Source organism: Aquisphaera insulae (assembly GCF_011064615.1).
GTDB lineage: Bacteria > Planctomycetota > Planctomycetia > Isosphaerales > Isosphaeraceae > Aquisphaera > Aquisphaera insulae.
The window spans coordinates 1-57,671 of the sequence record NZ_JAALJH010000002.1; the positions used below are offsets into that span (position 1 = coordinate 1).

Sequence of the window (57,671 nt, forward strand, 5' to 3'; positions counted from 1 at the left end):
GAATCCGAAGCACTTCGTCGGGTCCTGCAAGCTTTCAGGGTCCGACATTCGTATAATACAGGTCCGGTCCCAACGAGTCGCCGCACCTCTCTGGCGGGAGCATGGTGTCATGACGGTAGGCACGCAGGCGCAACCTCAGGGGAAGCTGCTCGATTTCGAGGAATTCATCGACCATCAGATCGCGCAGACCCGTGCCCAGATCAAGATGACGGACATCGCCACGTCCGTCTTTTACCTCTTCGCGGGGCTGGTGGGCGTCCTGCTCGCCGAGGTCGTCCTCGACCATGCGTTGGGGCTCCCCCTGTTCGTCCGCCAGCTCGTGCTCGCGGTCGGGGCGGGGGCCTTCCTGTTCTTCCTGGCGCTCTGGGTCGTCAGGCCGTTGCTCTTCCGGATCAACGCGGTGTACGCCGCCCGGACGATCGAGGGGGCCGATCCGGCGTTCAAGAACAGCCTGATCAACTACCTGGACCTGCGGGCGCATCGCGACCGGCTGCCGAAGTCGGTGATGGCGACGCTCGAGGCCCGGGCGGTCAGTGACCTGGCGCACGTCGAGGTAGGTGACGTCGTCGACCAGAAGCACATGATGCGGGCCATCTACAGCGTCTGCGCGGTCCTCGCGGTCTTTGCCCTCTACTTCGCCTTCGCGCCCAAGAGCACCCCGGATTCGATCTGGAGGGCGTTCCTCGCCGACGTCGTCCGGCCGACGAACACGCTGCTCCGGGACATCAAGCCGGGCAACGCGGAGGTCATCGCGGGGGAGCAGGTCACCTTCTCCGTGGACATCACCAGCGGCATCCGCCCGGACAAGGTCAAGCTCCACACGAGCGTGGACGGCGGCAAGTTCTACACCGTCCGCGAGCTCGAGCCGGGGCCCGGGCAATATGACCCCTGGTCCGTGACGGTCAACAACGTCCAGCAGACGATGGAGTATTTCCTGACCGGCGGCGACGCCGAGTCGCTGCACTACACGCTCAAGGTCCTCCCCGCGCCGATGGTCACGGGCATCCGCCTGGACTACGAATTCCCCAAGCATGTGAACCTGCCGCCGCGCCTCGGGATCGAGGGGGGCGAGGTCGAGGCGATCGAGGGGACGAACGTCACCGTCCACGCGACAACCAACGAGCCCGCCAAGAGCGGCACGATCAACCTGAGCCTCCCGGTTGCCCCCCCCATGATGACGGTGGATCCGAGCGATGCCCATCATCTCGTCGGCAGGTTCCTGGTGACCAAGGACGGCACCTACACGGTCAACTTCCGGACGACCGGCGGCCAGCTCAATCCGAACCCGGTTGTGCACGACATCCGGGCGATCCAGGACCGTCCCCCCACCGCCCGCTTCGTCCGGCCCGAGCAGGCGACCGTCAAGGCCCCGGCCAACGTCAAGGTCGACCTGGTCATGACCGGCGCCGATGACTTCGGCGTCAAGGACGCCACGCTCCATGTGAAGCTCGGGGACGAGAAGCTCTTCTCCCGCAACGTCCTGGAGAACAAGCCCGCCGCCCCGGAATTCCACGCCACCGAGGTCCTCGACCTCGCATCGTTCCGCGTCAAGCCCGGCCAGAAGCTGCGCTACTGGATGACCGTCCGCGACACCTACCCCGGCGTCGCCCACAGCGTGGAGACGGCCTCGCAGTTCATCGAGATCGATCAGCCCGTCACGCCCGAGGACAGGAAGAAGCTCGAGGAGAAGCAGGAGAAGGAGCGCAAGGAGCTCGAGCAGACGAAGCCCGATCCGGCCCAACAGCCGCCGCAAGAAGCCGCCCAGGGTCCCGGGACGGAGGACGAGAAGCCGAACGATGGCGGGAACGCCGGCGGAGATGGCAATTCGTCACCCCCCAACCAGACGCAGCCCCCTCAGGACGGCGGCAAGGGCGATCGTCCCAATCAGGACGGAGGCCGGTCCGGCGACGGGAAGAAGCCCGATGGCGGGACGGCCACCAACGGTGGAAATGAAGGCAACACGACCAACGACGGCGGCGCCAACGGCCCGCCCCCGGCCCCTCGGAACGATCCGACTTATCGCAACCTGGAGGAAAAGCTCCGCCAGAAGGGGATGATCCCCCCCTCCGGCAAGCCGGGCCAGCCCCAGCCGCAGAGCGGCGGGGGCAATCCCTCGAATCCGCCGCAGGGGCGGGACAACGCGTCGAACGGGAGTGGGAACGCGGGCGGCGCGAACGCACCGCAGCCCAGGGCTGACCGCTCCACGCCCGCCGGGGGCAAAAAGAATCCTCAGCAGGGCGGCGGCGGTGTCGGGGGCGACCCGAACAACCAGGTCCAGCCCGGGGAGAAGTCAGACGCGAACCCGCCCGGCGAGGAAAACCAGCCTGGCCAGGCGGACGGGAAGTCCGGGTCCACCTCCGTCAGCCCGGGACAGAAGAACCCGTCAGGCTCCGGCGCCGGGAATTCGTCCTCAACGTCGGCCGGCCAGCGTGACGGCGCGGCCATGCCCCAGGGACAGTCGGCCGATGACAGGATGACGCCGGACCAGAAATCCCCGGCCGGCCAGGACCGTTCCCAGAAGCCAACTCAGGGGTCGAAGGATGAGCCCCGTGGCGCCGACGACAAAACGCCGCAGCCGCCCGGCGAGAAAAAAGGACCGCAAACTTCCCCGCCGGATCCGCGGACGACCCCGAAGGGCGATCGAACCGAGCCGGCTTCCGCGGATGATCGCGGCCAGGAAAAGCAGGACTCCGCCGCCGCCCAGTCCAACCCGAACAAGGGCGGAGAACAGCAGCAGGGCAAGATGGATCGCACCGGCAAGAGCTCCGGTACGACCGGCGGCGGCTCCAACACGTCCCAGGACGGCAACTCCGGCCAGTCCCAGGGCAACGGCGAGAAGGGGACGACCCCGGCCCAGCAGAAGGACGGCACCGGCACGGACGGCGATGCTCCACGATCCTCGAATGCCGCGGGGAACGAGAACGCCGCGGATGGCACCAAGGGCGACGGCGCGAAGGGCGACGGCTCGAAGTCGGACGGCGCCAAGGGCGACGGCTCGAAGTCGGACGGCGCGAAGGGCGATGGCTCGAAGGGCGACGGCTCGAAGTCGGACGGCGCCAAGGGCGACGGCTCGAAGTCGGACGGCGCCAAGGGCGACGGCTCGAAGGGCGACGGCTCGAAGTCGGATGGCGCGAAGGGCGACGGCTCGAAGGGCGACGGCTCGAAGGGCGACGGCTCGAAGTCGGATGGCGCGAAGGGCGACGGCTCGAAGTCGGATGGCGCGAAGGGCGACGGCTCGAAGTCGGATGGCGCCAAGGGCGATGGCCGCGACGCGGAGCAGAAGGGTGGGCAAACGGGGGCCGGATCCTCGAAGGGGTCCGATCCGTCGGGTGGGAAGGACCAGTCGGGCGAGTCGGGTTCGCAGGCCAGGACCGGCGACAACCCGCCGCGCGAGGGTGGCAAGCCGGGCTCGTCGGACCGTTCGATGACCGGGAAGGACTCCGGTGCGTCGGGAAATCCTTCGGAAGCGAAGGACGGCAAGGGGAACGACTCCGCCTCGTCGACCGGCAAAACTGGCGGGGCGAAGCCAAACGGCGCGTCCTCCACCGGCGACCGATCGGCCGACGGCTCCCCGAACGACGCCCGGCCCGGCGATGAGAACTCGGCGAACAGCGGCAAGGCGGTCGATGGAAAGCCCACCGGAGAGCAGGCCACCGGCGGGAAGCCGAGCCAGGGCCAGGCGAAAGGCGGTAAGCCCAGCGGCGACCCGGCAAGCGAGGGCCAGCCTGGAGGGAAGGCGGGCGAGGATGCGGCGGCCAACTCCGGCCAGGGGCAGGGGTCGCAACCGTCCGCCGCGAAGCCCGGCATGAATGAGGGCAACAAGCCTGGCCAGGGAAATCAACCCGGTGGCAAGCCGGATGAGCCGAACGCTCAGGAGGCCGGCAAGCCGAACGGCACCCCCGGAGAAGGTTCCCCCGATCAGAACAAGACGACCGGTCAGCCCCAACCCGGCGCGGAGGGTACGCCGGAACGAGCGAACCGGACAGACCAGGCCGGCAATCCGCCCGCCCCTGGCCGCAACCAGGAGATGCCCCGCGATCCAAACGCGGTCCGAAACCCGGGAGATGAGAAGGCTCCGTCCCAGACCCAGCGACCCGGCGACCGCGCCGAGAACACCGCGGACCAGAAGGCGGCCGAGGATCGGGCTGACATGAAGGGAGAGCCAACGAAGGGCCAGGCTCCCCAGGCAAACAAGGATCCTCGGAATGACCAGCCCGCCCCCCGGGATGGCTCCACAACCAAGGATCAGCCCTCCCGCGACGACATGAAAGCCGGCGGCACCCGGGACGAGAACAAGGAGAGTCAACCGGCGAGCCGGAAGGACGCTCCGGACGGGAGTGACTCGAAGCCAGGGCGAACCAACGAGAAGCGCGATCCGAAAGCCTCGAAGGGTTCGAAGCAGGCCGATCGGCCGGCGACCGGCGACGAGAACGCGAAGGATCAGGCCGCCGGTCCTGATGCCCAGAAAAAGGCTGAGGAAGAGAAGAAGGGCAAGCGATACACCGACGCTCCGGAGAAGCCGAAGAAGGAAGAGACCAGGAAGGAAAAGCCACGAGACCAGGAGCCGCCGCAGGAACAGTCACAGCCCGACCAGCCGCAGCCCGACCAGCGCCGGCCAGAGCCGCCGAACCAGGGCATGCCCAACCAGAACAGCGGACAGCCCGAGGCCGGGTCGAACTCCTCGACTCAAAAGGGGAATCCCACGGGTGGGCAGAAGCCCGGCGGCGAGTCCACCCAGGGGGGCCAGCCTGGCGGTGAGTCCACCAAGGGTGGCCAACCTGGCGGCGAGTCCGGCAAGGGCGGTCAGCCCGGTGGCGAGTCCAGCAAGGGAGGCCAGCCCGGCGGTGAGTCCGGCAAGGGCGGTCAGCCCGGCGGTGAGTCCGGCAAGGGCGGCCAGCCCGGCGGCGAGTCCGGCAAGGGCGGTCAGCCCGGCGGCGAGTCCGGCAAGGGCGGTCAGCCCGGCGGCGAGTCCGGCAAGGGCGGCGAGCCCGGTGGCGAGTCCGGCAAGGGCGGTCAGCCCGGCGGCGAGTCCGGCAAGGGCGGTCAGCCTGGTGGCGAGTCCGGCAAGGGTGGTCAGCCCGGGGGTGAGTCCACCAAGGGTGGGCAGCCTGGTGGCGAGTCCGGCAAGGGTGGTCAGCCCGGCGGTGAATCGTCCGAAGGTAATCCGTCGTCCGGAGCGGGCGCGCAGGCCAACCAGGGAGGTTCGCAGACGGGTCAGCCCGGCAGCGGTGCGAAAACGGGCGGCCAGGCGGGGCGAACGCCGATGGGCGGCGGTCCCGGACCCGGGACGATCGGGACCGATCAGAACGGGGCCGCCGAGGACACCAGCAAGCCGTCGCCGAGGGCCCAGGAGCCCGAAAACGCACCGCCCGATGACCTGGCCCCCGACGGCAAGCCCCAGTCCGACCTGGTGATCCGCACGGTCAAGGACCTGCTCGAGAAGGATGCGGTGACCCCCGATCTCGAGAAGGACCTGGGCATGACCCGCTCGCAGATGGAACAGTTCGTCAAGAAGTTCGAGGGCGCGAAGTCCGCCCCCGCCGGCCCCGGCCGGGAGATCGACATCAAGCCGGGCGAGCACGAGGCGAGCGACAAGCCGGCCGCCAACCTTCCGGGCTTCCAGCCGCAGACCCGGTTCTCCACCAAGAACGCCCTCAATCGGGGTGAGATGGCCAAGGACGACGTCCGCGACAACGCCGAGGGCCTGCGGTTCGCCCCGCCCCCGGAATTTCGGTCCCGGATGGAGAGCTACACGCGGTCGCTCGCCCGCTCTCGCAACGCGACGGCCAACCGGCCGGCCGCCGCCAACCCGGCCGCACCGGCGACCACGCCACCGGCGGGGCAGAAGTGAGGGATCTCCGGCCGCCGGGGTGAGGACCCTCGCTGGGGAAGAGGCAGGAATGCCTCTCCCCCGGAGTCTCCCCTCCATGGCGGGCCACCGAATCGGGGGGCAGACATTCGTGTCTGCCCTGCCACCATTTGTCTTCGCGGCCTCCACTTCGTATCGTAATTCTCATGCTCTGCCCACTGGCCCTGCCTCGCCGATACCTTGTCGGCTTCGATCCTCGCGAATTGCCCCACCACTTCACGGACGTCCTGATCGTGGGGGGCGGCATCGCCGGCCTGCGCGCGGCGCTCGGCGTCCCGGAGGAGTTCCGGACGCTCGTGGTCACCAAGGATGAGGTCCGCGAGAGCAACAGCAACTATGCCCAGGGGGGAATCGCGGGGGTCCTCGATCCGGAGGATCGGTTCGACAACCACATCGCCGACACGCTTGCCGCCGGCAAGGGGCTCTGCGACTTCGAGGTCGTGGAGATGGTCGTCCGCGAGGCCCCCGAGCGGATCCGCGAGCTGATCCGCTGGGGCACCCACTTCGACGAGGCGGACGGCCATGTACTGCTCGGCCGCGAAGGGGGCCACTCGCACGCCCGGATCGCCCACGCGCTCGGCGACGAGACGGGCCGCGAGATCATGCGGGCGATGATCCACCAGGCCCGCGCCCACCGGTCGATCCGGATCTGGCAGAACTGCTCGACCATCGACCTGCTGACCCACGAAGGCCGGTGCCGGGGCGTACTCGTCTGGGACAAGCGGCGCGGGTTCGCGCTCGTCTGGGCGCGGGCCGTGGTCCTGGCGACCGGCGGCGCGGGGCAGCTCTATCGCGAGACGACCAACCCGCCGATCGCCACGGCCGACGGCCATGCCATGGCCTACCGCGCGGGGGTCGAGCTCCGCGACATGGAGTTCATGCAGTTCCACCCGACCGTCCTCTACATGGCCGGCTCCGCCCGGCACCTGCTGACGGAGGCCCTCCGCGGCGAGGGGGCCCACCTCGTCGACAAGGACGGGTATCGGTTCATGCCGGACGCCCACCCGCTGGCCGAGCTCGCCCCGCGCGACGACGTCTCACTGGCCATCGCCCGCCAGATGGCGAAGACTCGCCACCCGAACGTCTACTTGGAGCTCTCGCACCTGGACCCGACCTACATCCGATCGAGGTTCCCGGGCATCGATCGGCTCTGCCAGAGCTTCGACCTGGACATCACGAAGGACCGGATTCCCGTCTGCCCCGGGGCCCACTACATGATCGGCGGGGCGACGGTGAACGAGCTCGGGCGGACGAGCATGCCCGGCCTCTGGGCCGCGGGCGAGGTCTCCAGCTCCGGCCTCCACGGGGCCAATCGGCTGGCGTCCAACAGCCTGCTTGAGGGCCTCGTCTACGGGGCCAGGGTGGCGGAGGATATCGTCCACACGCTCGACGAATCCGGGCCGTGGCGGCTCGAGGTCCCGCCCGTCATGGCCGCCTCGCGGCCGAGCCGCGACAACCGGGCGCGGATCGACCTGGACGACCTTCGCAAGTCGCTCCGCGGCCTGATGTGGCGACAGATGGGGATCACCCGCGACGCCTCGGGCCTCCAGGACGCGGCGGTGCAGGTGGACCACTGGTGCCGCTACGTCCTCCCCCAGATCTTCGACGACCCGGCCGGCTGGGCGATGCAGAACATGCTCATCACCGCCCGGCTGATGATCGCCGCCGCCGCCGAACGGAAGGAGTCGCGCGGCGTCCACTCCCGGGCCGACTTCCCCGAGCCCGACCCGTCGCGGAACGTCCACATCACCATCCAGTACCCGCCGATCCGGTCGTCCGAGTCGCGGGGAAGCCGGTCGTCGGCCGAGGGTTCACCCCCCTGATCAGGCCCACTCGGAGAGCAGCCGCACCGTGCCGTCCACCTTCACGGGCGGGTCGAGCCAGCGCTGCTTGGGGACGACCCGGGGGGCATAGCCTTCCGCGAGGGAAGGGTCGAAGTGGCGGATGCTCGCCAGCTTGGCGGCGATGAGGGTGTTGGCCGAGGCATCCAGGCGGGCCAGCACGAGATCGTCCTCCGAGAGGAGGTCCGCGTCGTGGAGGATGCCGGCGCGGAGGCCCTCGCGGAGGGCGTCGGCGAACTCGTTGTAGATGAACGCCTCGGTCGGGCTGGCCCACCACTTTCGATTCATCTCGGCGAAGAGCGCGGCGGTGCGGCGGGCGACGTCGACGTCCGTGAGGACGATGGTCGAGTCCGCGACGTCGAGGTGGTCGAGGATGGACGCGGCGTCCGATCTGCCCAGCTCGCCGCAGGCCAGGCCGTCGCGGAGGAAGTAGTCCAGCCGGTCGGCACAGAGCCAGGGAAGGGGGCGCTCCAGGAGCGGATAGCGCGAGTCGTCGAAGAAGTCCTCGGGGCGGAACCTGGCGCGTTCGATCGCGCGGGCGAGGTCCGGCCGGCGGAGGAGGACCGGCTTGAGGCCCTCGTGATGGTCCTGCTCGTCGGACGTGATCAGGAAGTCCACCGCGTGCGAGAAGGCGGTGTGCGAGATGTCGTGGAGCAGGCCGGCCATCCGCTCCCGCGGGCCGGCGCCGAGGCGGTTCAGGAGGTGATGCACCCCGAGGCTGTGCTCGAACCGGGTGACGTTCTTGAAGGGGAAGGCGATGGCCGACGGCCCGGCCTGCCGGACGCCTCGCAGCCGCCGGAACGTGGGCGATTCGATGACGCCCAGGACGCCCGGATCGTCGATCGAGACCTCGCCGTAGACCCTGTCAATCCAGCGCATCGAGCCCGCACCCCCGCTCCCGGACGGCCCATGACGTCCGGGCCACCTCCCCATTCGATCATCCGGGCGAGCCGCCGATTTTTCAAGGGCGGCCGGTGCGGGGGAGCCTCCGCGGGCGGGTCGCTGGTCGGTTGCTTTTGCGCCCTGCGCAAGGGAGGATGGGGGCCTCGACGGTGCGCGGCCTGGGTCGGGCTGCCCCTCGCGGGACGCCGGCCTCGGATGAAATACCCTTCGTGAGCCAGTGACACGTCCAGGAGTTTGTTGATGAACGGGAACACAAGGTCCGCCTGGCGGGCGTTCGTCATCGCCGGCGGATTCTGCCTGTGGGGCCTCTCCTCGCACCCGTCGCCCGCGGCGGCGGCCTCTTCTGGGAGCCTGACGAAGATGGAATTCGGGAAGACCCCGGACGGCACGCCGGTGGACCTCTACGTGCTGAAGAACGGCCAGATCACCGTCAAGGTCACCAACTACGGGGGGATCATCACCGAGATCAGCACCCCGGACCGCAACGGCAAGCTCGGCGACATCGCCCTGGGCTTCGAGAACCTCGAGGGCTACCTGGGCAAGCACCCCTTCTTCGGCGCCACGGTCGGTCGAGTGGCCAACCGGATCGCCAAGGGGACATTTACCCTGAACGGTCAGGACTACAAGCTCGCGATCAACAACGGGCCGAACGCCCTCCACGGCGGCCTCAAGGGCTTCGACAAGAAGGTCTGGAAGGCCGAGGAGGTCAAGACCGACGACGGGCCGTCGGTCAGGATGAGCTACCGGTCGGCGGACGGCGAGGAAGGCTACCCCGGCAATCTCGACGTGACCGTGCAGTTCACCGTCACGGCCGACAACGGGCTGAAGATCGACTACACCGCGACCACGGACAGGGCGACGCCGATCAACCTCTCGAATCACAGCTACTTCAACCTCGCCGGCAGGTCGACGGAGTCCATCCTCGACCACGATGTCCAGTTGATCGCCGACAGGTACACCCCGGTCGACGACACCCTGATCCCGACCGGCGAGATCGCCGAGGTCGCCGGCACGCCGCTCGACTTCCGCAAGGCCAAGCCGATCGGCCAGGACATCAAGGGGATCAAGGCGGACCCGGTGGGCTACGACCACAACTTCGTCCTCAACAGCCGGGACAGGTCGCTGGCCCTGGGCGCCCGGGTCCACGACCCCAAGACCGGCCGGATCCTCGAGATGTTCACGACCCAGCCCGGCGTCCAGTTCTACACCGGCAATTTCCTCGACGGCACCGTCGTCGGCAAGGACGGGATCGCCTATCGCCAGTACGCCGGGTTCTGCCTCGAGTCGCAGCACTACCCCGACTCGATCCACCACCCGAATTTCCCCTCGGCGGTCCTCGAGCCGGGCCAGGCCTTCCGGGAGACGACCGTCTTCAAGTTCTCGGCGAAGTGAGCCGAGCGAACTCCCCGCGCGGGCCCGGAGCGAATCCGGCCCCGCGCGGGGGGCTGGCGTGTTGAGATGACGCCACCGCACGGTCATAATGCCAGACCTATTTTCCGATCCGTTCCCATTCGATGAACTCCCCTCCGACGCGACGCGCGGTCAGCGGCGCGGCTGACGGCAGGAATTGAGCATGACGACTTCACTCGCGTGGATTGACTACCTGATCATGCTGATCTACCTGGCCTTCGTGCTGGGGATCGGCGTGGCCCTCAAGCGGTTCATGAAGACGAGCGAGGACTTCTTCCTCTCCGGCCGGTCGATCCCGGCCTGGGTGGCGGGCCTGGCGTTCATCTCCGCGAACCTGGGGGCGCAGGAGGTCATCGGCATGGCCGCCTCCGGGGCCAAGTACGGGATCGCCACCAGCCACTTCTACTGGGTGGGCGCCATCCCGGCCATGGTCTTCGTCGGCCTGTTCATGATGCCCTTCTACTACGGCTCGCGGGCCCACTCCGTGCCCGAATACTTGCGGCTCCGGTTCGACGAGAAGACGCGCGGATTGAACGCCATCACGTTCGCCGTGATGACGGTCTTCTCGAGCGGCATCTCGATGTACGCGATGGCCAAGCTGATCATGCTCCTGCACCTGTTCGATGCCCCCGTGCTGGCGATGGGGCTCTCGCGCGACTGGATCTTCCACGCGAGCATCGTCCTCTCCGCGGTGATCGTGCTCGGCTACGTCTACCTGGGGGGGCTGACGAGCGCGATCTACAACGAGGTGCTCCAGTTCTTCCTGATCGTGGCCGGGTTCCTGCCGCTGGTGCTGCTGGGGCTCAAGAACGTGGGCGGATGGTCGGGCCTGAGGACCACGCTCGACGGCATGGGCAAGTCCGAGTTCACCCACACGTGGGTCGGCATGGGCCACGCGGACACGAACCCGCTGGGCGTGGAGTGGTTCGGCCTGGTGATGGGCCTGGGCTTCGTCCTCTCGTTCGGCTACTGGTGCACCGACTTCCTGGTGGTCCAGCGGGCGATGGCCGCGGACTCGATGACCTCGGCCCGCCGGACGCCGCTGATCGCGGCCGTGCCGAAGATGTTCTTCCCGTTCCTGGTCATCCTCCCCGGCCTGCTGGCCATCGCCCTCCCGACGCCGGCCGCGCCCGCGGGCGAGGCGGTCAAGGGCGGGGTCGCGGAGGCGCCCGCCATCCAGGGGCTGATCCCGGCCAAGGTGGACTACTACACCGGCGAGCTCGAGTTGGACAAGGCGGGCAAGCCGGTCCCCGACTACGACATGGCGATCCCGCGGATGCTGCTCCACTACTTCCCGACGGGGATCCTGGGCCTGGGCCTGACGGCGCTGCTGGCGAGCTTCATGTCGGGGATGGCGGGCAACGTCACGGCGTTCAACACCGTCTGGACGTATGACATCTACAAGGCCTACGTCCACCCCGGGGCCACGGACAACCATTACCTCTGGATGGGCCGGTTCGCCACGCTCTTCGGCACCGTGATCTCGATCGGGGCGGCCTACCTGGCGTCGCGGTTCAACAACATCATGGACGCCCTCCAGCTCGTCTTCGGGTTCGTGAACGCGCCGCTGTTCGCCACGTTCCTGCTGGGCATGTTCTGGAAGCGGGCCAGCGGCGACGGCGCGTTCTGGGGGCTTCTCTCTGGCACCGGGGCCGCGGCGATCTTCCACGGGTTGAACCTCCCCGCCGGCAGCTCGGCCGGGATCAAGGGAGGCTGGATCACCGGCCTCTTCGGCGCGGGGCCGGTCTACTCGTTCCCCACCGACATGGCACAGAACTTCTGGATGGCCATCGCCGCCTGGGTTACGTGCTTCCTGGTGACCATCGTCGTCAGCGTCTTCACGCAGCCGAGGCCCGACAAGGAGCTCGTCGGTCTGGTGTACGCCCTCACCGACAAGCCCCACGAGGGGCACCTGACGTGGTATCAGCGCCCCGTGGCCCTGGGGCTGCTCGTGCTCGGCATGACCCTGGCCCTCAATTTCCTCTTCTACTGAGACCGACGAGGCTCCGCCCCTCATGAACCTGGATATCCGCCTGCCGATCGGCCTGCTGTTCGCCATCCTGGGCGGGCTGCTGGTCCTCTATGGACTCTGGACGCATTTCTCAAACCCGAATATGTATGACCGTTCGCTGGGCCTGAACATCAATCTCTGGTGGGGCATCGTCATGTCCTTCTTCGGCGCCTTCATGATATGGCTGGGCCGTCGGGGCGCGACCGAGATCCCCGACCAGGCCCACTGACCGAGGAGGCCGATGATGCCGTCGCTCGCGTTCTCGCTCCCACTCCCACTCCCCCTCGCCGCCGAGGCCGTCACCCAGAAGCTGGTGACGCTCGGGATCTCCGACATCCTGATCATCGTCGGCTATTTCGCTATGGTGCTGGGCATCGGCTGGTATCTCAAGAAGCAGACCACCACCAGCGAAGACTTCTTCATGGCCGGACGCGAGATGACCGCGTGGATCGCGGGGCTCAGCTTCCTGTCGGCGAATCTGGGCTCGCTCGAGCTGATGGGCTGGGCCGGGGCCGCGTATCAGTACGGCATCCTCGCCACCCACTGGTACTGGATCGGCGCCATCCCGGCGATGCTCTTCCTGGGCATCGTGATGATGCCCTTCTATTACATCTCCAAGACCCACAGCGTGCCGGGCTATCTCCAGCTCCGTTTCGGCGAGGATTCCCGGGCCTTCGCGGCGATCTCGTTCGCATTCATGACCATCCTCATGAGCGGCGTGAACATGTTCTCCATGGCCAAGGTCATGGAGATCGTCCTGGGTTGGGACCTGAATTTCAGCATCTGGGTCTCCTCGATCACGGTCGCGGCCTACGTCGCACTCGGCGGACTGAAGTCGGCGATCTTCAACGAGGTCCTCCAGTTCATGCTGATCTGGGCCGGCGCGGCCCTGATCCCGATCATGGGGATGATCGAGGTCGGCGGCTGGGCCAACCTGCAGGCGAAGATCGGGGCCGAGTACACGCACGCCTGGAGCACGCTCGGCTCGTTCCAGGACAACCCGATGGGGATCCACTGGACGGGCATCGTCTTCGGATTGGGGTTCGTGATCTCGTTCGGCTACTGGACCACGGACTTCCTCGTCGTGCAGCGGGTGCTGGCGGCCAAGGACCTGAGGTCCGCCAAGATGGCGCCGATCATCGGCGCGGCCTTCAAGATGGCCGTGCCCCTGATCGTGATCCTGCCGGGCCTGCTCGGCCTGGGCCTGCTCGACGTCAAGCTCGTGCCGGAGAGCGTGGCGAAGGTGACGCCCGGGGCGCACAGCTACAACGAGGTCCTTCCCCTCATGATGGCCCGCTACATGGGGCCCGGCCTGCTCGGGCTGGGGATCACCGCACTCATCGCCGGCTTCATGGCGGGCATGGCGGGCAACGTGAGCGCGTTTGCCACGGTCTGGACCTATGACATCTACCGGCCATTCCTCAACAAGAAGGCCAGCGACGGCCACTATCTCGCCATGGGCCGCTGGTGCACGATCATCGGCATCTTCGTGAGCATCGGCACGGCGTACATCGTGATGAGGTCGGAGAGCATCATGGACTACGTCCAGGCGCTCTTCAGCTTCTTCATCGCCCCGCTCTTCGGCACGGTCATCCTGGGCATGCTCTGGAAGCGGGCCACCCCGGCGGGCGGTTTCTGGGGGCTCGTGGCCGGTACGGTGTCCTCGATCCTGATGTGGGTCTGGGTCCTCTTCGACGAGAAGGCCATCCAGTACGTGGCCCTCTCGCCCCACGCCAAGCCGATGGCCGAGAACATGTACCGCGCCCTCTGGTCGTGGATCATCTGCGTGGCGGTGACGGTGATCGTCAGCCTCTACACCCGGCCCAAGCCGGAGGAGGAACTGGCGGGACTGGTCTACGGCTCCACGACGATCCCCGGGGAAGGAGACGTCCCCTTCTGGCTCAGGCCCATCTTCTGGGCGGGAGTCGTGGCCGCTATCTTCGTCGCCCTCAACGTCATTTTCTGGTGAGGAGACCCGGCCATGACCGCAGGTTCTCGCTTCTCGATCTGGTACTTCGTCGGAATCCTCCTCGCGTTCTACGGCGTGATCATCACGGCGATGGGGCTCTACGGCTTCTATTCGCCGCCCAAGGACATCAAGCTCGTCGAGTACCACGCCGAGCTCTGGTGGGGACTCGTCCTCCTGGCCCTGGGCGGGTTCTACGTCTGGCACTTCGCTCCGCACAAGGTGAAGCCCCAGGAGCCGGTCTCCCATTCCTGATGGATCCCGTGCCATGAAGCCGGCGAGCATCGGATTGGCCTTCATCCTGATGGCAAGCCTTCCCGATGCCGCCGTGCGCGGGGCCGATCCCCCCCGGCTCGAGCGGATCCGCGTCTCGCCCGACGGCCGGCGATTCATCCTGGCGGAGAGCGGGCGAGCCTTCCTGCCCTGGGGCTTCAACTACCTGGGCAAGTTCGACCATCTGGCCGAGGATGACTGGGGAACCCACGAAGGCTGGAAGCGGATCGAGGCCGACTTCCGCGAGATGAAGCGGTTGGGCGCCAACGTCGTCCGCTGGCATCTCCAGTTCGAGACCTTCGTGAAGGCCGTCGACCGCGTCGACGCCGACCAGCTTGGCCGGCTGAAGAGGCTGCTCGTCCTGGCCCGCGAGACGGGCCTCTACCTCGACCTGACCGGCCTGAACGGCTTCCGCAAGGATCGCATCCCGGCCTGGTACGATGCGCTGGTCGAGGCCGACCGCTGGAAATGCCAGGCCCTCTTCTGGGACGCCGTGGCACGCACCTGCGCGGGCGATTCGACGGTCTTCTGCTACAACCTGATGAATGAGCCGGTCATCGGCGAGCCGAGACCGGATGAGCCTCCCTGGGTGACCGGCGAGCTCGGCGGCTTCTACTTCGTCCAGCGGATCTGCAACAAGCCGGCCGGCCGGAAAGCCGAGGACATCGCCGAATCGTGGGTGAAGTCCCTCGTCGCCGCGATCCGCCGCCATGACAAGGTCACCCTGATCACGGTCGGCGACATCGCCTGGACGGTGATCTGGCCGGGCGGCAAGCCGGCGTTCGCCTCGCCGCAGGTCGTGCGGCACCTCGACTTCGTCGGCGTCCACATCTATCCCGCCACGGGGCGCATCGACAAGGACATTGCCGCGCTGGAGCCCTACGACGTCGGCAAGCCGCTCGTCGTCGAGGAGATCTTCCCGATGACCTGCTCCCTGGCCGACCTGGATCGCTTCGTCGACGCCTCCTCCCCCCGCGTCGACGGCTGGATCGCTCACTTCTTCGGGTCCACCCCCGCCGAGCATCGCGCCGGGGCCAGGCCCGCCGGGCCCTTGACCGCCGACTTCCTTGAATACTGGGCCGCGAAGGGACCGAAGGTCCAGGCCGGATCTCATCAATAGATGCGGTCGTGTCAGGTTCCGCCGCGGCGGAACCGATCGGCTCTGCTATACGAGCGATTTCTTCGTCAGCTTCGGCAGGGTCACGGTCGTCGCGAGGAAGTTGGCCTCGCCGCCGTAGACGATCGTGATCGTCTTGTTCAGCAGCTTCTGCGACTTGAAGGAGAGCGTCGCCTGGCCGTCGACGACGGCCGCCGTGCCGAGCGTCTTGACCTTGATCTTCTTCCTCTGCTTCACCAGAAGCTCGAAGATGACCTGGCCGGTCGGCACGCCGCTTCCGGGGGCCTGCGGTACGACCTGGGCGGTCATGAGGATCGACTGCAATTTCTTCTTCTTGAGCACCTTGTGGGGCACGGCGACGATCCTCGCGGCGTCCGGGCTGACGGCCGCGCTCGCCGGCTTCGATCGGGAGCCGAGGTAATCGGTGCCTCCGTCGTAGGACGCCGTGATCGCGTGCGATCCGGTCGCCAGGGCCGCGGTCGTGAGCGTGGCCTTGCCGGAGCTGTCCACCGGGACCGTCCCCAGCGGCGTCGATCCTTCGAGGAAGGTCACGGTGCCGCCCGGCGTGCCCGCCGCCACGACCGTCGCGACCAGGGTGAGGGGCTGGCCGTAGACCGCCGCGGAGGAGCTCGACGCCAGGGTGAGCGTGGCCTCGGCCCGGTCGATCGTAAACGTGGCGGGCGCGGACTGGACGGCGGCGAAATTGGCGCTCCCGGCGAAGCTTGCCACGACGGTGTAGGTCCCGGCGTGGGTCGGCGGGGACGCTCCGAGGTTCGTCCCCGAGATCGTCGGCCCGGCGTAGTAGGTCAGCGTCGGAGCGACGCCCTCCAGGTCAATCGCCGGCGCGCCGTGGGTGCCGCCGAGTGAGTAGGTGGCGGCGTGGGTGCCGCCGTCGTACGTGCCCTCCTCGGCCGAGACGCCGAGACCGGGAACGGCCTTGACGACGTCGATCCTGGCGGTGGCCGAGACCGGCGCGTAGTCCGCGGTATCGGCCGGCGTGAAGAGGACCGTGAGCACCTGCCCCGCGCCCGCCTTCAACGTAGCGCCCGCGGCCGGGGCATAGACGAAGGTCCCGGGCACGGACGCGATGGCGGCAAGTTGCGCGGCACCGAGAGTCGTCCCATAAGTGATCGGCGAGGGAGCCGGCCAGGTGACGACCGGTGACATCCTCGTCACGTCGATCGTCGTCGTCGCCGAGGCGGCGTTGAAGTCGGCCGGATCATCGGGCGTGAAGACGACCGAGAGGACCTGCCCCGCACCGGCCTTGAGCACCGTCCCGGCGGCCGGCGTGTAGACGAACGTCCCGGGGACCGGGGAATTCGCGTCGAGCTGGGCGGCGCCCAGTGCCGTCCCGTAGACGATGCTCGCCGGATTCGGCCAGGTGATCGCGGGCGTTGCCTTCTGGACGTTAATCGTCACCGAGGCCGATGAAGCCTGGTAGTCGACGGCGTCGGCCGGCGTGAAGGTGACCGAGAGCGTCTGCCCGGCACCCGCCTTGAGGATCGTCCCGGCGGCCGGAGTGTAGGCGAAGGTGCCGGGTACGGACGCGGTCGCGTCGAGCTGGGCGGCGCCGAGGGCCGTCCCGTAGGCGATGTCCGTGGGCGTGGCCCACGCGAGCGTGATCGGGGCCTTCAGGACCTTGATCGAGGTGGTCGCCGTGACCGTGGCGAAGTCGACGGTATCGGCCGGCGTGAAGGTGACCGAGAGCGTCTGCCCGGCACCCGCCTTGAGGATCGTCCCGGCGGCCGGAGTGTAGGCGAAGGTGCCGGGTACGGAGGCGGTCGCGTCCAGCTCCGATGTGCCCAGTGCCTTGCCGTAGGTGATGTCGGCGGGGCTCGGCCAGGTGATCGTCGGCGTGGCCTTGAGGACGTTGATCCGGGTCGTCGCCGTGGCCGCGTTGTAGTTGGTTCCGTCGGTCGGAATGAATGAGACCAACAGTGATTGCCAAGCCCCGGCCTTCAGGGCCGTGCCGGCGGCCGGCGTGTAGGTGAATGTGCCGGGGACCGGGGACGTCGCGTCGAGTTGGGTGGCGCTCAGAACCGTCCCATAGACGATATCGGCGGGACTGGGCCAGAGGATCGACGGCGTGGCCCGGGTGACGGTGAGGGTGCTGGTCGCGGCCGCGGGGGCGAAGTTGCTGTCTCCGGCGTAGGCGAACTGGATCGTATAGGGCGAGCCGGAGGTGGGCAGCGAGGAGGCGTTGAAGGTGGTGGAGAAGGTGCCTATGGTGTCGACCGTCGCCGACTTCTGGACGCCGTTCAGGGTCACGACGACGGTCTGGGCCTGCGGGACGAAGGTGCCGGCCAGCCAGCCGTCGATCGTCACGTTCGTGGTGCCGTAGGTGATGGTCGGGCTGGCCAGGCCGAAGAAGCTGGTCGCGATCAGGTTGTGGAGGTTGAAGGCGACCGAGTCCGTACCGACCGTGGCGGTGACGGTGTAGAAGCCCAGGGTCGAGTTGGCCGTGGCGACCACGGAGGCGATGCCGGACGCGTCGGTCGTCGCGGTCGTGCTCGAGAGGCTCGCCGAGGCACCGTTCGTGGGCGTGCTGAAGCTCACGACGCCGCCGGCCGCCGGCTCGAGGGGGTCGTTGGCGACGACGGCCACGGCCAGGGGCCTGGCGAAGGCGGTCCCGGTTGCGGTGGCCTGCGGGGTACTCCCCGGGACCGCAGAGATCGTGAATCCCTGACTCTGATAGGCGCCGATGTCGGGGCTTGCGAGGCGGATCGGCTTGCCCCGCTGGTCTGTCGTGATCCCGCTCGCGACGGCACCGGCGCCCAGGGCCGGGCTCCCCGGCAGCAGGGCCCGCGTCTGCGTGGGGCCGCCGTAGTTGCCCAGGGGCGAGAGGTGGGGATCGGTCACGCCGACGATGTTGCCGTCTTCTCCGTCGACCAGGCTGTTGTTCCCGATCGTGCCGACGAGATTGTAGGAGCCGCTGAGGTTGGCGTTGCCATCGATGTCATGGCCGTTGGTGCTGCCGCTGGAGTTGCCCGCGACGATCGTGTTGAAGAGGACTGTCGTGCCCTGATTGATCAGGCCCCCGCCCTCCCTCTGGCTCGTGTTCCCCGAGATCGTGCAGCTCGTGATGGTGCACGTCCCGCTCATGACGTCCACCCCGCCGCCGATGCCGGGGGTCGTATTGCCGGTGATCGTGCACTCGGTCAGGTTGCATATGCCGTCGAAGATCGCCACACCGCCGCCGTCCCCCGGGCCGAAGTTGTCCGAGATGGTGCAGCGGGTCATCTCGACCGTGCCATGGTTGGTCGCGATCCCGCCGCCGAGGCGCCAGCCGCTCTTGTTGTTGGAGAGGGTGCTGTCGGTCACGGTGAGGTTGTTGTTGTTATTGATGGCGCCGCCGCCGGACTGGCTGAAGTTCCCGGAGATCACGCAGTCGGCCACCGTCATCGTGGCGTCGTAGAAGCTCTCGATGCCGCCGCCCCAGTTGTTCGACGTGTTGCCCGAGATCGTGCAGCCGGTCACCGTGGCCGCGCCGTCGCTGAAGATCCCGCCCCCATGGTCGGACGCGTAGCACGACTGAACGACGCAATTCCGGAGGGTCAGCGAACCGTCTTTGAGGACATTGATCCCCCCGCCGGTGCCGTTGGCCTTGCCCCCCGTGATCGTCAGTCCCGCGATCGTCGCGGTGGCGCCGCCGTCGATCTGGAACACCCGGCTGGCGTCCCCGCCGCTCACGGTGACCCCGGCGGCCTGATTCAGGATCGAGATCGAGGCCTTCGAATTGCTCAGCTCGAGCTGGCCTTGCTTCAGCGTGATGGTCTGAGGCGTTCCGAAGACGCTCGGGGCGAACGCGATGGTGCTCGGATCGGTGGCCGCGTTGGCCTGCTGGATCGCCCAGCGGAGGGTGCCGCTCACGGGGTTGTTCTGGGCGTCGAGCGTGTCGGCCGCGCTGGTGACGATGAGGTTCGAGAGCAGCCGGCGATCCTCGAGGGCCAGGATCTCCGGCCTCAACACGCTCCGGTACCGCGATCTCCTCCCCCGGGGGTCGATTTCTCGCCCCCATACCACCGACCGATCACCCCGGCCCCCTCGCTCGCGTTCCCGGCACTCCATGGCCTGCCCCTTCTCGCTCTGAGCCCGAGGACCAGGTCGCCATCGAAGCGGGCCGAAACTCGAGCCCACGCCATCCCGACGCGCCCTTCGCCGGTCTGTCGAGCGTACGAGTCGATCCTTGACGTCCCAGAATTCCCCGACTCGACCCGGGCTAACGATTCGTAAAGGGGAAGTGATGTGCGAAGCTGTGCGTGATCCGCCGTTGGATATCGATCAACTTCCCCGCACGAGAATTGAATTCTGCAACACATGGACGTGACTGTCAATCAATGTGCACTTTCTTGAAATGCCGAGCGGGTTGATCGGATCGGGGAGGCCGGACGGGGCTCCTTCGAGTCCTGGGACTACCCTCCCGCCTTGGCGAGGATCTTGGCGAGGTAACGATCGATGGCGTGGTCGCTGACGCTCGGCAGGATGCCTTCGACGGCGGGCTGACCGAGCGACTCCTGCCCGGCCGCGGCGGTCGCCGCCCGCGTCTGCAGGAGGCCGGCGCGGATCTGGTCGAACTCGCGCTGGGAGAGCATCGGAGGGTCGGGCGGGGAGGGCATGGACTCGACCACCACGCCCGCCGGCCGCTCGGCGAGGGCACCGGCCGGGCCCTCCAGGTTGCCGGCGGCGTCGAAGTGGATCAGCTTGCCGACGTGCTGGTAGAACGGAGGGACGCGCGGCACGACGTCGTCGTCGTTGACGAAGCGGAAGATCCGGCCGTCGTAGTGCTCCTCCATGAAGCCCGGGAAGTCGCCGCGGCCGACGGCGGGCTGACCGTAGGTGTAGACCCAGGCGGTCGGCAGCCTGCCTTGCCATTCCGCCGCCGCCACCATGGCGAGCGCACCGCCCAGGCTGTGGCCGGTGATCAACAGGGGCCGGTCGCCGAACGTGGTGAGGATCCTCGTCAGCTCCTCCTCGACGACCTGGAAGGCACCGAGGAAACCGCGGTGCACGGCCCCGTAGGGCCGCGTCGTCTGGACCATGTTCAGGTTGCCCAGCCAGTCGCCCAGGTTCTCGGTGCCGCGGAACGAGAGGAGGACCGCGTCGGCCGTCGAGGCGACGAAGCACTGGGTATCATCGGCCTCGACGAACCGGCAGGTCTGCATCCCCAGGACGCCCCGGCCGGTCGCCTCGACGGCCGAAGCCGGGTCGTAGGCCAGCCGGCTCGCCAGCGCGAGCGAGAGGGCCGTCTTCCAGCCGAATCGGCCGGCCGCGAGGGATTCCCTCGTGAATTTCGAGTACGGCACCGGCGGCGGTGTCGGCGTCCTCCCGAACAGGCCTTCGCGCGAGACGACGGGAGGGGCGACCGCCGAGGCGATCGCGGCCCCGGGCACGACCGCCAGCGTGGGATTGCCCAGGGAGATCGTGACCTGGATGGGGATCGTGAACGTCACGGGTGTCCCAGCACCCAGGCCGGCACCCGGCGGGGCGCCCGCCGGCTCTTCCGGCGGGGAAGGGGGGGCCTGGATGTTCCGACTGACGGTGGTCTCGCTCATCGTCCGCCCTCCCATGGGATCCTCGACGACATCCCGGCCGGCGCGACCCGGATCGGTCGCATCGCCCGACCTTGGGTATATCAGCGTCCGGAAGCGAAGGCCACGAGGTTGCCGCCGGGACCGGTCGCGATTCTTCGGCGGGAGTCCCGTTCACCGGCCCGCCGCATCGGCGGGTTTCGAGCCGTAGATCCGGGCGAGCTCGATCATCAGCGCCTCGAGCTGGGCGAAATACTCCGCGTCCGTCAGCTTCTCCTTCCTCGACCGGAGGGCCGCGACCTTGAGCTCGAGATCGTCGCGGAGCTTGCGTTGATCCGGGCTCAGCCGGCGCTCGCGGTCGCTCGGGATCAGGTGGAGTTGGTGGGCGCGAGGTCCGTCGGGCTGGGCATTGTCCTTCGCCCGCTTGACGGCGTGGACGCCGCGGAAGAAGTCCGCGGGGGTGCCCAGGCGGTCGCCGTTGTCGTCGATGAGCGGATGCTCGGTGGCCAGGCGTGACTTCGACCGGTAGAACTCGGCCGTGCGGCGGCTCGCGACCAGGAAGGACTCGAGCAGGGAGACCTGGCCGTCCTTGTCCAGGTCGGAGCCGGGATCGCCGATCGACTCCGCGAGGTACTGGCCGAAGCGGGCGTAGTTCTGCTCGTCGCCGCTCCGCGTGGCCGTCGCCACGATCCGATTCGGTCCCGAGAGCTTGCCCAGGAACGGGCCGCTCGCGGCCGTGCAGTCGAGGATCGCGACCGGCCGCTTGACCGGCCTGAGCCATTCCAGGAGCTCGCCGTCGGTCGCGTCCGGGCCGCGGAGGTTGAGCTTGGCCTCGCGGCCGTCGAAGGTCCCGTGGCCGATCAGGACCAGCCAGAGGGGTTCGTTGCCGCTCGCCCGTTCGGCCAGGGCGGCCCTGAGGCGGTCCTTGTCGGACGGATTCCCGTCAGGACCCTCGCCGATCAGGACGAACGCGGCCGATCCCTTCTCCGCGGCGGACCGCCAGAGGCCCGCCCAACGGCGGAACTCGCCGCCGTATTCCTCGTCGCCCGGCGCGCCGACGACGACGATCACGGTCGGTCGGTCGGGAGGCGAGGCGGGCGCCGTGGCCGGCGCCGGCTGACTGCACAAGGCCATCGCAAGGAGGAGCGGCATGGGGGTCATCTCGAGGGCGTGTCAGGCCAGGTTATTCAGCCGCCGCAGCGCCCACTCGGCCGTGAGGCAGGCGATGGCGAGCAGCAGGTAGGCCGGATGGTGCCAGAGCGGGGTCGTCCTCAGCTCCGTGATCGGGACGCGGCGGGACGGGAGGGATTCGACGAAGGCGCCGAGCCGATCGGCCTCCACCACCTCGCCCCCGGTCTTGGCGGCGAGGCTCGCCAGGAGCTCGCGATCGGGGGCGAGTCGGGCGAATTCCTCGGCGGCGGGCTGGGCCGCCCAGCCGGCCTCGCGTTCGCCGACCGCCGCCCCGTCGGCTGAGGTGGCGACGGCCGTGAATCGATGAGGGCCGGGCGTGCGGGCCACGTAGCTGGTCGTGTAGAGGTCGGGCTCGCGGGCATCCGGGCGGGCGTCCAGGCTCAGCGAGCCGCCGTCGGGGAGCGCGACCTTGACCACGACCTTCGCGTTGTCGAGCGGGCGATACTCGGCATCCCGGACCCGGACGGCGATGTCCACGGCTTGCGCCGGGGCGTCGTCGCGAGGCTTGACGGCGACGTCCACGCGGCCGGGGACGTCGGCGACGAGCCAACGGGCGGTCTGCCGCCACGAGCGGTCGAACTCGGTATCCTCGGCCCGCTCGCGTCGGATGCCCCAGCGCCAGAGGTCGCCGATCAGGAGCGAGGCGACGTGCCCTTTGCCGAAGGTCTGGGCGACGAGCGCCGGGAGCGTGTTGCCGTCGTCCTCGATCTCCGCCAGGGTCACGGCCCCCGGCTTGATCCGGCCGACGCGGCTGAGCGTCCCGAAAGGGGGCATGGAGGCCAGCCGCTTCTGCTCCTCCTCCTCGGTCTTCCTGGTCCGGACCCAGGGCTGGAGCCAGCCCTCGCGGGTCAGGACCAGCCGGTACTTCCCCCCGTCCAGGCTCAGCGAGGCCGGCGGTGCGTTCAGGTAGACCGGGAGCAGCTCGCCGACCGGCGTGCGGTCGTACTTCCCGTCGGCGAACGAGTCCGGGCCGCCGAGCATGAGCAGGCCGCCGCCGCGGGTCGCGACGAAGTTTCGAAGCAGGTTGAGCTGGTCCTGGGTGAAGAACGACGCCTCGATGTCGTCGATGACGATGGCGTGGAACTGGTAGAGGGCCTCGGCGGTCTTCGGGAAGCCGTCGCGGAGGTCGGCCTCGTCGGCGAGGTCGCCCAGCCGGATCAGGACCGGCTGGTCGTTCCGCTCCGCCGTCTCGGGGTCGGCGTTGTCGAAGCCCTCGTAGAAGGGGCTGATCGTCCGGTCGCGGGCCTTGCTCTGGAAGTCGAACTTCGGCTTCCGGCGGGCGATCCGCAGCAGCCCGGCAAGCTGGAGCTGATCATCCCCCTCGATCGCCCGGTGGAGGAATTTGAACTCCCAGTTCGGCCGGCCGCTGACGTAGAGGATCCGGTACGGGCCGCCCCCCTGATCGATGACCACGAGCCGGCCGTTATTGGCCAGGGTCTGCTCGGCGGACCCCGCCGGGTCGGTCCCGCGCTTCGACGATTCCTCCTCCGCGGCCGCGAAGGAGCGCACCGTGTAGAAGCGGATGCCCTTGCGATCGGGCCGGAACTGGAAGCGGAAGCTCAGCGGCTTGCCGTCGCTCGTCGCCTTCTCCTGCTGGCGCTCGACCACGTTGCCGGCCTCGTCCACCACCGCCGCGACGATCGGCTGGCCCGCGAAGCCCGTCGTCGCGACCTCGGCGCGGAGGACGACCGGCGCCGATTCGAAGTTCGTCTGGCTGGCCGCCACGTTCCGCACGCCGATGTCGCGGACCACGCCCTTCGAGGGCGGGACGACCGGATAGATCGGCGGCAGTGTCGCGCCGTCGAGGTCCGCGGCGTCGGTCCGGTTGCCGTCGGTGAAGAGGAGGACGCCGGCCAGCGGCAGGCCCTGGAATCGCTTCGAGAGCGCGGCCAGCGACGTCCCCAGCGACGACGCCGAGCCGTCGAAGGTTAGGCGATCGAAGTCGTCGATCGACCGCAGCCGGGCGTCGAAGGCGAATCGGCGGACGTCGAACTCCTGGCCGAGTCGGGCCTGCCAGCCCGGGCCCTGCCGGAGCTGGTCGCGGAGGATCTCCCCGCGAGAGTTCGATTCGCCGTCGTCGCGGATCCGGAGGCTCTGGCTGTCGTCCGCCAGGATCGCGAAGGCGTTCGCCCCCGGGCGAGGATGAGCATACGTCAGCAGCGGCTCGATCAGGATCAGGGCCAGCGCCGCGATCGCCAGCGCCTTGAGGACCGCGCAGGCGACCCGAATTGGATGGCGTGCGCGGGCCCGCGAGTAGGACCAGAGGATCGCGATCGCGGCGACGGCGGCCAGGGCCGCGGCGATCGTCCACCACTGCGGGGCACCCAGGGTCAGGCCGGTGAACCTCATCGGCCGCTCCCCAGGCGCTCATAATAGCGGCGGACGCCCTCCGCGAACTGGGGCGGGACCTGGTCCCGGTCGATCGGGACCAGCGAGTCGGGCGCGTCGCGGCGGCGGACCTCCTCGGCGATCCGATTTCGAAGCTCGCGGATCGGGTTCGCGACCAGGCCCTGGAGCTTGGTCCAGTCGGGCTCCTTCGCGTGCCGTTTGAAGTCCTCCCGGGCCCCGCGGACCCGGTCGCGGATGCGGGCCGCCTCGCCGCGGAGGTTCGGATCCTCGAGCAGCTCTTCCACGTCTCGCATGCGATCGGACCACTCGCGAAAGCCGCCTCCCGTGATCGGCCCACCGGGGCCGTTCGGATTGCCGGCATTCCCGGCCATTCGCTCCAGAGTGCGGTCGGCGTCCGAGCCGCGGCCGCGCGGGTCGCCGCCGGGGGCCTCTCGCGAGCCCTCACCGGGATTGCCCTGCGGCTGCGGCTCGTCGCGATCGCCGCCGCGGAGAGAGCCCGGCCGGCGACCCTGCTGCTGTCCCTGACCTGGTTGCTGTCCGGGTTGTTGTCCTTGACTCGATTGCTGACCGGGCTGCTGCCCCTGGCCCGGTTGCTGTCCCTGGCCCGGTTGCTGGCCTTCGGTGGGGGACTGTCCGGGCTGCTTTCCCTGTTCGCCCGGTTGAGGAGCCTGGCCCGGTTGCTGGCCGTCGCGAGGCTGCCCGGGCTGCTGGCCATTACGGTCCGTTCGCGATGGTTGTTGCCCCGTCCCGCGGGCGATCTCCCTGTCGATCTGGTCGGCGAGGTCCTCGACCTCGCGTTGGGCCAGCCGGAGCGCGGCGGTCTCGTCGCCGAGGAGGCTGCGTGCGGCCTGCTCGACGCCCTGGCGGACCTGCTCGATCCCCTCGCCGGCCTGGCGGGAGGACTTCGCGGCCTCGTCGGCGAAGCCGGCCTGGGCGAGCTTCTCGGCCTGCTGGAGCGACTGCGGGATGGCCTGCTCGTCGGCCTTGCGGGCCGTGTCGAAGAGGTTCTTGGCCAGCAACGGCTCGGACTCCTCGGCCTCCTCCACGGTCTTCTGCATCCGTTGGGAGAGCTGGTCCAGGTCCTTCCGCTGCTTCTGGAGGTCCTGGGCGAGCTTCTGCCGGTCTTCCGGGTCTCGCAGGCTCTGGCGGGCGTTCTCCTTCCAGGCGTCGAGCTTCTCCGAGAGCTTGTCCTGATTCTCGTCGAGCTGGCGGGCCTGGTTCCGCATGGCGGTCAGGTCCTCGGCGAACTGGTTGGCCGATTGCTTGCGGAGCTGATCGCGGACCTCGTTGAGCTTCTGCCCGGCGCGGGTGCCCTCGGTCAGGGCCTGGGGGACCTGGCCCTTGTCGAGGGCCTCGGACGCCTGCTGGAGGTGGTCACGGCCCTGCTGGACCTGCTGCCGGGCGTCGGCCATCCGGTCGCGGTTCTGCTCGTTCTCCATCCGCTGCTGGAGCTCGTCGGCGTCGCGGAGGATCTGCTGTTGCTGCTCGCGGAGCCGCTTGAGCTGGCGCTCGATCTCCTCCCGCGCCGCCTGCTCCTTCGCCGCCTGGAGGGCCGCCTGGAGCTCCTTGAGGCGCTCGTTGAGATCGGCCTGGCGCTGGGCCAGCTCCTTGAGGCGGCTGGTTACCTGGCGGGTCTCGCGCTGCTCCTGCTCCTTCTGGCTCTGGGGCTGCCTAGCGCGACTCTGCTCCTCGAAGCGGTCCTCCTCGTTCGACAGATCGAGCTGGTTGAGCTGCCGCTGCATGGCCTGGGCGCCGGAGGCCCGGCTCCGCTGGCGCGATCGGCTGCGGGCGACCTGGGTCTCTCGGGCCCGGAGCTTCAGGAGCGCCTGGTAGGCGAGCTGCTCGGCCGCGAGCGCCGGCGGCAGCGGGGCGACGGCCGACCTGTCGGTCGCCTCATTCAGCCGGTCGATGGCCTCCTTCATGGACTGGAGGGCCTTCTCCAGGCCCGCCTTCGAGGCCGCGTCCTGGAGCTTCTCGCCGAGGGCCGTCGCCTTCTCGACGACGGCCTCCTGGGCTTCGCGAAGGACCTTCGTGTCGGCGGCGAACGTGTTCGACAACTTCGAACCGGTCTCGCGGCGGATGATCTTCCAGGTGCCGTTGATGACGTCCTTCTGCATCTCGGCGAGCTGCTCCGCCTGCTGGGCATTGCCGCCCCCCTGCGGCCCGTCCTGCTCATTCTCGGCCGAGGCGGAGGAGGGCTGCTCGCCCTGGCGGAAGATCTCCTCGAAGGGGCGGACCTCGGCGAAGAACATGTCCCCCTCGGTCCGCCGGGGTTTGCCGTCGGGGCCGATGTCCTCGGCCCAGATCGAATAGGTGAGGAGCTGGTCGGGGGCGGTCTTGAGGGCCTCGAAGTCGACCAGGTGCTCGACCTGCGTCTTCTTCGGCCCGGGGCGGGATTCGTCCCCCAGGACGATCTCCACCGGCTCCTTGCCGGCCATCGTCAGCCGGACGCCGCGGCGGATGACCCCGAAGTCGTCGGTCACCTGGGCCTTCAGCTTCAGCTCCTCCACGGGCGAGACGCGGACGTCGTGCCCCGGCTGGCTCATGGCGATGGTCGGGGGCTTGTTCGGGGTGACGTTCAGGGCCAGGTCGGCGGCGAGCTTGTTCGATCGACCGTCGGCGTCCACCAGCCGGATCTTGTAGCGGTGCGACTGGTCGAGCGTCACCGATGCCGAGTAGACCGGGCTCCCGGGCGAGGCCGGCGGCGCCAGCGGGATCTCATTCCCCTTCTCGTCGACGAGCTTCGCCGAGGTCACCTCCTTGTTGAGGCGGAAGCGGAGCTCCGCCCTCGTCCCCTCGACGGCCGTGACGTGGCGGATGTCCTCGGCGACCTTCAGCGGCATTCCCGTGTAGCCCGGATACTCGAGCGTCGCGTCGGTCCGGACCAGCTCCGGGTTCTCGTAGACGTGGACGCGGTAGGTCGGGCTCTTGCCGCCGACGAACTCGACGTGATAGGCAAGGTCCTCGGCCACCGACTCCACCCGGCCGGCGAACGTCGGATCTTCGAGGCTGCGCGTCATCAGGGCGGCCGATGAGCCCCCCTCGACGACGAGCTTCGCCTCGGGGGGGACCGCGGCGGGGAACCGGGCGACGACCAGGAGCGGACTCCCCTTCTCGATCTCGGCGTTGCCGGGGGTGACCTCGATCTCGGTCGCCGCGGATGATGAGCTCAGAGGGTTCGCGTCGGCCCCCCCGTCCAGGGACGGGGCCTTCATCGCGGCGAAGGCGAAGACCGCCAGCAGCGAGCCGAGGCAGAGGACCTGCGCGAACCTCGTCGCCAGCAGCCAGCGGTCGGGGATCATCCTCCCCCAGTCGTGCGCACGGTTGTGCTCGACCGCCCGTTCGACGACGGCCGCCTGCAGGAATCCGAGCGGACCCGGACGGTTCAGCCCCTCCTCGACGGCCGTGATCAGCTTGGCGTCCAGGTCCGGATACGCCTGCTCGATCCGCCTGGCGATGTCGATCGGGTTCCGCGGGCCCCGCAAGGCGAGCCCCGCGATGGCGAGCCCCGCGGCGAGCGTCACGGCCGCGAGCACCGCCAGGACCTCGAACGAGGGCGATCCAGTCGCGACGATCAAGAGGACGATCAGGGCCCAGCCGGCCCAGCAGAGGGCGAGCCCTCCCCAGAGCCGGACCTCGCGGGTGCGGCGGGCGACGCGTTCCAGGGCTTCTTTCAACTCCCGGATCATGAGCCGTGGTCCTCCGCATGATTCGCCCGGGGCCGGCCGCGCCAGCCCCCGAGCCAGGTCTCGACGATCAGGATGGCCAGGACGGCCAGGATGAGCGGTCGCCAGAGTTTCTGCCGGCCCTCGAGCTCCTCGACCTGCAACTGGCGCATCGACTCGCGATCGGGCTCGACGTTGGCGCCATCCTTCGCGAGGCGGCAGCCGAGCCGCTCGAGCGTCTCGGCGTCCAGCGGGGCCGTCCGGCTCTCCGCCGGATCGACGTTCACGGCGAACTCGAGCGGCCCCCGGGCCGTCTCGATCGCGTACACGCCGGGGGCGTCGGTCCCGTCGAACGACGAGGCTCCGGCCGCGAGCGTCGCCGCGGATCCGTCCGGCTTGCGGACGGATCCCGACCCCTCCGGCAGGGGGATCCGGTCGCCGACGAGCCGCTGGGGCGAGAAGGCTGGATCGACATTCGGGCCGGAGAGCAGCCCCTCCATGAGCGGCAGGAACTTGGACGACCGCGCGAGCTGGCTGTCGGCCGGGGTCCAGCCGCTCGTCATGATGACGAGCCGGCCCTTGCCCACGGCCTGCTCGACGATCGCCGGATCTCCCCCCTCGAACCGGGCCAGGATGCGGGCACCCTTCAGCCCGTCCGCGGCGAGCCGGCGGTGCTTCCAGAACCGGATCTTCGTGAAGTCGTTGAACTGGGGGGAGGAGAAGGGGGCGAAGAGGGGATGATCGAAGGCGATCTCGGTCAGCATCGCATCGCCCTTCGTCGGTGCGTCCTCGACGACCAGGTCCGGCGCGTCCGCGAGGGCCGCGAGCGTGGGCACGGTCCCCGCCGCACCGGCCACGGCCAGCACGGTCCCGCCGTCGTTCGCGAAGGCACGGAGGCGGCCGGCATTCTCCGGCGACGTCTCCGCCGCCGCGACGATCAGGGGTATGGAAGGGCCGGGGGGGATTGTCAGCGGGGCATCCGGGGGGCGGGCCTCGGCCGTGACGGGACGTCTCGACGTCCCCTCGAAGGCTCGTTTCAGGTAATAGAGCAGTCCCGAGGGATCGTCGGGCCTGTCGCGGCCCAGGAAGAGGACGACGGCCGGCTGCCGCGTCTCGCCGGCCAGGAACAGGGTGTTGTCGAAGTCGTCGGTGTCCCCGCCCAGCCTGAGCTCGCGTCCCGCGGGGCTGCCGGCGGGCCTTGGCACCCGGACGACGCGGCTCTCGCCCGGTGGCACGTAGGCGGGGACGGGCTGGCCCTTGCCGTCGGCCCAGGTCAGGGAGAAGTTCTCCTTCCTCGATCCGGCGTCATTCGTGACGCGAACCCGCAGCTCGTTGCCGGCTTCTCCTTCCTTGGCGTCGACCGGATCCCGGCCGATGATCGGGCTGAGGCCGGCGTTGGAGCCGTCCGACGCGACGGGCTTCAGCTCCAGCTCCACCTCGCGCGGCCACTCGAAGTTGCCCAGGGCGTCGAGATCGCTCCCCTGCTGGAGGTCGCTCACCAGGACGATCCGCCGGCCCAGCTTGGCGGTGTCTCCTTTCGCATCGCCCGCGTCCTCGATCTCGGCGGCGGCGTGGATCAGGGCCCGGCCAAGGTTCGTCGCCCGCCACCCCGGCGCAAGCTGTCCCACGAGCGACCGAGCGACCACGCCCCGGCGGGTCGGGTCGAGCTTCGCCGACTCGTCGAATCCCAGGAGCGTCCGCGGCGAGCCGTCGAAGGCGATCACGGCGAGCTGGTCGCCGGGGAGGCAGCCGTCGATGACCCCGGCCGCGGCGGCCTTCGCCCTCGACCAGAGGTCCGCCCGCTTCATGCTCGCGCTGGTGTCGATCAGCAGGGCGATGCGGCGATCCCCCTGGCCCAGGCTCATCGCGGCCGGCTCGCGGAGGAAGGGCCGGGCGAACGCGAACGCCAGCAGCGCCAGGGCCGCCGCCCGGAGCAGGAGCAGGAACCACTGGTCCAGGCGGCTCCGCCGGGTCAGGCGGGGGGGCGACGGCTCGAGGAACATCAGCGAGCTGAAGGGCGTCTCGCCGCGGGTCGTCCGGCGGATCAGGTGGAGCACGATCGGCGCCGCGATCGCGAGGGCGCCGAGGAGGTAGAGCGGCGTGAGGAAGCTCATCGCGGGCCTCCTCGCGAGGCCGCCGCCGAGGGCCGCCGGTTGGGGGAGGCCGACCGCCTGAACCGGGCCTTGAGCAGGTCGAAGAGCATCAACTCGAGCGGGGCATCGGTCGAGATCGGCTGGAATTCGACGCCGAGGTCGGTGCAGGCGCGGCGGATGGCGTCGGCGTGCTCCCGGAACCGCCTCAGGTAGCCGGCGCGGGCGGAGGCGGGGTCGACGTAGAGCTCGCGATCCGTCTCCACGTCCTGGAACATGGCGGGCGTGTCGAACCCGAATGCGACCTCGGCCGGGTCGAGGATCCGCAGGAGGATCACCTCGTGGCCGCGCGACCTCAGGTAGCCGAGCTTCGTCCGGAGGGCCTCCGCCGGCGCGAGCAGGTCGGAGATCAGGACGATGAGCCCGCGCTTGCGGACCGTGGCGGCGATCTCCTCGAGCGGCGTCGCCAGGTCGGTCGCTCGGCCCTTCGGCTCGCGATCGAGCATCCCCAGCAGGCGGCGGAAGTGGCCCGGCCTATGCCTCGGCGGCAGGTAGTCCGTGATCCGGTCCTCGAACGTGACCAGGCCCACCGCGTCGCGCTGAAGCGTCAGGAAATAGGCGATCGTGGCCGCCGCGGTCCGGGCATATTCGCACTTGGTGAACTCGCCGGAGCGATAGCCCATGGACCGGCTCGTGTCGAGCACCAGGTGACAGCGCAGGTTCGTCTCGTCCTCGAATCGCTTGACGAAATAGCGGTCGGAGCGGGCATAGAGCCGCCAATCGAGGTAGCGGGGGTCGTCGCCGGGGGTGTACTGGCGATACTCGCTGAATTCGACCGAGAAGCCGTGGAAAGGGCTGCGGTGGATCCCCTTGATGAAGCCCTCGACGGCGGCCCGGGCGCGGAGCTCCAGGCTCTTGATCCGCAGCAGGGCCCTGGGGTCGATGAGCGAGCGCGAGTCGTCCCGCGCGGCGGCGGCCTGCTTCGACGCGGTTCGCGGCCGCTCGGATGGGCTCATGACCGGGCCGGTCCTTTCACGTGCTCGAGCAGCCGGTCGATGACCGAGTCCACGCCGACGCCGTCGGCCTCGGCCCGGTAGCCGAGCAGGACGCGGTGCCGGAGCGTCGGATGGGCGAGCGCCCGGATGTCGTCCGGCGAGACGTGGAACCGGCCGGCGAGCAGCGCCCGGGCCTTGGCCCCCAGGACCAGCGACTGGGCGGCGCGGAGGCCGGCGCCCCAGCTCACCCACTCGGTGACGAACGACGGGGCGTCGGATCCCGGCCGGCTCGCCGCGGCCAGCCGGACGGCATACCGGACGACGTCCTCCGCCACCGGGACCTTGCGGACGACGTCCTGGAACTCGAGCACGTCGCTGCCGCTGAAAAGCGGCTCGACCTTCTCGGCTCTTCGCGAGGTCGTCTGCTGGACGACGGCCACCTCGTCGTCCTCCGGCAAGTAGTCGACGACCACGTTGAACAGGAAGCGGTCGAGCTGGGCCTCGGGCAGGGGATAGGTCCCCTCCATCTCGATCGGGTTCTGGGTGGCCAGGACGAAGAACGGCTCCTCGAGTGCGTAGCGGACCCCCGCGGCCGTGACCTGGTGCTCCTGCATGGCCTCGAGCAGGGCGGCCTGGGTCTTGGGAGGCGTGCGGTTGATCTCGTCCGCCAGGATCACGTTGGCGAAGATCGCCCCCTTGACGAACTGCATCCGGCGGCCGTCGGGCGTCTCCTCGAGGATCTCGGTGCCGGTGATGTCCGCGGGCATGAGGTCGGGGGTGAACTGGATCCGCTGGAACTTCAGGTGGAAGACCTGGGCGAGCGTCCGGACGAGCAGCGTCTTCGCCAGGCCGGGCGCGCCGGTGATCAGGCAGTGGCCGCCGGCGAAGAGGGCGATCAGCAGTTGCTGGGTCGCCTCCTTCTGGCCGATGATCACCTTCCCGAGCTCGCGCTCGATCCGCGTGCGGCCCTCGCGGAGCTTCTCCACGGCCTGCTTCTCGTCCTCGTAGGCTTCGACGGCTCCCGACACGATGGCTCCCTTCGGCTTCGGATCGACGTCGCGGCGAGCGGCGTTGCGGTCAATGGGTCATGGCGTAGGTGACGATGTTGATGCCCATCGGATACGACTTCTTCTCCGAGAACTCGTGGAAGTACTCGGCGTTCTCCCCCTCGCGCTCCCAGCCGTCGCCGAGGTCGGTGTTGTGGCAGATCAGGGCCATGAGGCGGCCCTTGTCGTCGGAGATCCCCCGGTAGTGGACCTCGCGCGAGCCGGGGCCGTGGTCCTCCCAGGTCTCGCCCGTGTACTGCCAGGTGTGGATGCTCGGGACCTGCGGCCGCTCCTTGAGCCGGTAGACCATCTGGAAGACCGGGTGCGAGATGTCGAGCTCCTCCGGCTCGCGATCTGGGAAGACCCGCTTGAGCTCGCGATAGAGGTTCTGATAGTCGTACTCGCCCCAGAAGTCATCCACCATCAGGAAGCCGCCGTTGAGCAGGTAGCGGCGGAGCGCGGCGACCTCCTCGTCGGAGAAGACGAGCCCCCCCGGCTCGATGATGTAGATGAAGGGATAGTCGAAGAGCCGATCCTCGGTCAGCCTCACGATCACCGGATTCGGGTTGACCTTGAGCGAGGTCAATTGCTGGAGGCGGTAGGAGAAATTGAGGTCGCTGTCGGGCCAGTCGGTGTCCCAGCCCGGGCCTCCCCAGCCTCGGCCGCGACGGCCCATGCCGCTGTGGGAGCTGTACTGGACGCGGGCGAAGGTGAACACGTCATCCTTGAATCGCTCGTCGACCTTCCAGTCGGGGACGCCGGCACGGTCCGCCGGGATGCCGTCGAGGGGGGACTGCCGCTGGCGGAAGGGGCCGCGACCCCAGGGGGGCTGGGCCAGGGCGAGCCCGCCGACGAGGCCGACCAGCCCGAGGGCGGCGACGGCGAGAGATTTCCGGCGGGCTCGCGGCATGATCGGGCCTCCCGATGGTGATTAGTGGATGTGCCCCGAGGCGGGCTTCTCTGGCGGCCCACCCGGGCCGTTGCCGACGAGGTCCAGCAGGAGCCGATGGGCCTCGAGGAACCGCGGGGCCTCCTCGAGCGACCTCAGGACCTCGCGGCGAGCCTCGTCCTTCCGGCCGGCCTCGCCAAGCAGCCTCGCCAGCCGGAAATGCGTCTCGGCCGGGTCGGTGTCGTCGAGCAGGGCCAGCGCCTTCCAGGCGGCGATCGCCTCGTCCCGGCGGTTGAGGTGCTCGGCGGCCCTCGCCATGGCCCGGTGAGGCGCCGGGATCAGGGGATTGACCGCCAGCAGCCGGTTCGCGTCGCGGGCGGCGCCCTCCCAGTTGCCGGCGGCCTCGTCCAGCTCGATCAGGCGCAGGTAGGCCGGCGAGGCGTCCGCGTCGCGGGCGGCCAGCTCCTCGAGCACGGCGTGCTCGGCGGCGGCGTCCGAGGTCTGCCTGTCCACGGCCGCCAGCAGCATGTAGGGATTCTCGGGGCCGAGGAATTCCGGATATCTCGCCTTCAGGTCGACCAGGACCGCCTTGGCCTCCGGCCACTTCTTCTCGGCCATCAGCCGGGTGGCCAGGAGCTGGCGGCCCTTGTAGCTGGAGGGGTGAGACTTCAGCCAGGCCGCCACCTCGTCCGATCCGACGCCATCGGGCAGATCCACGTCCTCCCAGGTCAGGCCGCGGGCCGTGCCCTCGGCCTGCTCGCGGGCGAAGCGCGCGAAGTCCCCATCGATCTTCTCTAGCGTCATCCGCGTCCGCGCCGGCAGCGATTCGTTGAGGGTCTTCCCCTCGCCCAGGTCGTCGAGGATCCCCCTGAGCCCGTCCAGCCCGGCTGCCTTGACCAGGAACTCGACGGCCAGGGCCGATTCGAAGTAGGCGAACTGAAGGTGCTGCGCCGACTTCGGCGCCAGGAAGGCCGCGCTGAGCTGGCTCAGGGGCGTGAGCTCGTCTCCCAGGATCATCTCCCGGAAATGGGGGTTGAGGGCCGTCTTCCAGGCGGGATCCTGCTGGGCTTCCTCGTACACGGAGATCCCCTCGCTGAGCCAGCGGGGCATCCGGTTCCTCGTCTTGGTGAGCGTGATCGAATGGCACAACTCGTGCCAGAGGACCGCCTCCCAGTTGGACGGGGACTCCCCCTGTGAGGCAGGGCTGTTGGCCGTGATGACCCGGCCGAAGCAGACGCCGAGGAACCCGTCGGCACCCGGCAGGCCGAACGTCCGCACGGCGAATTCCTTCTTCCGGGGGAAGATCTCGATGATCAGCCGCCCCGGGAGCGTCACGCCGTATTTCTCCGCGAGCGTCGCCTTCGCCCGCTTCAGCAGCGCCAGGACGCGGGGGCCGTACAGGTCCGCCTCCCTGGGATCCATCCGGACGACGAGCCCGTCATCCTCCAGGGTCCGGAACTTCGCCAGCCGGTCGTGCAGGGTCATCAGGTTGTACGTGACCACGTTGTAGCCGTCGGCGGCGAAAATCTCGCCCGCGAGCTTCCAACCTTCCTCCTCGTCGCCCAGCCGCAGGAGCGTCTCGGCGAGTTGGACACGGGCCGGCATGTGGGACGGATCGGCCAGGGTCGCCCTGCGGAGGTAGGTCGCCGCTTCGGCGAATCGATATTTCTGGGCGAGCTTGCGGCCGATGAGGGTGTCCACCTCCGGGTTCCCCGGCCACGGGGCGAGCGCCGATTTCCGCGCCGACTCCTCCCCGGCCCCGTCATTCCGCAGGTGGGCGAGCACCGCCCGGAGGGCCCAGGCCCGCGGCTCCGACGGATTGACCGCGGAGACGGCGTCCAGGACCTTCGCCGCCTCGGCGTACTTCTCGGAGTCGACCAGGGCGTCCGCCTTCAGGAGGAGGGAGTCGACGTGGCGCGGATTGAGCTTGAGCGCCGCCTCGACCTCCTTCGCGGCCCCCTCGCGGTCGTCGTCCGCGAACGCCAGGGCCATCAGATAATGGTATCGCGGGTCCAGCGCGGCCTCCTCCGGGGCCTTGCGGAGTGTCTCCGCGGCGAGGGCGTGGTCCTGCTTCTCGAGCGCCAACTCGGCCGAGGCCACGTAGGCGTCGACGAAGCCCGGCTCGCGCTTCAGGACCGCGTCGTAGCACTGGTCCAGGACCTTCTTCGGGTCGGCGCCGCGGAGCAGGAGGAACCGGCCGATCGCCACCTGGCCCTCGGGCGTGGCGTAGCGCCGCGGGAAGGCCTCGATGTGCTCCTCGATGTCCTTCATGGCCCGGGCTTCCTCGCCGGCCAGCCCGTTGAACCGGCGGACCTCTCGACCCATGAGGTAGAGCTCCAGGCTCGCCGGGGCCCGCCGGGTCGCGGCCTTCAGGGCCTCCAGGGCCTCGCTGTACTTGCCCGTCTCCATCAGGGAGCGGATCTTCAGCGAAGGCCATGCCTCGTCGCGATTCCCCTCGCGGATCTCCTGGGTCGCGAGCCGGGCGCACGCCTCGTAGTCGCCCTTGCGGAAGAGCTTCACCGCGTCATCGACGTCGGCCGCGATGGCGACGGGAACGGCCGTCGCCGCGATCAGGGCGACGAGCATGACTTGCCGAGGAAAGGGAGGACGGTGCGGGGAAGGTCGATCAGTCGGTGCGAGCATCGACAAGCCCTCGATCGGGACTGGGGTCGTCGGCAGCTATGGTAGTGGTCGGACGGCCTGGCCCGCCACCGGTTTTCCGGCGGCGATGGCCGAAGCGGCGGGCTTCAGCATGCTGAGACTGGCCTCGAGAAGGAGATCGAAGAGCTCGTCACGCTCGGAGGCGGTCAGGTCGGAGCGGTGGAATGCGTGCCAGGCGAGGCCGCGAAGGAATTCCGCCAGGGCGACCGACCGGTCGCCGAGCCGCCAGTGGGCGAGAGCCAGGGGGTAGAGGTCGAAGGCGAGATCGGCGCCTTGACCCAGCCGCAGGCTCTCCCGCAGCTCCGCGACGGCCTCCGCGTCGCGGCCCAGGCGGTGGAGGGTGAGGCCGAGGGTGTTCCGGTAGGCGGCGTCGCCCGGGGCGGATGCCACGGCGTGTCGCGCCATGGGGAGGGCCAGCTCCGGGTTCCGCAGCTCGATGGGCCCGGCGACCCAGGACCAGGCGAGGTCGTTGGCGGCGAGGGGGGACCTGGTCCCCGGCTCGTCGAGTTGCGCCCGCGTCGGGTCGCCGAGGGCCTCCAACGCCCTGGCCCGCCAGTGCCTGGCGAGCTGGTTCGAAGGATAGGCGGCGAGGATGGAGTCCAGCATCGACAGGGCCTCTGCGTGGCGGCCGGCCTCCACAAGGGCCGCCGACATCAGCGTCCGGGCGGCGAAGTCCCACGGCCGCTCGGCGCACATGGCCTTCAGCTCGGCCAGTACGTCACCGCCGCGACTCGCGGCGATCATCGCCTCGGCCCGGCCGAGGCGAGCCCTCCACCAGGAGGGATCGATCTCCGCGGCCCGGCCGTAGGCCGCGGCGGCGGCCGCGGCGTCCAGGCGGTGTCGCAGGAGGATCCGGCCGCGGTCGCTGTGGGTTTCCGCGCGGTGGGGACGGAGGGCGGCCGCGCGGTCGAGGCAGCCGAGCGCGACGTCGAAGGCCCTGTATCGTTGCGCGATCCTCGCGAGCCGTTCGAAATCCTCCGCGGAGGCGTCCCGGCGCAGAGCCCCCAGGATCGCGCAGGCCTCCTCGACGGGCCACCCGCCGGCGAGGCCGGGCGAGGGCTCCAGGACCCGGATGGGCCGGGCGAGTGGGAGTGTCTCCGACGGCAGAGGCGGGGCGTCCCAGTCCAGGCCGAGCTCGGCGAGCTGCCGTCGGATTGCCCGCAGGTCCCAGACATAAAGTCCGTTGTCCGTCGCGTGCCGGACGACCAGGCGCGAGCCGTCCGGCGAAAAGGCCAGGTCGTAGACCCGTTGCATGTCGGGGGGCTCGAGCCGCGCGACTTGTCGGCCCGAATCGGTGCGTGTCAGGCGGATCGCCCCCTCGATGGTGGTGGTCGCGATCAAGCCATCGTTGCTGAAGTCGTTGACCACCCCATCGATGGCGAGCCCCGGCGACCAGTCGGGAACCCGACGTAGCCTGCCCAGCCCATTGGTGGTGACGGCGAGCCATCGACCGTCCGGGCTGAACCGGGCCGAGGTGCTCTCGACGGCCGGGAAGTCCACCAGGGGGCGTCCGGTCGTGGACTCGTAGACGCAGACCCCGCGGCCCCCGTGCCAGCTCGCCACAGCTACGAGCCGACCGTCCGGGCTGAACGACGCGCACCGCACGTCCGACTGCGGGCCCAGCCAGGTCACCCGGACCGGACGGTCCGTTTCGATGACCCCGATCCCCGCGGCAAAGCTCGCCGCCAGCAGCCGGCCGTCGTTGGTGGCCGCCAGGACAAGGTCGCCGCCCGGCACGAGCTCCGTCAGCTTCTCCGGCCCGACGACCCGGAGTGATCCGTCCGGATCGAGCCTCACCCTCCATCGGTAGAGGCCCTCCTGGCCGTGAGTGAACAGGTCGCCCCTCCGAGAGAAGACCAGGTGTCTCGCCGGGCGAGGGAGGTCAGCCACGATCCGCCCGTCCGCGAGGTCCCAGAGCCCAACATGGGACCCCCACGCGACCGCGAGCAGCCGCCCGTCCGGGTGGATCGCGATTGCGTCCCGGGTGGCCAGAGTCCCACCCAGGCGGAAGAGCGATCGGCATTCGCTCCCCGTCATGACCTCAGCGATCCCCATCTCGGCCCCAGCCGGGCCCATGGCCAGCCGATTCCCGAGGCCGAACTCACGGCCGGCGACGAGGCCGGCGACGAGCGTCAGTTGGCCCCCGGCGGGGTCGTGGAGCCGCCAGAGACCGTCCCAGCCGCCGCTCGCGAGCATCAGGCCGTCGCGAGTGAACGCGATCGCCCACGAGGCCGAGCGTGCATTGCACGTCTGGACCACCTCCCGCCGGCGGATGTCCCAGACGGCGATCCTCGCCTCCATATGGGTGGCGAGATACTCGCCGCCCGGGTGCCAGGCGATCGCCGGGACCGACGCCGACTCCGGCAGGAGGGTGCGGCGGCCGCCGCTCGCCGCGTCATGGATGGCGATCCCTTCCGATAGTGGGATCGCCAGGGAGAGTCCGTCCGGCGAATAGGCGACGTGACCGGCGCGGCCCTCCACTCGCCAGGAACGGACGACGTCTCCCCCGACCGGGCTCACGAGCGAAATGCCACCGTCCCGGGTCGCGACCGCCAGCTCTCCGCCATCGGGGCGGATGTCGTGCGCGACCACTCCCTCTCGCAGGTCGACAGCCGGCGTCGGCGAGCCGCCCGCCAGGTCCCAGGCACGCAGGCCGCCGGACGACGATCGGGCGGCGAGGAGTTTCCCCGCCTCGTCGAGCCGCAGGTCCTGTTCTCCGGGATATCCGGCCAGGGTGGCGATCGGGCTGCCGTCGACGCGGCGCAGGCGGATGGCGCCGTCGAGGCCCGACGTGGCGAGGATCTGCATCGCGCCGTCGAACCGGAAGGTCGTCTGGGGCCGCATGCCCCAGTTGGCGGGAGGGCCGAGGCGGATGTCGGGGAGGGCCAGGCTGGCGATCGCCTGGTTCCGCAGGTCGTCGAAGAACTCCGGGGGCTCCCCGGTCCGACGTCCCAGCGCGACGGCCTCGCGGATCGCGTCGAGGCTGGCGAACCGCTGCCCGGGCCGCCGGCTGGTGCGGCCGGCCCGCGCCCGGTCGGCCAGCGACCGGGCGAGCTGCCTGGTCCGCTCGACCTCCGCGTCGCTCGCCTGCCGGCTGAGAAGCACCGCATTCTCGCGAGCCCGCTCGGCCCAGGCGGCGAACGCGACGAGGCCCGCCGCAAGGGCGACCAGCAGGACCGCGACGGCCGCCGCCAGCGACGCCTCGGCCGGATCCCGCCGCCACCATCGCCGCGCCCGGTCGGCCAGGGTCGCCCGCCGGGCCCGGATCGGCTGGTCGGCCAGGAAGCTCTCGAGATCGGCTTCGAATTCCAGGGCCGTCGCGTACCGCTCGCCCGGCTCCCTCGCCATCGCCTTCAGGCAGATGGTCTCCAGGTCGCGCGGGATCCTCGCGTCGATGGCCCGCGGGCGGGTGGGACGGCCGCGGCAGATCGCGTCGATCAGCGCCACACGGTCGCCGGCCTGGAAGGCGGGCCGCAGGCAGAGGATCTCGTAGAGCGTCGCGCCCAGCGAGTACACGTCGGCGCGGGCATCCGCCCGGCCCCGGAACCGCTCCGGGGCCATGTAGCGGAGCGTGCCGACGAGGTCGCCGGTGTGCGTCAGGTCCTCGTCGTCGGCGGACTTCGCCAGGCCGAAGTCGACGACCCAGGGCGTGCCCTGGGCATCGAGCAGGATGTTCGACGGCTTGATGTCTCGATGGAGGACCCCCTGGTCGTGGGCATAGGCCAGCGCGGAGGCCACCCGGGCCGTCAGCCTCGCCAGGTCGCGATACGCCTGGGGGCTGCGCGGGCCGTCCAACTCGGCCCAGTGGAGGCCGTCGAGGGTCGGCTCCGAGGAGGGGCCGGGGAAGTCGGACGGCGAGCCGTCCTGGCCGGTCGCGGCCCATCGCGTGTGGGCGAAGGCGCCCTCGCCGGCCCCGCGGCGGACTCGCGAGGCGTCGAGGATCTGGGCCAGGCTCGGCCCGTCGATGAACTGCATGGCGTAATAGTGGACGCCGTCCGATTCGCCGACCGAGAAGACCGGGACGATGTTCGTGTGGTGGAGCCGGGCCGCGGTACGGGCCTCGCGGAGGAATCGTTCCGGCGACGAGGCGAGGCCCCGGATCGGCAGGACCTTGAGGGCGACCCGCCTGCCCAGCGATTCCTGGGATGCCTCGTAGACGACCCCCATCCCGCCGACGCCGATCAGGCGGAGCAGCCGGAACTCGCCGATCCGGCCGGGCACGGCGGGGCGGACCGCGGCCGCGGGCGGGGCCGAGCCCGCCTGCTCCAGCTCGACGAGCGCCGGGAAGAGGAGGCGGATCTTCGAGGCGAGGTCCGGATGCTCCTCCTCGTATTCGACCGTCGATGGCCGCTCCCCGCGGCGATACCGCGAGACGAACTCCTCCGCGAGGACGTCCAGGAGGTCCGCCCTCGAATCGGCCTCCTCGGCGGACGACGTCACAGCCCCTCCAGTCCGCCCGGCAGGCCGGCCAGGCTCTCGCGGAGCCGCTCGAGGGCGCGGAGGTATCGCTTCGCCGCCGCCGCCTCGGTGATCCCCAGGGTCTGGGCCGATTCCGCGCGGGTCATCTGCTCGAAGTGGCGGAGCGAGAGGATCTCGCGGTCGAGCGGCTCCATGGCCTCGATGGCCTCCATCAGCCGCCGCTTCCGCTCGAGCCGCATCGCCTGCTCGCTCGCCCGGCCGCCGGCGTCCACGAGCTGGCCGGCGAGGGCCTCCGAGGAGACCGCCTGCCAGTCCGGCCGATCGAGCGACACCTCCCTGGCCGCGTCCCGCCGCTGCCGGCCCAGGTGGTCGCGGTGGATCCGCCCGAGATGGTGGGCCGCCAGGTAGCGCAGCCAGAGCAGGAACGGCAGCTTCGGCCGCTCCATGTAGCCCTTCAGGCTCATCGAGGCGTCCAGGAAGGTCTCCTGGAGCACGTCCGAGGGGTCGAACCGCCCCAGCAGCCTGGGGTTGAGCCGGACGGCGATCATCCGCCGCAGCCGCTCGCGGTATCGGTCCACCACGACCTGCCACGCCGCCGTATCCCCGGCCGCGGCGAGGGCGAGCAGTTGCTCCATGTCGTCCGGGTTCGACGTGCTCATGCCGACGATCATAACCCCGGCCAGGCCGGAGGTTCACGGGCCGTTGCCGATTTCGCGCGTCCGCACCGATCGAAGGCCCTCGGATCCGAACGGGTGGCCGTCGTGAAACGCGTCGGAGGATGTTCGGGACGATCCGTCGTACCTCCATCGGCTTCCCCTGAGGGCCACTGACGACGCTCATCGGCCGGCGAGGCCATGATCCTGGACATGGGGCGATACCCCGCCGGGCAGTCACGTAACCCGGTCAGGCGTCCGGCCACCGTCGCCGTCCCCAGTTCCTGAACCATGCCCGGAAAGCCGCGCATAGCAGCGGACAAGCCACGGCGACTGCCAGGGTCAACGCGGCCCCGCCGCCGAGGCCATGTCGCGCGATCCGGAAGACCGACACGGCGGCCATCACGACGAAGCCGACTGGACCTGCCATGAGCGACAAGACATAGGCGACCGCCAGCCCGCGGACATACCAGGGCCAGGAGAACGGTTGATCGCCGGTTTCGTCCTTGCTCGATCCGCGGGCCTCAACCATCCGCGCAACCTTTGCCGCCGAACCATGATCCGGCACCGTTACGGTTTGTATGGCACGACCGAGGCTTCCCTGTGAGGCCGTGGGTGCATCGGGGAGGGCCGGAATGCCTCGCACCTCCACGGTTCCCCTGTCCGACCCGGTCAGGTCCGATTCAAGGATGCCGAGCCCCTCATCGACGGTCAAGAGAGCCTATCCCGATCCCACGAGGCACGAAGGACTTATGAGCGGAGCAATCCATGGTGGCCGGTTCTCCCGTCGAGAGGGGCCGCGGCGAGCGCACCGGCTCGCCCCTCACCATCGCCTGGAAGGTTGAGCGAGAGGCGTCGATCCAACGGCAGGGGCCCCGCGGAGCAATCGGCGGCGCATGTTCCCTAAAAACGACACGATGGCTCAACTTCGTGGATTAGAGGGTGTGGAGGAGCCACAGGCCCCTGCTCACGGGCGTACTGGAGTCGCCGGGCCTTGAAAAAGAGCCGGCGAGCCCGATAAGCTGTCATCGACCTGAACAGGCTCAACTACCCATGACTCTCCGGTCCGGGCCCAACCGGTCCATCCCTCTCTCAACCTGGCTCCCCGGCTGTTCCAGGGTTCGGATGCCTGATCCCTTCGGATCCGGGCGTGACCACCCGACCATCCCCGAATCCCCTTAGGCGATTCGGACCTGTAAGCCGTGAATTGCCTCGATCCGAATCGCCCTCGATCGAACGCGTTCCCCACGAATTATCGACCCTCGCCACGAGCAAACGATCCCCATGAATGTCTCCACGCTCGCCCGGCTGGCCTTCAAGCATACGTACAACCACTTCGCCGAGGAGATGTATCTCCACGGGGGAAGGGATGTCACCAAACCGGTCACGTTCTACGGCCTCGTCAACGAGCGCTGCAATGTGAAGTGCCGGTACTGCGAATACTGGCGGATGCCGAAGTACAAGGACGAGATGTCCATCGAGGAGTGGCAGAAGGCGCTCCTGAGCATCAAGGAGTTCGTCGGCACCTTCTCGATCAGCTTCAGCGGCGGCGAGCCTTTCATCAAGAAGGGCTTCCTGGACCTGATGCAATTCTGCCACGACAACGGCATCCTGGCCGGGGTCACCACCAACGGGTCGGCCCTGAACGAGAAGAATGCCGAGAAGCTCGCGAAGGCCCATCCCTGGAACCTGAACGTCTCGGTGGACGCCCCGACCGCCGAGGTCCACGACTACCTCCGCGGCTATCCGGGCCTCTTCGACAAGCTGAGCTCCGGCATCAAGAATGCCCGCGAGGCGAGGGAAAAGGTCGGCGCCGATTTCCCGATCATCATCAAGACCACGGTCGGCAAGAAGAACTTCCGCTACCTGCCCGAGATGGTCGACTGGACCAAGAACATCGGCGCCACGGCCATGAACTTCCAGCCGATGGACCGCTGGACCCCGGAGACCTACGAGGAGCTATGGGTCGAGGAGGACGAGCTCGAGGACCTTCAGAAGGTCGTCGACACGATGCTCGACCTGAAGCGCAAGGGGGAGCCGATCGTCAACTCGGACCTGGTCATCTCGCTGATGGTCGATCACTTCCGGGAGAAGTCGGCCCCGCCCGAGGCCATGCCGTGCCGTGTCGGGATGAGAGACTTCTTCATCCGAACCAATGGCGACATTGAGGTCTGCTTCTTCTTCCCGGCGATCGGCAACATCAAGGAGGCGTCGGCCCGGGAGATCTGGTACAGCCCCAAGGCGCGTGAGATCCGCAAGCAGACCGTCGAGTGCGATCGTCTCTGCCTCTACACCTGCCTTTCCCAGAAGACCATCAGCGACAAGGTCAAGATGGGCATGACCCTGCTCACGGCCCAGAAGAAGGACAAGGAAGCGGCCAGACTTCGCGAGAAGGAATCCGCCCTGACCGTCCTCCAGTGACGCGTCCGGGCCTGGAACCTTCTGCCATCTCTGGTGAGCGAGGGCGTCGATGACGCCCTCTTTTTTTTCCCCATTGCCTCCGGGGCCGATCCGGTTTTCCCGACGAAGCGAAGACCACCTGGCCCGATCGAGGTTCGCCGCGGGAGGCCGGGTGGGAATCCTTATCGGGGCAGACTAGGAAATTCACCATGTGGGGCTTATAACCATTTCGGTTCGCGGAACTGGCTTTCCTGGGGATGATCGGCGAGGCGGGCGGCTGTTGCCGGGCCGCTGCCGGGACCGCTCCACGCGACTGGCCTGGTTCACAAGTCCCTCTCCAACTCACGATCCAACTCGAAAGGGGATCCAATGCCTGTTGCGAAGGCCGTCGTGGAATTCATCGGGACGTTCTTCCTCGTCTTCACGGTCGGGATGACCGTGAAGAGCCCTGACGCCGCGGCCCTGGCGCCGCTCGCCATCGGCTCCGCGCTCATGGTCATGATCTATGCCGGCGGCCATTTCTCGGGGGGCCACTACAACCCGGCGGTGACGCTGGGAGTCACCCTCCGGGGCAAGTGCACCTGGGCCGACGCCATCCCCTACTGGATCGCCCAGTTCGCGGCCGCCGCGGTCGCCGCCGGGGCCGTCCAGTATCTCAAGGGGTCCGGGACCCCCGCGCCGGGCCCGGCGGCGGCGGGGACGAGCTACCCGCTCCCGGCCTGGTTCCTCGCCGAATTCCTCTTCACCTTCGCCCTGGTGTACGTCGTGTTGAACTCGGCCACGGCCAAGGGGACGGAAGGGAACTCGTTCTACGGCCTGGCCATCGGCTTCACGGTCCTGGTCGGCGCCTTCGCGGTCGGGCCGGTCTCCGGCGGCGCCTTCAACCCGGCCGTCGGCCTCGGGGCGCATATCATGGGGCTGGCCGATCTCACCAAGTTCGTCGTCTACCTCCTCGCCGACTTCGCGGGCGGGGCCGTGGCCGCCCTCCTCTTCCTGGCCCTGAACATGGGGGGCGACAGGCCCTGATCGAGTCATCTCGCACGGCGGCCGGCTGCAGATGGAGGAATTCGACCACCAGATGATGAGGCTCGCCCTCGGGCTCGCCGCGGAGGCACGCGACCTGGGGGAGGTCCCGGTCGGCGCGCTGATCGTCCGGGGAGGCGAGATCCTCTCGCAGGCGTTCAACCTCCGCGAGACGCTCTCCGACCCGACCGCCCATGCCGAGCGGCTGGCGATGACCCTCGCCGGCCGCTCGCTCCGTTCGTGGAGGCTCGACGGTTGCACGCTCTACGTGACCCTGGAGCCGTGCCCGATGTGCGCGGGGGCCATCGTCCAGGCCCGGATCGCCCGGGTGGTCTACGGCGCGGCCGACCCGAAGGCCGGCTCGCTCGACAGCCTGTATCGCCTGGCGACCGACCGGCGACTCAACCACAGGGCCCTGATCCTCGGCGGCGTCCTCAAGGACGAATGCGCGGAAATACTCAGTCTGTTCTTCCAGGAACGTCGTCCTTGATCTAAACTGGGACGAACCTGATTGGCGACCCGGGAGGGGTGCCTGAGTGGTTGAAAGGGCCGGTCTCGAAAACCGGTGTACCCCTCCGGGGTACCGTGGGTTCGAATCCCACCTCCTCCGCTTGCCAGACCCGATGGTGGGTCCCGAGGGCGCGAGTCCCTCGATAATCCCGAGACCGGTCAGCTCGATATCGCGTGCGATCTCGAGCGCCGCCTGAGTGCGGCTCGGCCGCGACCGTCGGACGAATCCAAGGGAGCAGGGGCCGTGGACTCCCTCGACGGCCCGGCCGAGGGACGCCTCCCATTCATCCCTAAGAAACAGTCGGTTGCCGGCTCCCGGGCGATGGATTACTTAAGAGGTCGTGAGGGGGAAGTCTCCGACCGCCGAGACTCCTCCATCACCGACCCGGCTGACGGGATCGCACCTGGGTGGCTGGGTTGATGCGGGATGATGTGTGCGTGAGTGTGTGTATTTGTGAGTGTTGCGTTTTCGCATCCAACCTTCGACGATTGAGACGAGGATGTTGAAAAAAGAACTCACGTCCCCAGGAGCTTCGTGAATCTCGGTTCAGGATGAATCTCTGAGTCAACACGGGCGGTTCCTTTCGTTGACCAAAGGTCGATCTCTGTGCTAGCTTGTCCGCGACTTGAAGCCAACGCAGTAAGAAATGCAGAGTGCCCTCCCAGCCGTCGGAACTGAGACACCAGACCTTGCAGGACGCACAGAGAGCCGAAGGAACGGACGGCCTACGGTAGGACCTCGCGGAGAATACCAGCCCATGAGCCTCCGATTAGGATCAACAGCAGGGGAACCTCGACGCGACATCCAGACCGCGGATGTCGGAGCGATCCGGGATCGTGACGTGGAGTTAGCGGCCATTCAAGGCAATGTTTCGCCCACTCTTTTGATGGATCGCGTTTACGAAACGATGAAGCGTGCCATGGACCTGAGTGGTGCGTTGGTTGGTTTGATGCTCCTATCGCCGGTCATGCTGGCGGTGGCACTCATGATCCGGTTCGATTCTCCGGGACCGGTCCTGTTCCGCCAACTTCGCCGAGGACGTTATGGCAACCTGTTTTACGTCCTGAAGTTCCGCACCATGGTGGCGGATGCCGAGCGACGGTTGAAAGACCTGGAATCGCTCAACGAGTCGGAAAACGGCGTGCTCTTCAAGATGAAGAACGACCCCCGGGTTACGCCCCTGGGCCGATTCTTGAGGAGGTCGAGCCTGGACGAGCTGCCTCAGCTTCTCAACGTCATCCGTGGCGAGATGACGCTCGTCGGCCCCAGGCCCCTTCAGCTCCGCGACAGCGATCGGCTCCGCGATCTCGACCCCGAAGGATACGCGTGCCGGCTCCAGGTCATGCCGGGAGTGACGGGGCCGTGGCAGGTCGGCGGCCGCAGCGATATCGACTATGCCCAGATGGTCGAGCTGGATCGTCAGTATGTCGCCAATCGCACGCTCCTCGGGGACATCCGGATCATCTTCCAGACGGTCCTGGTTGTGCTCGTCGGCAGGGGAGCCTACTGAGCGGACTCCGCCGATATGGTCCTTCCTGCGACCCGGGGCTACCATGTAGCGCCCGGGTCGTTGCGTTGATCCTCCTGACACGCCAAGCTGTCCGTCCAAGGCCGGCCGGTTGGCGAGAGACGGACCGGACCGGAGCCTCAATCCATCCAAGGAGCGTGTCGACTCGTGAGCGAGACCGCGGCACTGATCAACGGCAAGGCTCTGGCCGATCGCGTGCGCCAGGAAGTGGCCCGGGATGTCGCCCGGCTGAGGGAGCGGACGGGGGTGGTCCCCGGTCTGGCGGTCGTCCTCGTGGGCGATGACCCGGCCAGCCAGGTCTATGTGAAGAACAAGCAGAATGCAAGCACGGCCGCGGGGATGACCGGCGAGACGGTCCGACTGCCGGCCTCCGCGAGCCGCGGCGAGTTGTTCGATGTGATCGATCGGTTCAATGCCGATCCGTCGATCCACGGGATCCTCGTGCAGCTTCCGCTGCCGCGAGGATTTGACGAGCGCTCGGTCATCGAGCGGATCGACCCGCTGAAGGACGTGGATGGTCTGCATCCGACCAATGCGGGCCTGCTCGCCCAGGGGAACCCCCGATTCGTCCCCTGCACGCCGCTCGGGGTCCGCGAGCTCCTGATCGAGGCAAGGATCGCCACCAGGGGGGCGCGGGCGGTGGTCCTCGGGAGGTCTCAGCTCGTGGGCAAGCCGATGGCCCTCTTGCTCTTGCAGAAAGGGGAAGGGGGCGACGCTACGGTCACCGTCTGCCACACCGGGACCCGGGATGCGGCCGCCATCGCTCGCGAAGCCGAGATCCTGATCGTCGCGATGGGCCGACCGGAGTGCGTGACGGCCGACTGGATCAAGCCGGGAGCCGTGGTCATCGATGTCGGCATCCATCGTCGAACAGACGGCTCACTCTGCGGCGACGTCGATTTCTCGGGCGTCTCGAGGGTCGCCTCGAAGATCACGCCGGTCCCGGGCGGCGTCGGCCCGATGACGGTGGCCATGCTGCTGAGGAACACGCTCCAGGCCGCGTCGCTCGCATCGGGGATGTCGGCGACCCGGGAAGATGACTAGAGGATCCTGACATGATTCGCCTGGGGATCTGCAACGAGCTCTTCGAGGGCTGGGACTTCGCGGACGTCTGCCGCACGGTCAAGGCGATTGGATACGAGGGGCTGGAGATTGCCCCGTTTACCCTGGCGTCGCGGATTGACGAGCTTGCGGCGGATCGACGGCGAGAGCTTCGATCGATCGTGGCGGACAGCGGGCTCGAGACGATCGGGCTCCACTGGCTGCTGGCGAGGACCGAGGGGTTCTACCTGACCTCCCCGGACGAGGCCGTCCGCCGCAGGACGGCCGATTACCTGGTCAGGCTCGCGGAGGCGACCCGCGATCTCGGGGGCTCGCTGATGGTCCTGGGTTCGCCCAAACAGAGGGACTTGTTGCCTGGCGTGAGCCTCGACGAGGCGACGGGATACGCCCTGGATGTGTTCCGCCGTATCATGCCGGCCGTGGGCGATCTCGGCGTCGATCTCTGCTTCGAGCCGCTGGCGCCCTCGGAGACGAATTTCATCAACACCTGCGCCCAGGCCATGGAGCTGGTGGAGCAGGTCAACCACCCTCGTTTCAAGCTCCACATGGACGTGAAGGCGCAGAGTGGCGAGCATGGAACGTCAGTCCCGGCCCTCATCCGCCGGTACGCCCATGATGCGGGCCATTTCCACGCCCAGGACCTGAACCTGCAGGGCCCGGGGATGGGGGACGTCGACTTCCGGCCGATCCTGAAAGCCCTCGTCGACTCGGGCTATGATCGCTGGGTCTCGGTGGAGGTCTTCGACTTCTCGCCGGGCGCCGAGGAGACGGCCCGCCGGAGCCTCGAATGCCTCAGAGAGTCGCTGCGACTGGCCACCCGATGACCGCACCAGACCGGGCGGAACTCCCGGATTGGCCTGTTCAAGTTCCTTCGACCTGCTATCCTCCCGCCCGCCGAGTTCCTTTCTGACCGGGGCCGTTTCACGTCGCCATCAACCCCGGATTCGGCGAACAGGATAGGCTCGGGCTCGCCACCTGGAGGAGTCCGGCCAGGAGGAGGTGCGCCGTGGGGGGCCAGAGCCGATCCGTGGTCAAGGGGCGGAGCCGCCCGGAAATCGAGGCACTCGAGGGTCGAGTCGTCCTCGCGACCTTCAACGCCTCCAACGTCAGCCAGCTCGTCACGAGCATCGCCCAGGCGGCGGCCACGCCGGGCGCGAATACGATCCTTCTGGCGCCGGGCAACTACATCACCCGACAGGCGATCCAGATTCGCGGGGTCCAGGATCTGACCATCCAGCCGAAGACGGCGAACACCTCCGTCAACCTGATTGGCGCCGTGGTCGATCGCGTCCTCACGATCGACGGCGGCAATGTCACCCTGAAGAATCTCACGGTCTCCAACGGCGGTGGCGTCATCGGGGCCGGTATCGGCGCCCAGAACGCCAACCTGACCCTCCAAGGCGTGCGGGTCTTCAACAACGTCGCCACCGGCGCGGCGGGGGGCGTTTTCGTCCAGAATGGGTCGCTGAACGTCCAGAGCAGCACGATCCTCGACAACCGGGTGAGCCGCGCAGGTGGGGCCGGCGGCGGCGGCATCGTGGCCCTCAACGCCGCGACCAACATCAGCGCATCGGTCATCCAGCGGAACTCCGTCTTCGCCGTGGACCTGACCTCCGGGAACGCGGTGACCGGCATGGGCTCCGGCATCTACACGGCCGGCGGAACCCTGGCGATTACCGGTTCCACGATCACGCAGAATACGGTCAATTCGAGCTCCATCGGGACCTCGTCCCAGGCGTTCGGCGCCGGCGTCTACACCACCAATACCGCGTCGACCGTGACGAACACGAAGGCGACGGCCAACGGCCTGTCGACCTTCGCGACGCAGACCGCGGTCGCGCAGGGCTCCGCCTTCGCGACCGTCGGCGGCAGCCTCGCGGTCAGCAACAGCACCATCAGCGGGAACGGCCCCAAGGGCTGGGCGTCCTTCTACAATCAGAATGCGACGGTGACCGTGACCAACAGCACTCTGGACGGCAGCAAGATCACGGGGACCAAGACGCTCTGATCGGGGAGACCCCGCGAGAGCATGCCGGGCGAAACGGGGCGGCTGCCCTGCGCCGGGTGGCGATGGCTCGCCTTGCCGCCCCCACCTGAACGCCATAGGATGATTCCTGGGTATTCACGGCCCGACCGTTGGGTCGCGGTGGAGTCCTCGAGGAGTCAGCCCATGCGTCCCGGTCCTCCCTTTCGCGTTTCCGGATCTCGTCTTGTCGCAAGCCTGTTGCCCGTGATGGGCTTCCTGCTGGCCGCAACCGTGGCCCTGGCGGCGGACGAGCCCCTCCGGCCCGCGCAGAAGGACAGCTCCCCGCGGGCGAGGCCGAAGGACGCGACCCTCACCCTGTCCGTCGAGCCGGCCGAGGCGAAGCCGGGCGAGACGGTCACGCTCAAGGTCACGGCGAAGCTGAAACCCGGCTGGCACATCTACACCTATGCGAAAAAACAGCCGGACGGCGATGGGCCTCGGAACACGCTCCTGGAGCTCTTTGACCCCGCCGGGCTGAAGGTCGTCGGATCGTGGAAGGCGTCGAAGGAGGCGGAGTCCCACGCCGAACCCGCCTTCGAGAACAAGGCCTTCTCCTACTACGAGGATGAGGTCACCTGGAGCATCCCCCTCGAGGTTCCGGCCGACGCCGGTCCCGGCAAGAAGGAGATCCGTCTCCAGGCGAGCTACATGATCTGCAATTCACAGAATTGCAGTTTCCCCGGCCGCTGGACCCTGCCCCCGGCCTTGCTCACCATCGTCGGCGGGGGGCCGGCCAATCCCGGTCAGGTTCGCCGGACGTTTCGCGGCCCGCTCGAAGCGATCTTCGCCACGACCATGACGGCTCTGGTCCAGGCCGAGGGGAGCAAGCCGGCGACTTCGGCCGGACCCGCTCCGAAGAAGCCGGACACCAATCCGCGTATCCGCCCCAAGGGCGTTACGGTGACGCCCTCGGTGGAGCCGGTCGAGGCGAATCCCGGCGATACGGTGACCTACAAGGTTAGGGCGAAGCTCGAGCCGGGGCTGCACATCTACGCCGTGGCGAAGGACGGAGAGACCTCGGACGGGCCCGTCCCCACGACGTTCGACTTCTTCGACCCCGCCGGCCTCAAGCCCTCCGGGACCTGGAAGCCCGACCAAGCCCCTCAGGCACGACCCGAGCCGGCCTTCGAGAACAAGATCATCGAGTTCTTCGAGGACGCCGTCACCTGGAGCACCACGCTGACCGTCCCCGTCGACGCAGCCCCCGGCAAGAAGACCCTCCGTTGCCAGATCGGCTACCAGATCTGCAACGACAAATCATGCTTCCCGTCGGGACAGTGGACCCTGCCCGACGTGACGCTGAACATCGTCGCCGCGGCGGCTCCCACGGCCACGGCCCCCGCCGCGGCTCCGCCCGCGCCGGCCGCTTCGGCTCCTTCCGCACCGGTCATCGCGGCCGCGCCCGCGGCCGTCAAGTCGGACGCGACGCTCAGCGAGATCGCCCGCAAGAAGAACGAGGGCCTGATCCCGTTCCTGCTGGCCTCCGCACTGGGCGGCCTCTTCGCCCTGGTGATGCCGTGCGTCTGGCCGATGGTCCCGGTGACGGTCAACTTCTTCGTCAAGCAGGGGCAATCGAAGACCTCGGGCGGGAAGACGACGGAGCTGGCGATCACGTATTGCCTGGCCATCATCGGCATCTTCACGGCCGTCGGCGTGCTCTGCTCGTTCCTCTTCTCGTCGTCGTTCCTCCAGACCATGGCGAACAATCCCTGGCTCAACATCTTCGTCGCGGTCGTCTTCCTCGGCTTCGGGCTCAGCCTGCTGGGGCTCTTCGAGATCCGCCTGCCGAGCTTCCTCCTCAACGCCTCCGCGAAGGGCGAGAGCAGGGGGGGCCTCGTCGGCGTGATCTTCATGGCCCTCACGCTCACGATCACCTCGTTCACCTGCACCTTCCCGGTGGTGGGCGGGTTGCTCGTGATGGCGGCCGGCGGCGACTTCCTCTATCCGATCCTCGGCCTGGCCACGTTCGCGACTGTCCTCGCGCTGCCGTTCTTCGTGCTGGCGCTTAGCCCCGGGCTGCTCCAGAAGATGCCCCGGAGCGGAGACTGGATGAACACGGTGAAGGTCGTCGGCGGGCTCGTCGAGATCGGTGCCGCGCTCAAGTTCCTGAACACGGCGGAGATCGCCTGGGTCACGCCCGAGAACGCGTTCTTCGACGCCCACGTGGTCCTCACGGCCTGGATCGTCCTGTCGGCCGTCTGCGGATTTTACTTGCTCGGCTTCTTCCGGACCGATCACGACTACGAGGACGTGAAGATCGGCGCGGTCCGCATGGTCATCGCGACGATGTTCCTGGGCCTGGCCCTGTACATGACGCCCGCCCTCTTCGGCCGGCCGCCCCAGGGATTCATCTGGGACCGCCTGATCGTCGGCATCCTGCCCCCCGACTCGTCCGAGTTCGAGCCGAGGCCGGCCCAGCTTCTGGCGGGGCCCGGCGTGGCTCCGGCCGGCGAGGTGAAGGCCACGTCCGCCGATCCGGCCCAGGCCGAGCGCGAGCAGAAGTCGTTCCACGGCGTGCTCTGGGGCATGAGCTTCGATCAGGCGAAGGAGCGGGCCGCGGCCGAGAAGAGGCCGATCCTGATCGACTTCACCGGCGTGAACTGCGCGAACTGCCGGCTGATGGAGAAGAGCGTCCTGCCCAAGCCCGAGGTCGTGAAGCGGCTCCAGGATTTCGTCACCGTCCAGCTCTATACCGATCGCGTCCCGATCGACTCGATCACCGCCGCCCAGCGGCAGGATCTCGCCGAGAAGAATCAGGAGCGGCAGCTCGACCTGGCCCAGGAGGCGACCAATCCGTTCTATGTCGTGCTCACGCCCGAGGGCAATGTCGTGTCCGCGATGGGCGGCTACAACGAGCCCAACGTCTTTGTTGACTTCCTGACGAAGGCTCTCGAGAAGTCCAGGAGTACCGCGAGGGTCGCCCAGGCCACTCCGGAGAGGTGACGACAGTCTGTCGCGTTCAACGATCGCCCGCGTAGAGCGGCGGCAGGCCCAGCGATCGCCGGACGTGCTCGACGTCGAACGGGTCGTTGACCGGGGACTCGGGGGGCACGCCGCGGAGCACGGCCACGACGTCGCGGGCGACCATCGTGGCCATGTTCGTCAGCCCTTCCTCGGTCTGGGCCGCGCTGTGGGGCGTGAGCAGGACGTCCGGGCGGCCGATCAGGGGATGGCCCGGCGGCGGCGGCTCCACGGCATAGACGTCGGCCCCGTAGCCCCAGAGCTTGCCGGCATCCAGGGCCTCGGCGACGGCCGATTCGTCCACCACGGGCCCGCGGCTGGTGTTCACGAGGATCGAGTCCGGCCGCATCAGCGCCAGGGCCTCGCGGCCGATCATGCCGCGAGTGCTCGCGTCGAGCGGGACGTGCATCGTGAGGTATTCCGAAGCCTCCAGGACCTCGCGGAAGCTCGCCCGATGGGCCCCGGTGCGGACCTCGACGTCGTGCGGCGCGGGGATGATGTCGTTGTAGAGGATCTTCATGCCGAACGCGAGATGGGCGACCTCGGCCACCCGCCGGCCGATCCGGCCGAAGCCGACGATGCCCAGCGACCGACCGGCGATCTCGCGACCGACCACGCTCGTTCGCGCGTGGTAATTTCCCTTCGCCAGCTCCGAGGTCATGCGGGGGAAGTGCTTGGAGAGGCCGATGAACAGGGCGAAGACGTGCTCGGCCACGCTCTCCGTGTTGGCGCCCGGAGTGTAGACGACCTGGATCCCCCGGGCCGTGGCGGCCGGGATGTCGATCTGATCGTATCCCACGCCGTGCCGGCCGACGACCTTCAGCTCCTTGCCGGCGGCGTCCAGGACCGCCGCATCGATCTTGCCGCCGGTCCGGATGATGACGGCCCGAGCCCCCGCGACCTCGCGGCGGATCGTCGCCGGGTCGTTGCCGGTGGCCATGCGGACCTCGCCCGCCTCGCGAAGGATCCGCAGGCCGGCCTCCTTCATCGGATGGATCAGGAGGATGAGGGGGGCTTTCGGGCTGCTCATGCGAGGGAGATCCGGGCGGCTGGGGGATCGAGGCCGGTGGCGTCATGCGACGTCCGGACTATTATAGGGAATGACTCGCGAGTTTCCGCCGGGGTTCGGGCCCGCCCGTCGGATCGCCGGTCCAGCAGGATGATGGCCGCCGTATGCACGCTCCGACGCGACTCTGGTTGTCCCGATCATGGACGGTCCTCGGCCCGGTCCTGATCGGGCTGGCAATCCGGGGGGCCGCCATGGCGAGTGGGGCCGGCGCGTTCGAGGATCCCGACAACTACCTCCCGCTGGCGCGTTCGCTCGCCCGCGGCGACGGTCTGGCGTGGAAGGGCCGCCCCACGGCCTATCGGCCGCCCCTGTATCCCCTGGTCCTGGCGCCGATCGTCCGCCTCGCCGATCCGAATCCCGTTCCCGTCATCGCGGCCCTCCACCTGGCACTCGGAGCGGCGACGATCTGGCAGACGACGCTGGCGGCTCGCCGCTGGGGCCTGACCGATCGCCGTGCTCTGATCGCGGGGTTGATCGCGGCCTGCGATCCCGTGCTCGCCTGGCAGTCCCGGTTCATCATGACCGAGACCCTGAGCGCCTTCCTCGTCGTGTCCGCGGTCGCGTCCTTCGCCAGGCAAGGTCCTCGCGGGCTCGTCGAGGGAGGAATCTTCCTGGGACTCTCGGCCCTTTGCCGCCCCAGCCTCTTGCCGGGCGCCGGCGTCGCCGTGGCCGGGATCATGGCCTCCAGCCCGGGTTCGGTTCGGGATCGAGCGGCCCGCGGCCTGGTCGTGATGGCGCTCCTGGTCGCGGTCCTCGTGCCCTGGGCAATCCGGAACAGGCTGGCCCTGGGAGAGGCGGTCTGGACGACGACCCACGGCGGATACACGCTCGCGCTGGCCAACAATCCGACGTACTACCGGGACGTCCTCGACGCCGAGGGCGATGGGGTCTGGAGCGGGGCGGAGCAATGGAACTGGTGGGATTCGGTCAATCGAACCACGAACGGCATGACAGAGCCAGAGGCCGATCGCTTCCTCCGAGACTCGGCCCTCCGGCTGGCGAAGGAACGACCGGCCGCCTTCGCCCGGGCCTGCCTGGATCGGGCCGCCCGGTTCTGGAGCCTGGCGCCGGCCACGGCCGTCTACCCGGCTCGCGTCCGCGTCCTCACCGCCCTCTGGACCGTCCTCCTGTGGGCAGCCCTGCTCCTCGGGCTTCTGTGCCCGGGAACCTGGAGCTGGCCGCGGGTGGCGGCCCCGGCGGCGATCCTCGGGCTGACGATCGTCCATTTCTTCTTCTGGACCGATCTGCGGATGCGGGCGCCCATCGTCCCCGCGATTGCGCTGGTTGCTGCCACGGCCGCGTGGCCGCCCTGGCCGTCGATCAGGAAACCCCGGCCGGCTCGATCGGAGCCCGTTCTCTCGGGGCGGTGACCGGTCCCCCCGCCTCGGGGGCGGAGTCCTCCGGCCGGCGGTTGAACACGACCCAGCGCGACATCGAGAAGCTGATGCCCGTCGCCAGGACGATCCCGACCACCGCCGCCGCCAGCTTGTGGTCGTCGAAGAACGGGATGTAGGCCGGGAGGACGAGGCTCAGCGTGAGGCTGACCAGCATCGCGAGCGCATTGCCCATCGCGTAGGTGAGGAACTGGCGGGCGATGGAGCCTTCACGAGAGTCATTGAACGTGAGGCGGCGGTTGAGCGTGAAGTTCCAGACCATGGCCACCAGGATCGCCAGGGTCCGGGCGGTGGCCAGCGCCCACGAGAAGCCGGCGGAATCCAGGCTCGCCCCCGACCTGCGGAAGCCCGCCTGGAAGAGCGCGTAGAGGGTGAGGTCCACCACCATCCCGGAGGCACCCACCATGCAAAACTGGACGAGCCGGGAGAAGGTCCCGAACCGCTGGTCGACGACCCGCTTCAACTGGCGGAGGTCATTCAGGCCGGCCGTGCGGAACTCCGGCCGATCGCCGGCGAGGGTCTCGATGGGGACGTCGACATGGTCGGGGCAGGGCCAGGTGATGAGGTCCAGCGCGGCCCGCGACCCCCGCGCAGGGTGTGGCGCCCGGGGCGTCGCCTCGATGTGATCCCGACGCACGGCCATCAATCCCGAGAATGCGTCCGAGGTCCCCAGCGCGGCCTGACCGCCGAGCGTCCAGAGGCGGTGCGAGACCGACCGGCTCATGGTCATCGAAGGAGCCCGGCGCGGGACACCGATCGCCAGCACCGAATCCGACGCCTTCAGCGCGTCGACCAGGTCGACGATCGCACGGGGCGAGTAGGAGCGGCGAGGATCGAGCACGATGATGACATCCCCGGTCGCCACCCGGATCGCCGCCCGCATGGCCTCCACCTCGCCGCCGGAGGCCTCCACGGTCACGCCGGCCGATCCCTGTTCCGCCGACGAGCGAGGATCGACCCGCCCTGCGTGGATCAGCTCAACGCATCCCGCCCCGAACCGCGCCTCGAGCTCCTCCTCGTAGGCCGCAACGACGTCCTTGACCTGCTGATCGCCGGACGAGACCAGGATGATCAGGCTGAAGCTCGACATGCTCGTGATTTCTCTTGAGGGAGGGACTCGGGACCTCATGTCACCGAGACGCAGGGCAGGGCAGGGGAGCATGGGCCGGTGGCTCCATGCGATCGAGGAGGTTTCCAGCCGATCGAAGGCGGGTTGTCGCTCCGTTGCATTCGCCCCACCGATCAAAGAATAGTGCCGATCGGAAAAATCGGCAAGGCACACCCTGTCGTCGGAGCGTGGGGCGTCTCTCGCGGCATCTCGTCAGGTCAGATTCCCCGCTCGATCCATCCGCCGCCCAGCACCAGGTCTCCCTCGTAGAGCGTCACGACCTGCCCAGGGCTTACGGCGGACTGGGGCGATTCGAAGTGGATGCGTACTCGACGATCGGGCAGGGGAGTGACCCTGGCCGGGACGGCGGCATGACGGGCGCGGATCTGGGCGAAACAGGAGGTCTCGGCGGTCGGCTCTGGCCCCAGCCAGTTGAAACGGGACGCCTCCAGTCCGTCCCGAAGCAGGGATGCGCGGTGGCCGATGGTGACGGTGCTGGTGGCCGGTTCGATCTGGACGACGTATCGGGGCTCGCCGAACGTGATCCCGAGCCCGCGCCGCTGGCCGATCGTGAAGCCCTCGATGCCGGGATGGGTGCCGACCTGGTTGCCGGACAGGTCGACCATCGGGCCGGACGTGTCGAGGCCCGGACGCATCTGCCGGACAAGGCGGAGATAGTCGTCATCCGGCACGAAGCAGATCTCCTGGCTCTCGGCCTTGTCGTGCACCGGGAGGTGGTGGCTGCGAGCCAGCTCGCGGATCTCGGCCTTCGGGCGGTCGCCGACGGGGAAGAGGACGTGGCGGAGCACCTCGGGGCGGAGTCCGGAGAGGACGTACGACTGGTCCTTGTTGCGGTCGATCCCGCGGGCGACGCGGAGCGTGCCGTCATCCGCGGGGACGATCCGCGCGTAGTGCCCGGTCGCGACGTGATCGGCGCCGACCTGCTTGCCGTAGCTCCAGAGCTTGCCGAACTTCAACCAGATGTTGCACATCACGCAGGGATTGGGGGTCCGCCCGGCGAGGTACTCGTCGGCGAAGTAATCCTTGATGCGACCGAAGTCGTCCTCGAAGTCGAGCGCGTAGAAGGGGATGTCCAGGCGGTCGGCCACGCCCCGCGCGTCGAGCGAGTCGGCGACGCTGCAGCAGGTCTTCGCCCGCCGCTCGGCGTCCTCGGCGTGGCTGCCGGTCCTCATGAACAGGCCGATCACGTCGTATCCCTGGGACTTCAGCAGGAGGGCGGCGACCGAGCTGTCGACCCCTCCGCTCATCGCCAGGACAACGCGCTTCGCCATGGATTCCTCGCCGAGGGAGACTGCCGGGACCGACCCGTTCGGGGGCCGTGCCCCACGAGACCGTCCCTTCCATCGTAGGGGCGAGGGCGACCGCGGGGAAGCCATCCCGGGCTCACTTCGCCTTCGCGGCCTCCGCCGGGGACACCTGGGGCATGGACCTGAAGAGGGCCAGTACGTCGGCGATGTCCTGGTAGCTGAGGACGTTCAGAAGCCCCTCCGGCATGACCGAGGTGGTCGACGCCTTCTGGTCCTCGATCTCGGCTTTCGGCAGCGTCACCTTGGCCCCGTCGGAGAGGAGCAGGACGAGGTTGGCGGCGTCGGAGGCGACCGGCATCCCCTGGTAGACCTTGCCGTCCTCCATGGCGATGGTGACGGTCTTGTACTGGTCCGAGATCACCTTGGAAGGGGTCACGATGGACTC

General features: G+C 68.8%; 35 protein-coding genes and 1 tRNA gene (1 of these 36 running past the window's edge). 18 read left to right on the forward strand and 18 right to left on the reverse strand.

What is annotated here, in order from left to right; all coding sequences use genetic code 11:
* Window positions 1-109: 109 nt before the first annotated feature.
* Window positions 110-5,851, forward strand: a complete 5,742-nt coding sequence (locus G6O54_RS01240; RefSeq protein WP_165219377.1) for a hypothetical protein — start codon at window positions 110-112, stop codon at window positions 5,849-5,851.
* Window positions 5,852-6,015: 164 nt separating this feature from the next.
* Complete coding sequence (gene nadB / locus G6O54_RS01245) at window positions 6,016-7,692, forward strand: L-aspartate oxidase (RefSeq protein WP_165219379.1); 1,677 nt, start codon at window positions 6,016-6,018, stop codon at window positions 7,690-7,692.
* Here the strand turns inward: nadB and G6O54_RS01250 are convergent, their stop codons facing one another.
* Window positions 7,693-8,589, reverse strand: a complete 897-nt coding sequence (locus G6O54_RS01250) for an HD domain-containing protein (protein ID WP_165219381.1) — start codon at window positions 8,587-8,589, stop codon at window positions 7,693-7,695.
* Window positions 8,590-8,853: 264 nt separating this feature from the next.
* Between G6O54_RS01250 and G6O54_RS01255 the strand changes: the two genes are divergently transcribed.
* The 6 genes from G6O54_RS01255 (at window position 8,854) to G6O54_RS01280 (ending at window position 15,393) form a co-directional block, all read left to right on the forward strand.
* On the forward strand, window positions 8,854-10,005 hold the full coding sequence (locus G6O54_RS01255) for an aldose epimerase family protein (RefSeq protein ID WP_205678640.1): 1,152 nt from the start codon (window positions 8,854-8,856) through the stop codon (window positions 10,003-10,005).
* A 181-nt stretch (window positions 10,006-10,186) separates the two neighbouring features.
* Window positions 10,187-12,016 carry a sodium:solute symporter family protein gene (locus tag G6O54_RS01260; RefSeq protein WP_165219383.1) on the forward strand — a complete coding sequence of 610 codons (1,830 nt, stop codon included), beginning with the start codon at window positions 10,187-10,189 and terminating at the stop codon, window positions 12,014-12,016.
* A gap of 22 nt (window positions 12,017-12,038) precedes the next feature.
* Complete coding sequence (locus tag G6O54_RS01265) at window positions 12,039-12,263, forward strand: hypothetical protein (protein ID WP_165219385.1); 225 nt, start codon at window positions 12,039-12,041, stop codon at window positions 12,261-12,263.
* Window positions 12,264-12,278: 15 nt separating this feature from the next.
* Window positions 12,279-14,003 (forward strand): sodium:solute symporter family protein, encoded by a 1,725-nt coding sequence (locus tag G6O54_RS01270; RefSeq protein WP_165219749.1) that lies wholly within the window; start codon window positions 12,279-12,281, stop codon window positions 14,001-14,003.
* 12 nt (window positions 14,004-14,015) lie between these two features.
* Window positions 14,016-14,255, forward strand: a complete 240-nt coding sequence (locus G6O54_RS01275; protein ID WP_165219387.1) for a hypothetical protein — start codon at window positions 14,016-14,018, stop codon at window positions 14,253-14,255.
* 13 nt (window positions 14,256-14,268) lie between these two features.
* Window positions 14,269-15,393 (forward strand): cellulase family glycosylhydrolase, encoded by a 1,125-nt coding sequence (locus G6O54_RS01280; RefSeq protein ID WP_165219389.1) that lies wholly within the window; start codon window positions 14,269-14,271, stop codon window positions 15,391-15,393.
* Window positions 15,394-15,438: 45 nt separating this feature from the next.
* On the opposite strand, the gene G6O54_RS38495 is transcribed toward G6O54_RS01280, so the two are convergent.
* The 13 genes from G6O54_RS38495 to G6O54_RS01345 form a co-directional block, all read right to left on the reverse strand.
* Window positions 15,439-19,359: an Ig-like domain repeat protein gene (locus G6O54_RS38495; protein ID WP_165219391.1), complete on the reverse strand. Its 3,921-nt coding sequence runs from the start codon at window positions 19,357-19,359 to the stop codon at window positions 15,439-15,441.
* A gap of 443 nt (window positions 19,360-19,802) precedes the next feature.
* Complete coding sequence (locus tag G6O54_RS01290) at window positions 19,803-20,942, reverse strand: lipase family protein (RefSeq protein ID WP_165219393.1); 1,140 nt, start codon at window positions 20,940-20,942, stop codon at window positions 19,803-19,805.
* Window positions 20,943-21,092: 150 nt separating this feature from the next.
* Window positions 21,093-22,070, reverse strand: coding sequence for a hypothetical protein (locus tag G6O54_RS01295; RefSeq protein WP_250846661.1), 978 nt, complete (start codon window positions 22,068-22,070; stop codon window positions 21,093-21,095).
* Between the two features lie 21 nt (window positions 22,071-22,091).
* Window positions 22,092-24,458 carry a glutamine amidotransferase gene (locus G6O54_RS01300; RefSeq protein ID WP_165219395.1) on the reverse strand — a complete coding sequence of 789 codons (2,367 nt, stop codon included), beginning with the start codon at window positions 24,456-24,458 and terminating at the stop codon, window positions 22,092-22,094.
* Window positions 24,455-28,147, reverse strand: coding sequence for a DUF4175 family protein (locus tag G6O54_RS01305; RefSeq protein ID WP_165219397.1), 3,693 nt, complete (start codon window positions 28,145-28,147; stop codon window positions 24,455-24,457). Before G6O54_RS01305 ends, G6O54_RS01300 begins: the two co-directional genes overlap by 4 nt.
* Window positions 28,144-30,237, reverse strand: a complete 2,094-nt coding sequence (locus G6O54_RS01310; RefSeq protein ID WP_165219399.1) for a BatA domain-containing protein — start codon at window positions 30,235-30,237, stop codon at window positions 28,144-28,146. Before G6O54_RS01310 ends, G6O54_RS01305 begins: the two co-directional genes overlap by 4 nt.
* A complete protein-coding gene (locus G6O54_RS01315; RefSeq protein ID WP_165219401.1) occupies window positions 30,234-31,229 on the reverse strand; it encodes a DUF58 domain-containing protein in 996 nt (331 codons plus the stop codon). Before G6O54_RS01315 ends, G6O54_RS01310 begins: the two co-directional genes overlap by 4 nt.
* Complete coding sequence (locus G6O54_RS01320) at window positions 31,226-32,236, reverse strand: AAA family ATPase (RefSeq protein WP_165219403.1); 1,011 nt, start codon at window positions 32,234-32,236, stop codon at window positions 31,226-31,228. Before G6O54_RS01320 ends, G6O54_RS01315 begins: the two co-directional genes overlap by 4 nt.
* A gap of 49 nt (window positions 32,237-32,285) precedes the next feature.
* Window positions 32,286-33,164, reverse strand: a complete 879-nt coding sequence (locus G6O54_RS01325; RefSeq protein WP_165219405.1) for a DUF4159 domain-containing protein — start codon at window positions 33,162-33,164, stop codon at window positions 32,286-32,288.
* A gap of 21 nt (window positions 33,165-33,185) precedes the next feature.
* The gene (locus G6O54_RS01330; RefSeq protein WP_250846662.1) at window positions 33,186-35,729 is read right to left on the reverse strand and encodes a tetratricopeptide repeat protein; all 2,544 of its coding nucleotides are present in this window, start codon (window positions 35,727-35,729) and stop codon (window positions 33,186-33,188) included.
* A 93-nt stretch (window positions 35,730-35,822) separates the two neighbouring features.
* Window positions 35,823-40,244, reverse strand: coding sequence for a serine/threonine-protein kinase (locus G6O54_RS01335; protein ID WP_165219409.1), 4,422 nt, complete (start codon window positions 40,242-40,244; stop codon window positions 35,823-35,825).
* The gene (locus G6O54_RS01340; RefSeq protein ID WP_250846663.1) at window positions 40,241-40,882 is read right to left on the reverse strand and encodes a sigma-70 family RNA polymerase sigma factor; all 642 of its coding nucleotides are present in this window, start codon (window positions 40,880-40,882) and stop codon (window positions 40,241-40,243) included. Before G6O54_RS01340 ends, G6O54_RS01335 begins: the two co-directional genes overlap by 4 nt.
* A 244-nt stretch (window positions 40,883-41,126) precedes the next feature.
* Window positions 41,127-41,591: a hypothetical protein gene (locus G6O54_RS01345; RefSeq protein ID WP_165219411.1), complete on the reverse strand. Its 465-nt coding sequence runs from the start codon at window positions 41,589-41,591 to the stop codon at window positions 41,127-41,129.
* Between the two features lie 569 nt (window positions 41,592-42,160).
* Here G6O54_RS01345 and G6O54_RS01350 point away from each other — a divergent pair.
* The 9 genes from G6O54_RS01350 (at window position 42,161) to G6O54_RS01390 (ending at window position 52,369) form a co-directional block, all read left to right on the forward strand.
* Window positions 42,161-43,297, forward strand: coding sequence for a radical SAM/SPASM domain-containing protein (locus tag G6O54_RS01350; protein ID WP_165219413.1), 1,137 nt, complete (start codon window positions 42,161-42,163; stop codon window positions 43,295-43,297).
* 348 nt (window positions 43,298-43,645) lie between these two features.
* Window positions 43,646-44,302 carry an MIP/aquaporin family protein gene (locus G6O54_RS01355; protein WP_165219415.1) on the forward strand — a complete coding sequence of 219 codons (657 nt, stop codon included), beginning with the start codon at window positions 43,646-43,648 and terminating at the stop codon, window positions 44,300-44,302.
* Between the two features lie 31 nt (window positions 44,303-44,333).
* Window positions 44,334-44,789, forward strand: coding sequence for a tRNA adenosine(34) deaminase TadA (gene tadA / locus G6O54_RS01360; protein WP_214654224.1), 456 nt, complete (start codon window positions 44,334-44,336; stop codon window positions 44,787-44,789).
* 32 nt (window positions 44,790-44,821) lie between these two features.
* A tRNA-Ser gene (locus tag G6O54_RS01365) sits at window positions 44,822-44,909 on the forward strand.
* Between the two features lie 808 nt (window positions 44,910-45,717).
* Window positions 45,718-46,320 (forward strand): sugar transferase, encoded by a 603-nt coding sequence (locus G6O54_RS01370; protein WP_500809978.1) that lies wholly within the window; start codon window positions 45,718-45,720, stop codon window positions 46,318-46,320.
* 165 nt (window positions 46,321-46,485) lie between these two features.
* On the forward strand, window positions 46,486-47,382 hold the full coding sequence (gene folD / locus G6O54_RS01375) for a bifunctional methylenetetrahydrofolate dehydrogenase/methenyltetrahydrofolate cyclohydrolase FolD (RefSeq protein WP_165219419.1): 897 nt from the start codon (window positions 46,486-46,488) through the stop codon (window positions 47,380-47,382).
* Window positions 47,383-47,393: 11 nt separating this feature from the next.
* On the forward strand, window positions 47,394-48,224 hold the full coding sequence (locus tag G6O54_RS01380) for a sugar phosphate isomerase/epimerase family protein (RefSeq protein WP_165219421.1): 831 nt from the start codon (window positions 47,394-47,396) through the stop codon (window positions 48,222-48,224).
* A gap of 182 nt (window positions 48,225-48,406) precedes the next feature.
* On the forward strand, window positions 48,407-49,408 hold the full coding sequence (locus G6O54_RS01385) for a hypothetical protein (protein WP_165219423.1): 1,002 nt from the start codon (window positions 48,407-48,409) through the stop codon (window positions 49,406-49,408).
* Between the two features lie 162 nt (window positions 49,409-49,570).
* Window positions 49,571-52,369 (forward strand): protein-disulfide reductase DsbD family protein, encoded by a 2,799-nt coding sequence (locus G6O54_RS01390; protein ID WP_165219425.1) that lies wholly within the window; start codon window positions 49,571-49,573, stop codon window positions 52,367-52,369.
* Between the two features lie 16 nt (window positions 52,370-52,385).
* Here G6O54_RS01390 and G6O54_RS01395 read toward each other — a convergent pair whose 3' ends face one another.
* Entirely contained in the window at window positions 52,386-53,417 is a 1,032-nt protein-coding gene (locus G6O54_RS01395) for a hydroxyacid dehydrogenase (RefSeq protein WP_165219427.1), read from the reverse strand.
* Window positions 53,418-53,560: 143 nt separating this feature from the next.
* Here G6O54_RS01395 and G6O54_RS01400 point away from each other — a divergent pair, with 143 nt between their 5' ends.
* The gene (locus tag G6O54_RS01400; RefSeq protein WP_165219429.1) at window positions 53,561-54,826 is read left to right on the forward strand and encodes an ArnT family glycosyltransferase; all 1,266 of its coding nucleotides are present in this window, start codon (window positions 53,561-53,563) and stop codon (window positions 54,824-54,826) included.
* Here the strand turns inward: G6O54_RS01400 and G6O54_RS01405 are convergent.
* From G6O54_RS01405 to G6O54_RS01415, 3 genes are all read right to left on the reverse strand, one after another.
* The gene (locus G6O54_RS01405; RefSeq protein ID WP_165219431.1) at window positions 54,777-55,940 is read right to left on the reverse strand and encodes a GtrA family protein; all 1,164 of its coding nucleotides are present in this window, start codon (window positions 55,938-55,940) and stop codon (window positions 54,777-54,779) included. The genes G6O54_RS01400 and G6O54_RS01405 overlap by 50 nt on opposite strands.
* A gap of 236 nt (window positions 55,941-56,176) precedes the next feature.
* Window positions 56,177-57,250 carry a tRNA 2-thiouridine(34) synthase MnmA gene (gene mnmA, locus G6O54_RS01410; protein WP_165219433.1) on the reverse strand — a complete coding sequence of 358 codons (1,074 nt, stop codon included), beginning with the start codon at window positions 57,248-57,250 and terminating at the stop codon, window positions 56,177-56,179.
* 112 nt (window positions 57,251-57,362) lie between these two features.
* Window positions 57,363-57,671, reverse strand: the 3' end of a protein-coding gene (locus tag G6O54_RS01415) for a HEAT repeat domain-containing protein (protein ID WP_165219435.1). 3,471 nt of this gene lie beyond the right edge of the window; the window shows 309 of its 3,780 coding nt (coding positions 3,472-3,780); its start codon lies off the right edge, out of view — the gene reads right to left on this strand; the stop codon is at window positions 57,363-57,365.

Bases quoted from the DNA above. Each gene is read 5' to 3' on its own strand.
- G6O54_RS01260 (WP_165219383.1), top strand. From the start codon at position 10,187: ATGACGACTTCACTCGCGTGGATTGACTACCTGATCATGCTGATCTAC.
- G6O54_RS01315 (WP_165219401.1), bottom strand. From the start codon at position 31,229: ATGAGCCCATCCGAGCGGCCGCGAACCGCGTCGAAGCAGGCCGCCGCC.
- G6O54_RS01395 (WP_165219427.1), bottom strand. From the start codon at position 53,417: ATGAGCAGCCCGAAAGCCCCCCTCATCCTCCTGATCCATCCGATGAAG.
- G6O54_RS01305 (WP_165219397.1), bottom strand. From the start codon at position 28,147: ATGATCCGGGAGTTGAAAGAAGCCCTGGAACGCGTCGCCCGCCGCACC.
- G6O54_RS01370 (WP_500809978.1), top strand. From the start codon at position 45,718: ATGAAGCGTGCCATGGACCTGAGTGGTGCGTTGGTTGGTTTGATGCTC.
- G6O54_RS01405 (WP_165219431.1), bottom strand. From the start codon at position 55,940: ATGTCGAGCTTCAGCCTGATCATCCTGGTCTCGTCCGGCGATCAGCAG.
- G6O54_RS01250 (WP_165219381.1), bottom strand. From the start codon at position 8,589: ATGCGCTGGATTGACAGGGTCTACGGCGAGGTCTCGATCGACGATCCG.
- G6O54_RS01240 (WP_165219377.1), top strand. From the start codon at position 110: ATGACGGTAGGCACGCAGGCGCAACCTCAGGGGAAGCTGCTCGATTTC.
- G6O54_RS01350 (WP_165219413.1), top strand. From the start codon at position 42,161: ATGAATGTCTCCACGCTCGCCCGGCTGGCCTTCAAGCATACGTACAAC.
- G6O54_RS01340 (WP_250846663.1), bottom strand. From the start codon at position 40,882: ATGAGCACGTCGAACCCGGACGACATGGAGCAACTGCTCGCCCTCGCC.
- G6O54_RS01270 (WP_165219749.1), top strand. From the start codon at position 12,279: ATGCCGTCGCTCGCGTTCTCGCTCCCACTCCCACTCCCCCTCGCCGCC.
- G6O54_RS01265 (WP_165219385.1), top strand. From the start codon at position 12,039: ATGAACCTGGATATCCGCCTGCCGATCGGCCTGCTGTTCGCCATCCTG.
- G6O54_RS01280 (WP_165219389.1), top strand. From the start codon at position 14,269: ATGAAGCCGGCGAGCATCGGATTGGCCTTCATCCTGATGGCAAGCCTT.
- G6O54_RS01380 (WP_165219421.1), top strand. From the start codon at position 47,394: ATGATTCGCCTGGGGATCTGCAACGAGCTCTTCGAGGGCTGGGACTTC.
- G6O54_RS01275 (WP_165219387.1), top strand. From the start codon at position 14,016: ATGACCGCAGGTTCTCGCTTCTCGATCTGGTACTTCGTCGGAATCCTC.
- G6O54_RS01255 (WP_205678640.1), top strand. From the start codon at position 8,854: ATGAACGGGAACACAAGGTCCGCCTGGCGGGCGTTCGTCATCGCCGGC.
- G6O54_RS01390 (WP_165219425.1), top strand. From the start codon at position 49,571: ATGCGTCCCGGTCCTCCCTTTCGCGTTTCCGGATCTCGTCTTGTCGCA.
- mnmA (WP_165219433.1), bottom strand. From the start codon at position 57,250: ATGGCGAAGCGCGTTGTCCTGGCGATGAGCGGAGGGGTCGACAGCTCG.
- tadA (WP_214654224.1), top strand. From the start codon at position 44,334: ATGGAGGAATTCGACCACCAGATGATGAGGCTCGCCCTCGGGCTCGCC.
- G6O54_RS01330 (WP_250846662.1), bottom strand. From the start codon at position 35,729: ATGCTCGTCGCCCTGATCGCGGCGACGGCCGTTCCCGTCGCCATCGCG.
- G6O54_RS01290 (WP_165219393.1), bottom strand. From the start codon at position 20,942: ATGAGCGAGACCACCGTCAGTCGGAACATCCAGGCCCCCCCTTCCCCG.
- G6O54_RS01310 (WP_165219399.1), bottom strand. From the start codon at position 30,237: ATGAGCTTCCTCACGCCGCTCTACCTCCTCGGCGCCCTCGCGATCGCG.
- G6O54_RS01295 (WP_250846661.1), bottom strand. From the start codon at position 22,070: ATGCCGCTCCTCCTTGCGATGGCCTTGTGCAGTCAGCCGGCGCCGGCC.
- nadB (WP_165219379.1), top strand. From the start codon at position 6,016: ATGCTCTGCCCACTGGCCCTGCCTCGCCGATACCTTGTCGGCTTCGAT.
- G6O54_RS01355 (WP_165219415.1), top strand. From the start codon at position 43,646: ATGCCTGTTGCGAAGGCCGTCGTGGAATTCATCGGGACGTTCTTCCTC.
- G6O54_RS01325 (WP_165219405.1), bottom strand. From the start codon at position 33,164: ATGCCGCGAGCCCGCCGGAAATCTCTCGCCGTCGCCGCCCTCGGGCTG.
- G6O54_RS01400 (WP_165219429.1), top strand. From the start codon at position 53,561: ATGCACGCTCCGACGCGACTCTGGTTGTCCCGATCATGGACGGTCCTC.
- G6O54_RS01300 (WP_165219395.1), bottom strand. From the start codon at position 24,458: ATGAGGTTCACCGGCCTGACCCTGGGTGCCCCGCAGTGGTGGACGATC.